Here is a 42452-nt window from a genome sequence, read left to right as displayed (position 1 = left end):
CACGCGGTGACCTGATCACCGCGCAACGGTACGGCGAGCGGATCGCCCGGCTGACTCAGCGGTGGGTCAACGCCGTGCCGTATGAGACCTCCCGGATGACCGAACACGAAGCCCGCGCCCTGTCGGCTTCCCTCAGAGAGACGGGTGATGCACCGGCAGCGCTGACCGGCGCCTGACGTCGCCCGATTCCCTTCGGTAGAGTCCTCAGTGACCAGGTTGATCAAGCTGTGAGGGTGTATCCGGCCTGCTCACGGGCTTGGTAGAGGCGCTGTTGTTCGCGGTTGAAGTGGAAGGTGTGGTAGGCGGCCAGGTCTCCGTTGGAGATCACGGCGCGGAGTTTGAGGATGGCTTCGGCTCCGGCCAGGCCCCAGCGGGTGCCGGTGATCTCCAACCGATCGCAGACGAGGTGGCGGGCTGTTCCCTCCACGACGCCGGTGGCGATCGGCCAGCCCTCGGACAGGGCGTGGGCGTAGTCGAGATAGTCGCGGTGGTTGGTCAGGTAGCGGGCGGCGGCGTTCAGCCCGTCGCGCTGGCCGGTGGGCAGGGCTGCGGCCTGGGCTTGCAGGTCGTCGATCACCTGGTCGAGGCGACCGGCCAGCAGTCCCAGCGCCCAGGCGGCGACCCGCTCTTCGGCGGCTGGATCGTCGGGAGTGTGCAGGCAGCGTGCTGCCCGCCAAAGATACTCCAGCACGTGGGTCAGGTCGCAGACGATGGGCAGGCCGATGCCGCGCCGGGCGGCTTGCTCACCGACCAGCTCGATCTGGTGCAGGTCCCCGTCGACCAGCGCGACCCAGGGCCGCACGTGGGCCGGGTCGCGGGCGTGGGCCTGGTCGAAGGCGGTGGCGATCACCGCCTGGGCGTTGTGGCGGACCGACCCGTAGATCCATTTGCCGGTGGCCTCGGGCCCAGGCCGCTGGGGGCGGTCCGGGCTGCGGGGACCGAGGCTGATCACGTCGTGCGGGCGGCGGGGCGAGGCAACGGCGTCATGGACCACGGCCAGGGTGGCCATCCGCTTGCGGCAGCGTTTCTCCCCGCCGGCCAGACGGGTGCGAAAGCGCGCCTGGTGCGCGGTGGCGGCTTTGCGGGTGGCCGGGCGCAAGCCTTCGGGCCGCATGACGATTCCTTTGCCATCGAAGGTGAGCAGCAGCAGCTCTTCGGCGGTGCGCGGGATCGGGACGCGGGTGGCGTAGAAGGCCTCCACGTCAGCTGCGGCGGCCACCACCAGGTCCTGGATCTGCCGTTTGCCGATCACCGGGCCGCACCGGGCGGTGATCGCCGCGTGCGCGGCATCGAAGCTGCCGCGCACCGCCTCGGTCACGGCCAGTCGGGTCAGGCCGTGGCTGTGCCGCCCGGCAGGCAGCGCCAGCTGCTCATCGGCCGGGTAACGGTTACGCTGCCCCGGCACCCGGATCGCGCAGCGCTTCACGCTCACGACACCCACCACCGTGGCCAGCAGCCGCCGGTGCCCCTTCTCTAAACGGCCGACGCGATGCCCAGCCGTCAAAGCGGCTTCTTCCCGCGCGGCACGCAGGTCCAGATGGTCTTGCAGCAGCTGCCGCAGCACCTCCCGGCCCGCAGTGGCGCACAGCTCTTCCACCTGCGCGTGAGTCAACTCGGCCGTCTGTGGGGCGGTGAGCTCGGCCACCAGAAGATCGAAGGAATTTCTCGGACGTTGCAAAGAAGTCAGCGGTGGGCGCGGTGTCGTACGGTTCCATCACGGCGGCTTGATTTTGCTGGCGAGTAGCGGATCTGGCTCAAAGTCCGTGACGCGGTGACGATGCGTGATGATCGTCAGGTGGTGAGGAGCACTCGTTTGCGAAGGAGTGGGAAGCTGGCGCGGCCGAACATTTGGCGTTTGAGCATTTTGATGCGGTTGACGTGGCCTTCCACCGGGCCGGAGCTCCAGGGCAGGGTCAGGCCTGCGGTCACGGCGTCGAGGTCGCGTTCGAGGCCGTTGGCGAAGGCGTGAAGCGCGGGCAGGTCTTCGGCTTTCACCGCGGTGAGCCAGCCGGGAAGGTCGTGGCCTCGGCGTTGGGTGAGCATGATGGCGAAGGAGCGGACGTGTTTGAGGAGCGCGGTCAGTTCCGGGCAGCGGTCCAGGACGTTCTTGAGCTGGAATTGGTGAGCTTCTTCGAGCCGGTCGGGGTGGGTGGCCAGCCAGCCGGTGATCTTGCGGACCGATGGCGCTGGCGAGGCGACAGGACGCGGCGCGCGCAGGGGCCGTAGGTAGTTGCTGAGTGCGCCGTAGCTGCCGCGGTAGCCGAGCGCGGTGATCTCTTTCAGCAGGCGGGTGGCGTTGCGTTCGCCCTCTTGCCAGCGCTGGTTCAGGTAGGGCTTGAAGTCGTCGACCACGCTGGGCTTGTTGGTCCACTGTCCCCACAACAATTCCTCGGGTGAGGCGGCGTGCGCGTAGCGGATCACGGTGCGGTGGGTCATCCCGAGTTGGCGGGCGATGGCTCGCAGGCTGTGCCCGGCCGCCTTCAGTTCGTGGATTCTGGCGTGCTTGGCCCGGGTGCGGTCAGCGAACCGCGTCGAGCCTTGGCGGGCGGTGTTCTGCATTGTCGATGCCTGCTCGGGCTGCTCGGGCTGCTCGGGCTGCTCGGGAACGTCGGTCTGGGGGTCTGACAAGCAGGAGCGATGCCGGGAAACCGACCGTTCCACGGCCTGGATCAGGTTGTGCCACAAGTGCCAGCGATCGGCGCATTGCCTCGCCTGGGGCGCGCCTTTGACGGCGCCCTCGGCATAGGCACTGGCTCGATCCCGGCAGATCACTTCCACGTCGGGGTGGGCTCGAAGCCAGTCGGCGAGGGTGTCGGCCTGGCGGTCGAGCAGCAGGTCGATAGGCCGATGAGTGCCCATGTCGATCAGGACGATGCCGTAGCTGTTGCCCCGGCGGAGGGCGAAGTCGTCCACGCCCACTGCGGTGAGCCGGCCGATCTCGGGGTCCGGCAGGGCGTGGATCAGCCGGATCAGCGTGGAGCGGCCCGCCGCCAGGCCCAGCACCGACGCCAGCCGCGCTCCGGCGCGTCCGGCCAGCGCCAGGGCGATGGCCTCCAGCGCAGCGCGCAGCAGCGGTGTGCGGCGGGCGTACCGCTGGGTCAGCGTAGGGACCTGCTCGGCAAAGGTACGAACGTCGCAATCGGGGTTATCGCAGAAAAACCGGCGGACCTCCAGCTCGACCAGTATGGGCTGGCCTGAGACCGGCAGGTCGTGCAGACGGCGACGGTAGCGGCTGTGCCGCCTGTCTGCCGAGGTGGCGCATCGATGACATATCGCATACTCAGCTCTACTCCGAGCCATGATCAGCAGGCCACCTTGATCCTCCTCGATGGCGTCTACGTACACCTGGCTGAGATGCGGGAACAGCAGAAGAATGCAGCAGGCTTCCTCGCCTGCCGGGGCATGCTGCACAATGACCTCGCGGCCGCTCGTGATGATCAGTTCCGGGATGAACCGGATCATGACGACGCGGCCGCTCTCCTGCGCGTCGAGTTACGAAATCGCGATCACCTGACGATCGACTGCACCGGGCAACGTGATCACAGATCGTGACGACTTCACGGACTTTGAGCCAGATCCCGAGTAGCGGATCTGGCGCAAAGTCCGTGAAGCGGTGACGGTGCGTAATGATCGTTAGGTTGTGAGGAGCACTCGTTTGCGGAGGAGGAGAAAGCCGGCACGGCCGAACATCTGGCGCTTGAGCATCTTGATGCGATTGACGTGGCCTTCCACCGGGCCGGAACTCCAGGGCAGGGTCAGGCCTGCGGTGACGGCGTCGAGGTCGCGTTCGAGGCCGCCTGCGAAGGCGTGAAGTGCGGGCAGGTCATCGGCTCTCACCGCAGCGAGCCAGCCGGGAAGGTCTTGGCCTCGGCGTTGGGTGAGCATGATGGCGAAGGTGCGGACGTGCTTGAGAAGTGCGGTCAGTTCCGGACAGCGGTCCAGGACGGTTGCGAGTTGGAGTTGGTGCGCGTCTTCGAGCCGGTCGGGATGGGTGGCGAGCCAGCCGGTGACCTTGCGGACCGAAGGTGCCGGCGGGGCGACAGGGCGGGCCGCGCGCAGGGGGCGTAAGTAGGTGCTGAGCGCGCCGTAGCTGCCGCGGTAGCCGAGCGCGGTGATCTCTTTCAGCAGGCGGGTGGCGTTGCGTTCGCCTGCTTGCCACCGCTGGTGAAGGTAGGGCTTGAAGTCGTCGACGGCGCTGGGCTTGTTGGTCCATTGGCCCCATAACAGTTCCTCGGGTGAGGCGGCGTGCGCGTAGCGGATCACGGTGCGGTCGCCCATCCGGAGCTGGCGGGCGATGGCTCGCAGGCTGTGCCCGGCAGCCTTCAGCTCGTGGATTCGGGCGTGTTTGGCGCGGGTGCGCTCGGCGAATCGTGTCGAGCCCTGGCGGGCGCTGGTTTGCGCTGTCGATGGTCGTTCGGGTTGCTCGGGTCCATCGTCTGGAGGGTCTGATAAGCAGGAGCGATGTCGGGTGACCGACCGTTCCACGGCCTGGACCAGGTTGTGCCACAGGTGCCAGCGATCAGCACACTGGGTGGCCTGGGGCGCGCCTTTGACGGCGCCCTCGGCATAGGCGCTGGACCGGGCCGGTTTCAAGATCATATCGACCGGGTTGCAGCAGTGTCAGGTGGCGCGTGAGCGTGGCGAGGAGCCGCCGATCAGCGCCGAGCGTTTGGAGAAGCTGTTCCTCGCTCTTTCGTGACCTCTTGATAGGTAAGGCGGGCATGTACCCGTCTGTCTTCAAAATACCCCCGGGGGTATAAGAAAGGAGTGCAAAGATGACGATCCAGGTCGAGGTGATTGAGACCTCTTCCCTGGGGGATCGCAGCTATCTGGCCCATGACGGGCGGGTCGCGGTGGTGATCGACCCCCAGCGCGACATCGACCGCGTCCTCGCCCTGGCCGGACGGCTGGGCGTGCGTGTCACCCATGTGGCGGAGACCCACCTGCACAACGACTACGTCTCCGGCGGTCTGGCGCTGGCCAGGGTGAGCGGGGCGGCGTACCTGGTGGCCCGGGCCGAGGAGGTCGCCTTCGACCGCGTGCCGGTCACCGACGGCGACCGGATCGCCGTCTCCGGGCAGATGCGGCTGGACGCGGTGGGCACGCCGGGACACACCTTCCACCACCTGTCCTACGTGCTGGCCGGCCCGGACGGGCCGGAGGGGGTGTTCACCGGGGGGTCGCTGCTGTTCGGCAGCACCGGGCGTACCGATCTCCTGGGCGCCGAGCACGCCCGGACCCTGGCCCACCACCAGCACGCATCCGCGCGGCGGCTGGCCGATCTGCTGCCCGACGGCGCGCGGATCTGGCCCACGCACGGGTTCGGCAGCTTCTGCGCGGCCACGCAGTCCGACGCGGCCGGCTCGACCATCGGCCGGGAGAAGGACGTCAACACGGTGCTGCGGCTGGAGGCCGACGACTTCGTCGCCCACGTCCTGGACGGGCTGGACGCCTACCCGGCCTATTACGCCCACATGGGGGCGCGCAATGCCGCTGGCGCGGAGCCGATCGACCTGACCCCGGTTCGACCGGCCGACAGTGCAGAGCTGCGGGCACGCGTTCGGGCCGGTGAATGGGTGGTGGACCTGCGCTCGCGCAAGGCCTTCGCGCACCGGCACCTGGCCGGCACGCTCAGCTTCGGCCTGGACGGCCCGATGGCGACCTGGCTGGGCTGGCTGGCACCCTGGGGTGCGCCCATCACGCTGCTCGGCGAGTCGGCCGAGCAGGTCGCCGCCGCCCAGCGTGAGCTGGCACGCATCGGCATCGACCGCCCGACCGCCGCAGCGACCGGCGCTGTTGAGCAGTGGGCCGGGCACGACCAGGACCTGCTCGCGGGACTGACCACCGCGACCTTCGCCGACCTGGCCGCCTCCCGCGCGGGCAGCCCGGCCGGTGACCTGCCCGCGCCGGGCGTGGTGCTGGACGTGCGGATGGGCAACGAATGGCGGGCCGGCCACGTGGCCGATGCCGTGCACATCCCGCTGCCCGAGCTGCCAGGACGCCTGCGCGAGGTGCCAGGGGGAACGGTGTGGGTGCACTGCGGCACCGGCTACCGGGCCGCGGCGGCGGCGAGCCTGCTGGCCCGCGCCGGCCGCCGCGTGGTGCACATCGACGACGCCTACGCCCGAGCCGCCGACGCCGGCCTGCCCATCACCACCCCCGACGAGGAGACCTCTTGACCACCATCGGCACCGCCGAGCTGGGACACCTGCTCAAATCCGGCGACGTGCCACGGCTGATCGACGTGCGGACACCCGGCGAGTTCGAGGCCGCGCACATTCCCGGCTCTCGTAACGTACCTCTGGACCTGCTGCGCCATCATCTCGACGAGTTGCGACCCCACCTGGACAAGCAGGCGGTGCTGATCTGCCGCTCGGGGCAGCGCGCCATTCTCGCCGCCCAAGCCCTGGCCGGCGCGGGACTGCCCGGCCTGCGCGTCCTCGAGGGCGGGCTGCTCGCCTGGCAGACCGCCGGCGCGCCCGTGGAGCTCGGACGCCCGCGCTGGGATCTCGAACGCCAGGTCCGCCTCGTCGCCGGCTCCATCGTGCTGGTCGCGATCCTGGCCAGCGTCGCCTTCCCAGCGGCCAAGTGGCTCGCGGCGTTCATCGGTGGCGGGCTGGTGTTCGCCGCGGTCTCGGGTACGTGCGCCATGGGCATGGCGCTGGCCAGGCTGCCCTTCAACCGCGGCCCTCGTGCCGACCTCGCAAGCGTGTTGGGCGGCCTGGCCGCGGACGGAAAGGTCGCGTGAGCAGCCGGTCCCGTGCCCTCGCCGCGGGCGATGGAAAGGGGTCGTGCTAGCCGTGTCGTCCAGTGCCAGCGCGCCGTAGCAGACGGCGAACGCTGCCTCCCACGCAGACACGACACAAATGGCACACTTCGGTTTGTCCGAAAATTACCCCTTAGGGGTACTTGACGAAATGCGCGGGCCGGAGAGACCGTAGACCAGACGGCTGTACCCCCCAGAGGTATGAAGGGTCTACGCCATGATCCGCTCCTCAATCCCCATCGTCCTGATCGCCGCAGTCGCCGGATGCGGGTCCGGCCAGGCCCAGACTGATCTCCTCCAACGAGTCAAGACCGCAGGCGTCATCCGGGTGGCGCAGACCCAGGCCAACCCGCCGTGGAACTTCCTGGAGAACGGCAAGCCCGCAGGGTATGACGTCGACGTGGCCAACGAACTGGCCGAACGGCTCGGGATCGCCAAGGTCGAGTTCGTCCCCTCGAACTTCCAGAGCTTCATCGCCGGGGTCCAGGCGGGCAGGTTCGACGCGGTGATCTCGGGCCAGACCATCACCGACGAGCGGAAGAAGCAGGTCGACTTCTCCCGCCCCTACGAGGTCAACGGCATTTCCATCTTCGTGGCGGCCGGGTCGGACATCGGCGGGCTGGCCGACCTGAACGGTAAGAAGGTCGCGGTCACCGCGGGCACGACCCAAGCCGCATTCGCCAAGAAGTCGATCCCGGGCGCCGACATCAAGACCTACGACAACGCCACGCTCGGCCTGACCGAGGTGGCCAGGAGCCGGGCAGACGCCGCGCTGGTCTCCCGCTTCCAGGGCGCCTTCCTTGCTCAGAAGAACTCACTCGCGGTGAAGCCGGCGGGTCCGCTGCTGGAATCAGAGGTCAACGGCATCTCCTTCGCCAAGGGCTCGGCGACCTTCAAGCAGGCCGTGGACAAGGCCCTGGGCGACATGATCTCCGACGGCACGCTCAGCGCGATCTCGAAGAAGTGGCTCGGCGGCCTCGACATGGCCGAACAGCTCAAGGGGGTCTGATGGACCTCCTGATCGACTTCCTGCCCGACCTGCTCACCGGTCTCGGCGTCACGATCGTGCTCGGCGTGGTCTCGTTCATCCTCGGCAGCGCGGTGGGCGCCCTGGTGACGCTCGCGCGCATCTCGTCCAGTCGCACGCTGCGGACGCTGGCCGCCGCCTACGTGTCGGTGTTCCGGGGTACGCCGCTGCTCATCCAGATCATGATCGTCTACTTCGGGCTGCCGCAGCTCGGACTCGAGATCCCGCCCATCCCCTCCGCGATCATCGCCTTCACCCTGTTCAGCGCCGCGTACCTGAGCGAGAACTTCCGTGCCGGGGTGCTCGGCGTGGACCGCGGCCAGTGGGAGGCGGCTGCCTCGATGGCCATGCCGTACTGGAAGACACTGCGCCGGATCATCTTCCCGCAGGCGATCAGGATCGCGACCCCGGCCGTGGGGAGCAGGTTCGTCGCACTGATGAAGGACACCTCGCTCGCCTCGGCGGTCACCGTCGTCGAGCTGACCCGGGTGGCCGAGGGCATCGGCACCTCGACCTTCCGCTACATGGAGGCGCTGTTGCTGGTCGGACTCCTGTACTGGCTGGTCAACACGCTGCTGCAGATCGGCCAGCAGGCGCTGGAGCGGCGGATGAGGAGGGCGTACGCATGATCGTCAGCGTTCGTGGGTTGCGTAAGCGCTTCGGGGACCTGGAGGTGCTCAAGGGCGTCGACCTCGATGTGGGGCGAGGCGAGGTGGTCGTGGTCATGGGCCCGTCCGGCTCGGGCAAGACCACGCTGATCCGCTGCCTGAACCTGCTCGAGGAGCCGGAGGCCGGCACGGTCAGCGTCTGCGGCACCGAGCTGGCCTGTGGCGTGCGTCACCCGGCCGGGCAGGTCCGGGAGCTGCGTCGCCGTACTGCCATGGTCTTCCAGCAGTTCAACCTGTTCCCGCACCTGACTGCCCTGCAGAACGTCATGGAGGGTCCGGTCTCCGTACGGCGGGTCCCGCGCGCCCAGGCGGCGGCGCGGGGGCGGGAACTGCTGGCCCGGGTGGGGCTGGCGGACAAGTGCGACTGCTATCCGGCGAAGCTGTCGGGCGGGCAGAAGCAGCGGGTCGCGATCGCCCGGGCGCTGGCCATGGAGCCCGAGGTGATCCTGTTCGACGAGCCGACCTCGGCGCTCGACCCCGAGCTGCACGCGGAGGTGCTCCAAGTGATGCGCGAGCTCGCGCGAGAAGGGATGACGATGGTGGTGGTGACGCACGAGACCGCGTTCGCGCGGGAGGTGGCCGACCGGGTCGTGTTCATGGACGGCGGCACCGTGATCGAAGAAGGACCGCCATCGCGGTTCTTCACCACGCCCGATCATCCGCGGGTCCGGGCCTTCCTGCGGCTGGTGGCCTCATGATCGACGTGGCTGCGGCCCGGGCCCTGACGCCCGGCGTCGTAAAGGTCGCTCATTTCAACAACGCGGGATCCGCGTTGCCGTCGAGCGGTGTGCTGTCCACCGTCATCGACCACTTGCGGCTGGAAGCGGAAATAGGCGGATACGAGGCGGCGGCGAAGGCCGCCGATCGGCTTGCCGAGGTCCACGCCTCGGCGGCCCACCTGCTGAACTGCTCGCCGGACGAGATCGCACTCGTCGACAGCGCGACCCGCGCGTGGGACCTGGCCTTCTACGCGGTGCCCTGGCAGGCCGGCGACCGCATCCTCACCAGCAAGGCGGAGTACGCCAGCAACTTCATCGCCTACCTCCAGGTCGCCGAGCGCTTCGGAGTCCAGGTGGACGTGGTCCCCAACGACGGGCTCGGCCAGATCTCCATCGACGCGCTTCGCCGGATGGCCGACGAGCGCGTCCGGCTCATCTCGCTCACACACATCCCGACCAACGGCGGCCTCGTCAACCCGGCCGCAGAGGTGGGCAAGGTGGCGTCGGACGCCGGCGCGCTGTTCCTGCTGGACGCGTGCCAATCGGTCGGCCAGCTGCCGATCGACGTCGAGCTGATCGGCTGCGACCTGCTGTCCACTACTGGCCGCAAGTATCTGCGTGGCCCCCGCGGTACGGGCCTGCTCTACGTACGCCGGGCGGCGCTCGACCGGCTCGACCCGCCCTTCCTGGACCTTCACGGCGCCTGCTGGGCTGCACCCTCACGCTACGAGGTGCAGCCGGGCGCGCGCCGCTTCGAGAGCTGGGAGTACGGGGTGGCCACCCGGCTCGGGTTAGGCGCGGCCATCGACGAGGCGCTCAGCTGGGGGCTGGAGAACATCCGGGATCGGGTCTACACGCTCGCCGGCCACCTGCGGGAGGAGCTGACGGAACTGCCGGGCTGCCAGGTGCACGATCAAGGAGCCGAGCGGTGTGGCATCGTCACCTTCACCCTGGACGGCGCGTCGGCTGACGAGGTCAAGGCACGGCTGGGCGCTCAGTCGATCAACGTCAGCGTTTCGCGCGTGCCGTCGACGCGGCTCGACATGACGGATCGCGGCCTGGGAGAGCTGGTACGTGCCTCCGTGCACTACTACAACACGGAGGAGGAGGTAGCCCAGCTCTGCGCGGTTCTGCGTGAAAGGTAGACCTCCCCTGGTGGGAAGACGGCGCGCGAGAGCAGCCAGCAAAGACATCCTCCGGTCGAGGAGCAGCCTCTAATTACCCTGCGGGGGTATAGTATGCATCGTTAGAGCCTGCGAAGAGGAGAAATGAAGTGCGCCGACTGAACGCCCTCAACCCCACTGAAGCGCCGGAGAAGTCACGAGAACTACTTGACGACATCATCAGCCGCAGGGGCTCAGTCGGCGAGATGGTTTCGACCATGGCGCACTCGCCGGCCCTGCTCCAGGGCTACCTGGAGCTGTCGAGGGCCATGAAGCGCAGCAAGCTGCCGCGCACCCTCAGCGAGAAGATCTCACTCGCCCTGCAGGAGTGGATCGGTTGCGGGCTCTGCCTCGACGCACACGCCGCGGCGGGCCGGGCGGCGGGGTTGAGCGAGGCCGACATCACCCTCGCCCGCCAGGGCACCTCCACTGATGCCCGGGAAGCAGCGCTGATCGCGGTGGCCACCCGCGTGCTGGCCGAGCCGTCATCACTGACAGACGAGGATGTCGCCGAGCTAAGGGCTCATGGCTGGAGCGATCGAATCATCGCGGAGATCCCCGGCCTGGTTGCCCTTAACTTGCTGACCGGCTCCTTCAACCTGCTTGCCGGTCTGAAACCAGCCGACAAGACCGCATAAGGCGTTCGCCCTGGGAACGGCTGTCCGCAAGAGAGACGCCGTTGCACGGTCTAGCACTGACAGTCGCAGTTCACGCCGGTGGCCAGATCCCCTTCCTCCTGCAACTGAATCCCGGGGCCGGAGTCGGCGCACCGATGGGCTGCCACCAGCTCCTTCACTCGATCTACTACGATGGATAGCAGATTAAGGGGCAAGGGAGCATGTGATGCGCCATCTCGGCGAGCTGGAGTCTGCGATCATGGAGCACGTCTGGTCCTGTGACGCGCCTGTCTCGGTCCGAGAAGTACTCCATGGGCTGCGACGGGACAAGGTCCTTGCGTACACCACGGTCATGACCGTCATGGACAAGCTCCACAAGAAGGGCCTCCTGCGGCGCTCCCAGGTCCGCCGGGCCTATCTGTACGAACCCGTAATGAGCCACGAGGCCTACAGCGCCCAGCTCATGCGGGAGGCGCTGGCGCAAGGTGGGAATCAGGCGATGGCACTGGTCCACTTCTTGGAACGGCTCAGCCCTGAGGAGCATGCCGCACTCGACGTCGCCCTGTACAAGACGGCCCGGCGTTGATCGTCGCCGTCGCCCTGGCGGCGTACACCGCTCTGATCGCCTTCGGACTGCCCAGACTCATCACCCGCAGCAGGAGGCTACGTGCTGCCCCACGCCTGTCGATCTTGTTGAGCCTGTTGCTGGGGGCGCCCCGCAGGGCATTCGGATCTTCGCGTCGTGATGGGCGCTACGGGAACTTCCCCCGCCACACCACCCCGACAGTGTTTTCTCCTACCCGCCCTAGTCGCCATGAATACGCAGTTGCATACCTCGTCATGTTCGCTCGAGCGTCGGACATGATCTCAATGCCGCAAGTCGTCGCCGTAGCGCCATAGCGAGGATGGCCAGGGAGCCGATCGCGAGGACCGGCTGGATGGGCGCGAAGTAGGTCAAGGCCCCGGACGTCCCCAGCGCCAGCACAACAAGCTTGTTGCAGACGGGACAACCGACCGCGAACGCCGAGATCAACCCGCCGATGAAGGTCTTGGACTCCTGAGGCGCGCGTACCCGAACCGGCGCCACATAGGTGGCTGCGATCAGACCCGTCAGGATCGCACTGGTCATCCAGACGGGGTAATTCCACCACAGCACCGGCGTCATCCGAGTGAACCATGAGGTTTCGATGATCGCTGTCGGCACGCCGATCAAAGCAGCAGCGATCATGGTCACTCCGACCGCAACAACCCATTGCCGCCAAGTCCATAGCCGCATCATGCAGTCCGATCCCAGAAGCTACTATGAAACATAGTATCTAGATTGTTTGAGCTACAAGCGGTCCCGGTCCGAACTTTGAGTCGTGTCGCACGTACGCCAGCGTAGAAGGCTCCCTATATGCCGCACCCGCGCCGGGGATAACATTTGTGTTGAGGCAGGTGGTGGCCTGTATGAACGCGAACGGCGACTACCCACATCCCACGCAAGACACAGGGCCACGCGTAGTGGTCGCGCTGGACGGATCGCTGGCGAGTCTGGCGGCTTTGCGCTACGCGGTCGACGAGGCCCGACGCCGTGGCGCATCCCTGTACGCGGTCCGCGTGCTCCCCGGCGCCGGCGCTCTACCAGGTCTCGACAGCGGAAACGAGTTCTTCTCGCGCATGCGGAAGGGAGTGTGGATCTCCTTCCAGGAAGCGATGGGGCATGTTCCGGCCGATATCGAGGTGAGCGCGTTGGTCGCCCGGGGTGAACCCGGCCCAGCCCTAGTCCATCTCGCTGACCGAGAGGACGATCTACTCGTGCTGGGCGGGGCAGAGGGGAGAATGCTACGCCGATGGTGCGGCGCGGCCACGAGTCGCTACTGCGTCACTTACAGCAAGTGTCCGGTGCTCACCGTGCCACTCCCGACACGACTGCGGGCCTTGTCCCGTTTCAGAGTCCGTCGGCGTGAATTGGACCGCTTGCTCCGGGGCTGACGAACGCCTGGCGACCAGCAGGCACCCGACCATGACCGTGTACGGGACTCGAGGGGAAGCGAAGTCTCGTGATTGAAACCGACTGGGTCGTCATCGTCGTCTCCGCGGGGCTGATCGCCTTCCTCGCCTGGTACTTCTTCGGCCCGAGAAAGAGCCGCCTCGCCGACCTCCGTGACGGGGTGCAAGAGGTCGAGGTCACCGTCAAGGGCGGGTATTCGCCAGATCTCATCCGCGCCCGCCAGGGCATGCCGCTCCGTCTGGTCTTCGACCGGCGCGAGGGCGGCGAGTGCACCTCTCACGTGGTGTTCCCGGACTTCGGAGTCGACCAGGCGCTACCAGCCTTCCAGCGCACCGCGGTCGAGCTGATCCCGGCTGAGGCCGGCGAGTACGGCTTCGCATGTGGCATGAACATGGTGCGCGGTCGCCTCATCGTCGAACCGGGCCCGAACGGACAGCTCCAGCGCGGCGAGACGCCGACGAAGGAGCGTCCCGAGAACGCAGCCGACCGGGAAGAGGCCGGCCTCGCCGAAGACGACACTGAGGCCGCGGATCGGCAGGCGGAGATCAGGGACCTTTCGTGGCGGGTGCTGATCGGGGCGGTGCTGACCGCGCCGGTGGCGCTGGCGGTGATGGCGCACGAGTTCTTCGGCGCTACCTGGGTGCCCAGCCTGCTGCTCGACCGCTGGGTTCAGCTCGCGCTGATCACGCCGGTGATGTTCTACGCGGGCTGGCCGATCCACCGGGTGGGCTGGCTGAGCCTGCGCCACCGGGCCGCGGAGATGAACAGCCTCATCACAATCGGCACGAGCGCCGCCTACGGCTACAGCCTGCTGGTCACCGCTGCCCCGGGGCTGCTACCGGCTGAGCTGCGGGACGTGTACTACGAGGCCGTCGGCGTCATCCTGACCCTGATCCTGCTCGGCCGACTCCTCGAATCGCGCGCCAAGGCCGGCACCGGGGAGGCGATCCGCAAGCTGATCGGCCTGCAGCCCAGAACCGCCCGGGTACGCCGGGACGACGCGGAGCGTGAGATTCCCATCGCCGAGGTGCTGCCCGGCGACCTGGTGATCGTCCGGCCGGGCGAGAAGGTGCCGGTGGACGGCGTGGTCGTCGACGGCCGTTCCACGTTGGACGAGTCCATGGTCACCGGCGAGTCGATCCCGGTGGAGAAAGAGCCCGGCGACCAGGTGGTGGGCGCGACCGTCAACCAGACCGGCGCGTTCACCTTCCGCGCCGAGAAGGTCGGCGCCCAAACCGTCCTGGCCCAGATCATCCACCTCGTCCGGGCGGCGCAGGCGTCCAGGGCGCCCATCCAGCGGCTGGCCGACCTGGTGTCGGGCTACTTCGTCCCGGCGGTGATGGCCATCGCCGTGGTCACATTCGCGGTGTGGTACGTCGCCGGCCCCTCCCCCGCATTCACGCTCGCCCTCGTGGCGGCGGTCTCGGTCCTCATCATCGCCTGCCCGTGCGCTCTCGGCCTGGCCACCCCGCTGTCCATCATGGTGGGCACCGGCAAGGGCGCCCAGGCCGGCATCCTGATCCGCGACGCCGCCGCCCTGGAGACCGCGCACAAGCTGGGCACGATCGTCCTGGACAAGACGGGCACCATAACCCGCGGCCGCCCGGCGCTCACCGACGTCGAGCCGACCGCCTCCTGGACCGCCGATGACCTCCTGCGTCTCGCCGCCTCTGCCGAACGCTCCTCCGAGCACCCGCTCGGCCAAGCCGTCGTCACCGGCGCAACCGAACGCGGCCTGCCCTTGACAGACCCTTCGGACTTCGACTCGGTCACCGGCAAGGGCCTCTCCGCCGCCGTCGAGGCGCGTCATGTGCTGGTCGGCGGCCGACGCCTGCTGGCCGACGCCGGCGTGCCCGCCGGGAGCCTCGAGCCGGCCGCCGATCGGCTCGCCGTGGCAGGCCGTACCCCGATCATGGTGGCCGCTGACGGAGAGCCCGCCGGGGTCCTCGGCGTGGCCGACACCGTCAAGGACGACTCCCTCGACGCCGTCGCCGCGCTCCAGCAGCTCGGCCTGCAGGTCGTGATGATCACTGGCGACAACCGGCGCACCGCCGAGGCGATCGCCCGCCAGGTCGGCATCACTCGCGTGCTTGCAGAGGTGCTGCCCCAGCACAAGGCCGCCGAGATCGCCCGGCTCCAAGGCGAGGGCCGTCGCGTCGGCATGGCCGGCGACGGCATCAACGATGCGCCTGCCCTGGCCCAGGCTGACGTCGGCTTCGCCATCGGCACCGGCACGGACGTGGCGATCGAGGCCTCCGACATCACGCTGATCTCTGGCGCGCTCGCCGGAATCGTCACCGCGGTGCGGCTCTCCCGCGCCACCATGCGCAACATCCGCCAGAACCTGTTCCTGGCCTTCGTCTACAACGCGGTCGGCATCCCCGTCGCCGCCGGCATCCTGTACCCGTTCCTCGGCATCCGGCTCTCCCCCATCATCGCCGCTGCCGCGATGGCACTGTCCTCGCTGTCGGTCGTCGGCAACGCCAACCGACTGCGCCGCTTCACCCCGCCATCTCTCCGGCCCACAGCGGAACCCCCGGCCGAACTGCCCGTCACCGTCGAGACAGGCGCCGAACCGGCGGAGACCGCCGATCCGGTCTGCGGCATGCAGGTCGACCCCGCCACCGCCGCCGCCTCACTGGAACGCGACGGCACCACCTACTGGTTCTGCTCCACCCACTGCCGTGACGCCTTCACCGCGCAGGGACCGCTGTCGCACTCGCATCGAAGTGGTCATGGCGACGATTGAGCATGGTCATCTCCTGACGTCGCCCCGGCGGCCTCCGCGCCGGCGGGCGCAGGAAGGCCGAGCATCGCGGCGAGCTTCGCCGTGGGGGTCTTCCGACCGACACCACACCGCACGCCTGAATGTCCCCGGAGGAGCACTTACGGTGCTGTTTCAAGGGACAGGTCAGGGCGGGACCTTCGTCGGTCCCGCCCCGGAATTAAGCCTGTCAGGCCTTGTACTGCGGGTAGCCGTAGCCCACGACCTGCGACGTGGGCCGGATCCGCTCCTCCACCTTGCCGTTGCCGGTGTTGCCCTCGACCGTGGTGATCGTGCCGTCTCCGTTGTCCTTCTTGACCAGGCCCATGTGGTCAATGCTGTCGACGGTCTTGTCGTCCCAGGAGAAGTAGACGACGGCGCCGGGCTTGGCGGCGGTCCCCCACCGGCCATTCTTCTGGAACCACTTGGCCCAGGTGATGGTGTAGGCGTCCCAGCCGACGGTAGGCCGGGCGCCGGCCTTCTCGCCGACCCAGGAGACGAACATCGCACACCATGGAGCGTTCACATATGCCTGGATGCTTCCGCCGTCGCGTGCCACGGTCTCCTGCGCACGAGGCGAGGACATGTACCACTGGTGGAACGGCGTCCCGCCTCCTGCGGCGTTCTCGGTCACGCCCACCTGGGATTCCGCGATCTTGATGACCGCGTCCGCCGCGACCTGGCCGGGCTTCTGCTGGGCGGCCTCGGCGGCATGCGCACGGTCGTTCTGGTGATCGGCGGCGAAGGCGGGGGTGCCAGTGATGAACGCGCCTGCGGTGACAGCGGCTGCGACCGCGATGTTCATCGGCTGGAGAGCGCGCGAAAGTACGGTCTTGGTCATGCTGGGGTTTGCTGCTCCTTGCTTCCATGCCGCCTACCGGGTTAGCTGACGGATTCGGGCCTGGAAGTGCCCTACGGAACTGCCTCGCGGGTGTTCCGATTCACCCCAAGAAATTGGGTCCCCGGTTCCGCTCTCTTCGCGGATTCGGCGGCCGCACCCTGCCCTGCGGGCATGCTGCCAGCGCAGGTAGAGCACGGTCTCGGCAATGAGAGACGCGCACCCGTAAAGGGTTCTAGTCGCGCGCCTCAAGTACCCCCAAAAGGTAAGTAATCCCCATAGAGGAGTGCAAGACAGGACCGAGACATCTCGGGTAAAACTCGCCAACATCCCTTACCAGGCAAGGGTTTTCAGTCCGAAATTCTTTACCTTCTTCCTCCCTCAACGCCGTCGGCGCGGTCCGGACGGTGGCCGCGGGACAGTTGCCCTCGACTCGCAGACCACCGCCGCCACGCTTCAACGCCTGCGCGATCAAGCAGCCAGAAAGGCCTGCAGCGTGGTCGGAGAGGGAAGGGCACATCCTCGACCTGATCGGCAAGGGGCTGACCAACAGGCAGATCGGCGAGCGGATTGTCGCACCACGGCGATCAATGGGATCCCGGCATCGTCAAGACAGGTAGCATCCGGCAAGGTCAGCGTCACGAGAGTCTCGTCGCATATCGAAGTTCGATGCCTACATGTCCGGGCCGGGTGGAAGAAGCCCGGTGACGACGAGGCCGATGACGGCGTCCCTGGCGCGGTCCTGCGGCCATTTGTGGCTCGCCCGCAGATGCACATATCCCCATCCAGCGGTGTTGAACAGGACCGTGGCGGTGATCGTGGGAGGCACCTGGCGTAGGGATCCATCCAGCGCGCCATCCCTGAGCACCCGGTCGAACGGACTGGCGAAGACGTCGACGACCATGGCCTCGGGGCCGGGCTCGTGGAACATCTCCCCGTGGGCGACATACATGCCGGCCAGCAGTTCCAGGTGCTGATCGGCCACCTGGAACATGGCCTCCAGCATGGCGCGCAGCCGCTCGACCGCATTGCCCGGGCTGGTGAGCGCGGGCCACAGCGCGGCGCGGAACTCATCCGCGGCTCGCGCGGCGAGAGCGCCCACCAGGTCGTCGCGACTGACACCCCTGCGGTGCAACGTCGTCCGGGAGATCCCGGCCTCATCGGCGACGCGCTCCAGGGTGAGGCCTGCCAGACCCCATCGGGACACGGCGGCGGCAGTGGCGTCAACCAGGGAGGGTTCGATCATGGTCACGATGCCTAGGCTATCGACCTGCCAATTCGCCGCGTCTGCACGAGGGCCAGCATGAGGACGGCCAGCCCGATCGCGTACAAGACCACTCCGCTGACGACCTCCGCAGGCCCGAACCCCTCTCCACCCGCACGTCCGGCAGGCAGGTACAGCTCCCGGCGCTGCGAGGTCCTCTGAGGCACGCCGGCGTCGAGCGGCAGCCACGTCTCAGCCATCCCCTGCTTGACCTTGACCTCGAGGTAGGTGAACCACCGCCCGGTCGGCGGAACCTTCACCATGCCGAGCACCTGTCCGCCGCTCGTGGTCACCGCCCCGGTACGGGTCTCGCCCGCCCGCCGAGCCAGGATCCTGCACGTCCGTGCCGCCGAGCAGTCGACTGGAAGGATGCCGGCCAATGTGAGCGTGCCGTGCCCATCAGAGGCCCCCGTGAGCTTCGCCTGTGCGACGATCTCTCCTTGGCCGGGGTCGTGAGCTTCCGCCCGGTCCTGGCTCCCCATCGGCACGAGCGCGGCGGCCACGGCGATCGCGGCCGCGGCGCGGCGGAACGAGCCAGCCGCCAAGACCACCAAGAAGACCGCAACCACCGTGAGGGCCACGGGCAACACGCTGACGACAGGAACACTGGCAACCCCCAGCACGCTGGACAGTACGCTCGTCACCGACACGCCTGCCGCCCCTGCGGCGTATGCGAGGCTCTTGCTGCGCCACCTCAGATCGGCGACAACAAGCCCGGCGACGGCCAGCGGCACATCCGGCGCGGAGCGCCCCAGCACCACCAGCAACCCGGCGATGAGCAGCCGGACCACCACGTAGATCGCCACCACGCGCACCATCGGCCAGGGACCCAGCGCGAGCTGCTGGATCACGGCCATCGAGAAAAGTGCGCTGATGAGCAGCACGGGCAGGTAGAAGCTCTCACTGAACTGGGGCACGTCGGTCTCGAACTCCAGCACCGCGATGAGGGCACTACCGAGCAACAGGGCTCCGGCCACCGAGCGCAGCCCGGGAGGCGCGTTCTTTCCCAAGCCTGCGAGAACGCCAACGATGAGCGCGACCGTGCCGAAAACCGCGAGGATATGCGGCGGGCTCCACAGCACCGAGTCCCGCCCGAACATCTCGTGCCACCACGCGTCGGCGACCCCCGCCCCAAGAGTTACCGCGCCACCTGTGGCGGCGGTGCTCAAGCCAGGGTCGCGGAGAACGCCTGCGAGCGATCGGGCCCTCCAGACAACGGCGGCGCCCCAGACGGCCACCGCCAGCCCAGCCACCGCGACCGCCCCGTAGAGCAGCAGGTGCGGAGGGATGAGGGCGTCGTCTCGCCCTATGTCCGTGTGCCAGGCATCGTCCCAATAGGTGGCGAACAGTGAAGCTATGCCGGCCACCAACACTGTCCCGAGCCCAACTGTGCTACTTGCCTGATGCGTCATCGATACAGCCATGTCCCAACCGATCACCTGCCCGTCTCCGTAGACGACGACGCGCGGCGGCCGGATCGTGAGCAAGCCGGGCGACAGGAAACCACCCTCCAGCCGCCACACTGCGACAGGATGGTTGTCGCTTGGGTGGTTTACTGCGATGGGTGATCCGGAATCCTTAGGAGTGCTGCTCTGACCGCACGCCGCGCTCACCAGCGCTCACCAGCACGACGGCGAGAATCAGCGCGAGCGACCTGCACCGCATACCCCTATGACGTGAGGGGCGCGCGTACGGTTCAAGCCGGCGGCCACAGGTCTACGATCCCGGTTGGGGCACGCTCGTCCGGCACTGCCGTCACTCACCGGCGAGCCACCTGCGGGGACATGCGGGGACATGCGGGATGGCTCACATATCGATGCAAAACCACACTACTACATGAACTAGTAGTATCTGCATCATGCGCGATCCACGGCTTCGTGCCGCAGCCGCGGCCCTGGCCATCCTGGCTTTTGCCGCGTCGGCATGCGGGCAATCACAGCCTCCCCCAGCGCCCAACGCCGATGATCCAGGAATCGGCCACATCCACGGGCTGGGGGTCGATCCGGCCGACGGAGCCCTCTATCTGGCGGGCCATTACGGCCTGTTCAAACTCAAGTCGCTAGAGACCGCCGAGCGGGTGGCGGGGCGCATCCAGGACCATATGGGCTTCACAGTGGTCGGGCCCGGGACTTTCCTGGCCAGTGGCCATCCGGGCGACCCGCAGGCGGCCAGCCCGCACCTTGGCCTCATCCGCAGCACAGATGCCGGACGCACGTGGAGCACCGTGTCCGAGGGTGGCGCTGCCGATTTCCACGCCCTGCAGCCCGCAGGGGTCAAGCTTTATGCGTACGACAGTCAGTCACGGCGGGTAAGGTCGAGCACCGATGAGGGCCGGTCCTGGACACCGGGTGCCGAGGAGGACGTTATCGACCTGGCCGCGAACGCCGCCGAGCCGGGCCGCCTCTACGCCACCACCCGGAGCGGCCTGCGAGTAAGCACGGACGGCGGCACGAGCTTCACCAGGGTCATGGACGCGCAGCTGCTCAGCCATATCGAATCTCCGGCAAGGGGTGTGCTGGTGGGCCCGGATGCCGGAGGACGGGTGCACACCAGCCGGGATGAGGGGCGCACTTGGCAGGCGGGCGGCGCCCTGCCAGGTCAGGCCACCGCGTTCGCCGCCGTCGACAGCAACCAGCTGCTGGCCGCAATGGAGGACGGCACCGTTTACGAGTCACGGAACGGCGGTGCCGACTTCACCGTCGTGTTCCGTCCCGCGGCCTCATGAGCGTCCGGCAGCTTAACCGTCGGCATGCTCCGTCTCGCGGCGCCGTCAGCGTGCTGCGTTCGCGGCGCCTGCTCATTCCGGCCGCCATCGTGCTCCTGGCGGCGCTGACCTATGCCGTGTCCGCGATCGCGCTGGCCGGGAAGGTTCCGCCCAGCACGCAGGTGGGCGGCGTGGACATCGGCGGCCTGTCGCCGGAGGCTGCCCGCTCCCGCCTCGAAGCGGAGCTGAAGAAGCGGGTGGAACAGTCGTTGACGATGATCGCGGCAGGCGAGCGGAGACAGGCTACGCCCGCGAAGCTTGGGCTGGGCTTCGATGCCCGAGCGACGGTCGAGGCAGCGATGGCGGGTGCCGGCACTCCGGCAGGCATCGTCCGTTCCCTCTTCGGCAGTCGCCAGATCGCGCCCACGATCACTGTGGACGAGCAGCGCCTGGCCGCCGAGATCGCCGCCCTGGCCAAGAGCGTGGATGCCAAACCGGTTGAGGGCAGCATCCGCTACCAGGGGCTGGAACCTCGAGCGGCACTGCCGAAGCCCGGGCGCACGCTGGACCGCGACGGCGCGGCGCAGGTCGTGAGGGCGGCCTTCGCGGCCGCTCGCACCTCCGTCGAGCTGGATGTCCAGGTGACGGCCCCGAGCATCACCGCCGATGAGGTCCGCCGCATCCTCACGAGCACCGCGCGCACGGCGATCGCAGCGCCGCTCAGGCTGGCCAGCGGTGGCAAGAAGACCACCGTGTCCCGGGAGCAGCTGGCCGCCGGCCTCCGGTTCGTCTCCGACGGGCAGGGAAGTCTGCGAGCGTCCTACGATGCTTCCAAGATCTCCGCAGGCGTGGCCAAGGCACTGCTGATCACTCCGCCGAAAGACGCCTCCTTCAAGATCGTCAACAATAGGCCGCAGGTCGTCCCCTCCCAAGCCGGCCATGGCGTCGACATCAAAACACTCGGCCCGGCGATCTCCAAGGCCGTGACGGCAGGCAGCCGCCGCGTCGATCTACCTGCCACCGAGCGGCAGCCCAGGGTGACCACGGCCGAGGCGAAGAAGCTCGGCGTGAAAGAGAAGGTCAGCTCCTTCACCACGCAATACCCGTGTTGCGCCCCTCGCGTGACCAACATCCACCGCATCGCCGACATCGTGAACGGTTACGTCGTGCAGCCCGGAGAGACGTTCTCGCTCAACGGCGTCGTCGGCAAGCGCGACAAGGCGCGTGGTTTCGTCGAGGCACCCATGATTCTCAACAACCGGTTCGTCAACGACGTCGGCGGAGGTGTGTCGCAGTTCGCCACCACGATGTTCAACGCGGTCTTCTTCGGCGGCTTCCAGGACGTCCAGCACCGGGCGCACCAGTACTACATCACCCGCTATCCCGCCGGGAGGGAGTCCACGGTGTCCTATCCCCAGCCGGACTTCCGCTGGCGCAATGACTCGCCCTACGGGGTGCTGATCAAGGGCTCGTACACGGCCACGTCTGTCACCGTGCAGTTCTGGAGCACCAAGCGTTACGACATCGAATCGCAGAGCTCCGAGCGGTACAACGTCAAGCCCGTCCCCACCCTCACCGACTCCGGCGCCGAGTGCATCCCCATGGACGGCGCGGAAGGCTTCGCCATCGACGTGTGGCGCATCTTCCAGCAGAACGGGAAGGTCGTGCGCAAGCAGCGCTTCCACACCGTCTACGACCCCGAACCCCGTCTCACCTGCAAAAAGTGATTACTTAGCGCCAGCCCTACGTATACGGAGCGCTAGATAGGCTGCTGTACGTGATCGTCGTCATGCTCCAGAGCGGCCGCGCGCGCAGCGCGTTGCTCATGATGGTCGCGATCACCGCCACGTTCCATCTCCTGCTGTGTGGTTTCGGACCGCACGCCCATGGCGGCCATCATCAGCACACATCCCATGGGACCGAGGCGCCGCTTGATCACGGAGGGCACGACGACCACCACGCCGCCTCATGCGAGGACCCCACCACCCCGCCTGCTCCAGCGATAGCTCTGCTTCCCGCCGCGAAGCTCACCATCGCCGCACTGCAGAGCACGGATCAAAGCGCGGTCTCGGCGCCGACGGGCGGTGCGCCGCGTTCCGGGGCTGCCTTGCTCACAGTCGTCTGCGTGTCACGGGTATAGCCGTGCCCGGCGTGCGCCGGTTCGGCCGCGCCTGCCGTACATCCAGACATCTGCGACTGTGGCGAGGACCCATCACCATGAACACCGTCTATCGGCGTCAGCCTGCCCGCATGTGGGCCGGCCGCTCTTCTCTTGCCGCCCTCGTCGGCGGGACGCCCGTGCTGTGGATCCCTGAGCTGTGGGGTGAGCACGGGCGCGGCTTCTGGGCCAAGCTCGAAGGCCACAACCCCGGCGGCATCAAGGACCGCCCGGCCCTGCACATGATCGGCCAGGCCCGCTGCCGCGGGGAGCTCCGCCCCGGAGCACCGATCATCGAGTCCACCAGCGGCACGCTCGGCCTGGGGCTTGCTCTGGCCGGGATCGCCTACGGGCACCCGGTCATCCTGGTCAGCGACCCGGGCATGGAGCCGATCATGCACCGGCTGCTGAGCGCGTACGGTGCCTGCGTCGAGATGGTGATCGACCCGCTGCCTGTCGGCGGGTGGCAGGCGGCCAGGCGGGAACGCGTGCGCGCCCTTCTGGAGGAGCATCCCGGCTCGTACTGCCCGGACCAGTACCACAACCCCGACAATGTCAGCGCCTACGACCAGCTCGCACACGAACTGTCCGACCAGCTCGGCCGCATCGACGTGCTGGTGTGCAGCGTCGGCACCGGCGGGCACAGCGCGGGCATCTACCGGACGCTCCGCCGGCTCAGCCCCGGCCTGCGACTGGTCGGCGTGGACACGATCGGCTCGACGATCTTCGGCCAGCCCGCCCGTCCCCGCCTGATGCGCGGCCTGGGCAGCAGCATCTACCCGCGCAACGTCCGCTACGAGTATTTCAGCGAGGTCCATTGGGTGGCGCCCGCCGAGGCGGTGTGGGCCTGCCGCCGCCTCGCGGCCGGCCGTTACGCCACCGGCGGCTGGAGCGTCGGCGCCGTCGCGCTGGTCGCCTCCTGGCTCGCCAGGACCCAACACCCCGACACCAGGATCGCCGCCGTCTTCCCTGACGGACCGCATCGCTACTTCGACACCGTCTACAACGACGCCTACTGCGCCCGCCACGATCTCCTCGACCGGGAACCACCGCCGCACCCGGCTGTGCTCGCCTATCCGGCAGAGGCGGAGGCGCGAAGCTGGACTCGCTGCACCACGGTCACCGCGCCGGCTGAGGCGATCCTATGAGAGGGACGCTCGCGCAGGTGCGCTCGTTCAACCGGCCTGTCCGGCTGCTGCTGGTCAACCAGCTCACCATCAACATCGGCTTCTACATGCTGATGCCCTACCTCGCCACCTACCTCACCGACGACCTCGGGCTGGCGGTCTGGGTGGCGGGGCTCGTCCTCGGCGTACGCAACCTCAGCCAGCAGGGCATGTTCCTGCTGGGCGGCAGCCTCGCCGACAGAGTCGGCTACAAGCCGATGATCCTTGCCGGGCTGGTGCTGCGGACGGCGGGCTTCGGCCTGCTCGGGTTGGTACAGACGGTGCCCGCGTTGATCGTCGCGTCCGCGCTCACCGGGCTGGCGGGCGCGCTGTTCAACCCGGCCGCGCGCGCCTACCTCGCGCAGGAGGCGGGCGAGCGCAAGGTCGAGGCCTTCGCCGTGTTCAACGTCTTCTACCAGTGCGGCATTCTCATCGGCCCGATCATCGGCCTGCTGCTGCAGGCCGCGGCCTTCCAGATGACGTGCCTGGTGGCCGCGGGACTGTTCGGGCTGCTGGCCGCCGCCCAGGCCAAGGCGTTGCCCGCACGACCGGGGAACCCGCGGGCCCGCCTGCTCAAAGTCTGGCGCGAGGTTGCGGGCAACCGCCCGTTCCTGCTGTTCGCCGTCGTGATGACCGGCTCGTACGTGCTCAACTTCCAGATCTACCTGAGCCTGCCCATCGAGGCCCGCCGCGCCGCAGGGGGCGAACTAGGAGTCGCCCTGCTCTTCGCACTCTCCGGCGGTCTGGCGGCGTTCGGGCAAGTGCGGCTCACGCAGTGGGTGAAAGAGCGATGGGAGCCTGAACAAGCGATGGGACGTGGCCTATGGCTGATGGGCGCGAGCTTTCTCCCGCTGGTCGTACCGCTCCCGCCAGCCGCCACGCTGGCCGCCGTGTTGCTGACCGCGCTCCTGCTGACACTGGGCACGATGATCCTCTACCCGTTCGAAATGGCCACGGTCGCCCGGTTCGGCGGCGATCACCTGGTCGGGACCTACTACGGCTGCTACAACACCATCTCCGGTCTGGGCATCGCGGCGGGAAACCTGGCCATCGGCGCCGCGCTCGACGCCGCCCGGTCACTCACACTGCCCGCCCTGCCCTGGTGGACGCTGCTGAGCCTAGGCTGGGCTTGCGCGGCAGTCCTCTTTACGCTTAGCCGAACGGGACAGTTCCGCCAGGAGCCAGCCGCCTCGCAATAGAGACAAACATTCAGGACATTGTGCCTGCGAGGAGCCGGGCCAGCTCTGCTGCGAATCGGGGCGCCTCGGTGATGAAGCCGATATGGCCGCCAGGCAGCTCGACCACATCCCTGGCCAGGGTCTGGCCAGTTCCACCGCCGCCTGATAGCACGGATAACCTCGGGATGCGCGACCGGCTGCGGGAACGATGCGGTCGGCGTGTGCGGCGAGCGCGGTCAGATCGAGCGCGGCCGTCGTCGTCAGGCGTCCGCATGGTGTCTCCTTCGCACCACAACCGACGACGGAGAACTATCAGGACCACGGCGCCAGCGCTGAACCACGCGCCAAATACTGCACCGCCTGATATGGCCAGGGCGGTCGGCTCCGGTGGCTCCGCTCACGTCGAGCCGGCCGACGAGTTGGACGGTTACGTGCGCAATCGGCCTTGAGCAGATCGAGTGCGATGAGCGCGAGCAGCACCCCGCCGGCGACCTGCAGCGCCTGCAACGAGATGCCCAGGGCGTCGAGCAGCCCGTTGCCGAGCACCGCGAACACGGCGACGATGCCGGCCGCGACCAGCACGGAAATCCTGGCGGTACGGCGGCGCGCCACCGTGTCCTGGCTCCTGGTGAGCGTGAGGAAGATCGGGATGGCCGCCAGCGGGTCGAAGATGACGAGCAGCGTGACGAAGGCTTGAACGAACAGCGACATGACATGCCCCACGGAAGGACGAAGGGTCCCCGTACTCTCAGCTGACGGGGTTGGATCGGATTCCCGTGGGCTCGCAGGGCACGGTCCAGCGCAGCCATGCCGCGCCACCGCCGTACCCGTGCCTGTTCATGCCGGGGCAAACCGCCACGTGGGTGTGCGCTATTCCCTTGATGCGAAGGCCACGAAGATGGGCAGCGCCAGGAACATGCGTCCCGACTCGGCTCGATCTGTCTGCTCGGTCACCCAAGCTGCTTCCTGTCCGGGGGTGATGGCGCCGGCGGCGCGAGCGCCCTCCGCGATGCCGGTTAGCATGGGCAGCATGGCGGCGTCAGTGAAAACGCCGACGTGTGCCTCCACGTGGACGTCCTCGAAGCCCGCGTCGAGCAGCAGGTTGCGGTAGCGGCGGGCCGCACGTGGATTCGGGGTCATGTCGGCGCGGGCGTGCACGATGGTCCGGGTGAGCGCGGGGTCGTCGGAGTCGATGATGAAGGTGTCCCAGTCCTGCCCGATGAGCACGATGCGCCCGCCTGGAGCGAGCACCCGCTTGGCCTCCTCCAGCGCCTTGGCCGCGTCGGCGAGCTCGTGGTAGACCTTGTCGGCCCGATACCCGGCGACCTCCCCGTCCTCGAGCGGCAGATCGAAGGCGTCGCCGATCCTGAAGTCGGTCTGCGGCCAGCGGTGGCGGGCCACCGCGATCATCTTCTCGCTGACGTCCACGCCGATAGCTCGCATCCCGCGCTCAACGAGCTCGTCGACCGCACGCCCAGCGCCGCAGCCGACGTCCACCACGGCCGCGCCGTCGGGAAGGGTGAGCAGGTCGTACGACCGCGCGCGCAATGCGACGGCGCCGGGCAACGCGTCGGCGACATCGAGCATCCGGATGAGGGATTCCATGGAGTCATTGTTTTTGGACATGTGAGCCAGCATGCGACTTAATGTCGACATGAAGTCAAACGCGACCATGAGCATCGGTGAGATCGCGGAACTGTTCGGGCTGGCCACGCACGTACTGCGGCACTGGGAGACGATGGGTCTGCTCGCTCCGGCCCGCATCGGAGGCGAGCGGCGCCGCTACGGGCCTGACGACCTCTATCGGGTCGCCGTGATCCTGCGCGCCAAGGAAGCCGGGTTCAGCCTGGAAGAGATCCGGGAGATGATGGCCACGTCGGATACGGCGGAACGGCGCGCCGTGCTGCTTCGTCGGCGGGAGGAGCTCGCCCGGCACATCGCCGAGCTTCAGGCCTCGCTCGAGCTGATCGACTGCGCGCTGGACTGCGATCACGAGGACTTCACCAGTTGTCCCCATTTCCAGTCCATGGTCGCCGAGCGGATCTCTCTGTACCCCTCGCCACACGTACGAGTCTGAGCCGGGCTCTTCGAGCGCGGCATACGGCACCTCAGAAGCCGATGACTACTATGAATGATGGTAGATAGAGGCTTCCTGCGAGCACGCCACCCGGCGGGCATGGAGGAGACCATGACGACCGGGGATACCAAGGATCGCAGCACAGCAGTTCTCGATGTGAGCGGCCTGCAGTGGGCCACCGAGCGCCGGCTTGACCGTGACCCGCCGCTTACGCACGCCAAGGGCCACCACTTGCGATCAGTTGCTCACCCTCACCACACCAGCGAGATTGCGCGTGTGGACAGAAACGATTTTGACGACGTCCCCAGTCCGCGGCGCCTGGATCATCTTCCCGTCTCCCCAGTAGATCGCGGCATGCGAGATGTAGCCGGGGTTGGTGGGGTCGAGCCGCCAGAAGATCAGGTCGCCTGGGCGCATCTGGGAGAAGGGAACCTTGGGTCCGCTGGCGAACTGCTGGTGCGTCACGCGGGGCAGCCGCACTCCCGCCTGCCCGAAGGCCCACTGGATCAAGCCTGAGCAGTCGAAGGCGTCGGGCCCCTCAGCACCCCAGACGTACGGCGCGCCCAGTTTGCTGCCGGCCGCAGCCAGGGCCACGCTGATCCGGCTGGTCGGAACAGGCTGACGGCGGGACGACGTGAAGGTGGGCTTGAGCACAACCATTTGGGCGCCTTGAGGCAGCACCTTCCGCAGCGCGTCCCGTATCTGGGTCGAATCTGCTTTGGGGGCATTGATCAGAAGCGCATTGTCGTGGGGAAGGCCAAGTGTTCGGGCCATGCTCTGCGACACGACAGCATCCACGGCGTCCAGCCCCATGGTGGCGTGCGCCCCGACGCGTATGACTCGCCCCTGACTGTTCACCCTGCTCCCTAGCGTGAGGCCTCCATCTGTGCCGAGACCGAACGAGACGGCCGCCTCCCCGGCTGCCACGCGTTGCCAGAGGCCATCTGAGATCGCGGTCGGCTCAGGCGTGTAGGCCCGAAACGTGGAGGGGTTCACCCCTATGATCCCTACTCGGCGACCACCGAACATCGCCTGCGCCGCATCGACGATCTCGACGGAACTCACGCCCTTCTGCTGTCGAACTCGCTCGACGATCGACGTAGGCAATGATCGGGCCGCGACCACGAGCAGGTGCGGCTCTCGTAGCCGCTCCAGGGCGCCCACTTGCGGAGGGGCCGATGTCGCGGCAACGGGCGGCTCCCGATGAACTGGCGTACGACGTGGGCGTGCCTCGGTCGGTTGGTCGAAATCAACGAGGACCAGCACTCCGGCGACCAACGTGACGACCACGAATCCCGCGAGCAGAAGCATGTTCCGATACAGCCCGCTACTACGCGCCATAGTCACAGCGCCATTATGCAGATTCTTGTCAAGCCCCCGCGACAGTACGGCGGTGCATTGACCCGCCGCTTTCCCTGCATACCCCCTACCCGTACACCCTGGGCTTCACGACTAAGGAGCGTCATCATGCGACTTGAACCGCGAACCTGGAGACATGGCCACCAAGGAGATCCAGTCCTGGGCGTACGACGAGCCGATCCGCTCTCCGTTCGCCCTTCCGCAAGGAGTACTCGGACGTTTGGCGGGGCGGCTCATGCTGTGGCTCAACGATCCGAGCGAACTCGTGGCGCTCATCGGGAAGCAGGACAGCGTGCTAGAAGTCGGCTGCGGGCCGGGCGGCCTGCTGCGGCACCTCGAGGCCGAGTCAGTCTGTGGCATCGACCCGTCGCCCGACATGCTGCGCCAGGCGGCCCGGCACAACCGTGGGCGCGACGTTGACCTGCGGCTCGGCACCGCAGCGGACACGGGCTGTCCCGACCGCAGCTTCGACGTCGTGGTATCGGTGAACAACGTGGCGATGTGGCCGGATCTGGAGGCAGGCGTCCACGAGCTGTGCCGGGTGACCCGGCCACGTGGCAGGGTGCTCATCGCCTGGCACAGTGCCACCGGCCGCTCGCCGATCGCCAGGAAGAACGCTCTCCCTGCGGAGAAGCTGGCGCGTATCGCTCATGTCCTGGGCGAGCCGACGCAGCGCCATGAGCTCAAGAATCTGACCGTTCTCGAAAAGCGCTGCCCAGGCTAGGCGAGTCGTTCAGCCAAGCGCGCCCAAGAGGTCGCGGCAGGCGCGTTCGCAGGCGCGGCATGCCTCGGCGCAGACGGCGCAGTGCCGATGCTGGGTGTGCTGCGCGCACTCGTCACCGCAGGCCTTGCATGCCTGCGCGCAGGCTTCCAGGATGGCCCGCGTCATGTTGGCGTCGTATCCGGTGTGGCGGGAGAGGACTCGAGCTGTGGTGTCGCAGATGTCGGCGCAGTCGAGGTCAGTGCGAACGCACTTGGTCAGCTCGGCGACCATGTCCTCACTGAGGCAAGCGTCCGCGCAGGCCGTACAGGCCTGGGCGCAGCGCAGGCAGGCTTCGATACAGCTTGTGAGGCGCGCCTGATCGACGCGGCCTAGATCCTTGGGGTACGTGGAAAGCATCTCGGCTACTTGCAGGGTCATGTCGGTCCTCATTTCCTCGACGGCCGATGAACGAACCCGAGCTACCCGAGGCGTGGGAGGGCTAACGACATGAACTATGCAAGTTCGTAGATCTCCTGATAAGTGCATGCAATGTGGCCGAAGGCGGTGATCGCCTCCGGCCACGTCCGGGACGGGTTTCTTACTTGAAGCGGCGGAGCCGCAGGCTGTTGCTCACCACGAACACGCTGGAGAACGCCATCGCCGCTCCGGCGATCATCGGGTTGAGCAGGCCGAGCGCCGCCAGCGGCAGGGCGGCCATGTTGTAGGCGAACGCCCAGAACAGGTTGCCCTTGATCGTCGACAGCGTGCGGCGCGACAGCCGGAGCGCGTCGGCCGCCATGGCCACGACCTTGCCCTCGGACTGCAGCTTCTTGGACTCAGCGGTGGCCACGCCGGTCGCCGATGACAGGTCGGTGGCGGTGACGTATGAGAAGGGCTTCACCGGCTGACCTCTCTCACGGCCGCGAGGATCCCGTTGTACGCGCCGCACCGGCACAGGTTCCCGGCCAACCGCTCCCTGATCTCGGCGTCCGTAAGGCCTGGCGCGCCCACGGCACTCGGCACTCCGGCCTCGTACTCGGCGAGCATGGCCACGGCGGAGCAGATCTGGCCCGGCGTGCAGTAACCGCACTGCAAGGCGTCGTGACGCACGAACGCCTCCCGCATCGCCCGGCCCGCCTCGGCGAGCCCCTCGATGGTCGTGATCTCCGCGTCCTCGCACTGCACGGCGAGCACGAGGCAGGAGTTGACCCGCTCACCGTCCAACAACACCGTGCAGGCACCGCAGGCGCCCTGGTCGCAGCCCTTCTTGGTGCCGGTCAGGCCGAGGTGCTCGCGTAGACAGTCGAGCAGGCTGACACGGGTGTCGAGCTCCAGTTCGTGACGGTGGCCGTTCACCGACAACCGCGCCTTTACGTACGTATTGCCAGGCACTAGACCCCTCCTCGATTCGGTCTCAGCGTTCACATGGATCCCAGTCCGAGCAGGCGTTCGGCGTTGCCGTGTGCGATCTTCTCTCGATCGGCTGGGCTGATGGGCGCGCTGTCGAGCAGGGCGCGGAGAAACCGGCGGCCACCGGGATGTCAAAACCTCAGGTGCTCGCCCTGCGAAACCTGGTCGCCGGAGAGGTTCGCCGCTTTCCTGAGCTCGGCCAGGCCTGGCAGGAACGCGGGCCCGGCCGGTTCTTCCCCGTGCTGGCCGACCTGTTCACCCGCCTGTCCGAGCGCGGAGAAATGCACGTGCCCGACGTGGAGGTCGCCGTCATGCAGCTGTACGCGCTGACCCTCTACCCACATCTCATCTACAGCTCATACGGCATGCAACTGGACCCCGATCTGGCCGAACACCTGATCGTCCAGGGGATCGACATGTTCCTGGCGTACTACCGAACATGAGCGCGCCCGCCGCCGGGATGGACGGCGGACGCGTCCCATGACGGGCCGGCCTGTCAGGGCTGCTGATAGCCGAGCAGCGTCATCATTCCCGACTCGGCGTGATAGATGTTGTGGCAGTGGATCATCCAGATGCCTGGATTGTCGGCGTTGAAGTCGACCTCCAGCGTGTCGTTGGGCAGCACGATTGCAGTGTCCTTACGGGCGCCGCCCGGCAGGGCGAAGGTGTGGCCGTGCAGATGCATGGGATGCCACATCATCGTGCGGTTGACGAAGGACAGCCGCACCCTCTCGCCGGACTGCACCGGGTAAATGGTGGCGGGATCGTACTTCTTGCCGTTGATGGCCCAGTCGTAGGCCATCATGCTGCCGGAGAGCTCGAGTTTGATGGTGCGATCCGGTCGCTTGGCTTCGAGTCGTAGCGCCTCCCGGGGCACGAGTTGGTCGTAACCGACGACCTCGCCATCCAGTTCCCGTGGCCGCAGGCCAGGGCCGGGAGCGGCCGTCCGCCCGCTGGTGCGGATCAGGCCTCGGGCCACCGCCTTCTTCCCTTCGGCCAGGGCAACCAGGGGAAAGACTCCGTCCTTCAGCGTGACCAGCACGTCGTAACGCTCTCCCATACCGATCAACAGCGCGTCGGATTCGACGGCCTGTACGGGGAAGCCGTCGGTGTGGGTGACCGTCAGCCGGTGCTCAGCGAGAGCCACGCGGAAGGCGGTGTCGCCGGCGGCGTTGATGAGGCGGATGCGCAGGCGAGTACCCGGCTTGGCGCGAAACGTTTCCGGCTGGGAAGGAATGCGCCCGTTGACGAGGAAATGCGGATACCGCACGTCGCCCGCATCGCCGCCCAGCAAGGGACTCGTGGCCCCCATCAGCATGTGCTTGCCCATGCCTGCGTGGTCCATGCCCATGCCGCGTGAGAGCTCGGCGAGCACCTCGTCAGGGGTTCCCGTGACGCCGTCGAGCCAGTCGTCCAGAACCACGACCCATTCCTCGTCGTAGTTCAGCCGCTCGAGCGGATCGTCGACGATGAGCGGCGCGTACAGCCCCCGGTCCAGCTGAGTTCCGGAGTGCGGGTGGAACCAGTACGTCCCGGGATGGGACGCGGTGAACTCGTAGACGAATTCCGATCCCGGCTTGATCGGCTGCTGGGTGACGCCCGGCACACCGTCGGCGTCATTGCGCAGCGCCAGTCCATGCCAGTGGATGGAGGTGTCGACGGGCAACCGGTTGGTGACCGTTGCCCGTACCCTCTCCCCCAACGCGACGCGGATGGGGGTGCCGGGGATCCGACCGTCGTAAGCCCACGTACGGACCACCGGGCCACCGAGGTCCACCTGGCTTTCCGCTGCGGCCAGCCGGAAGTCGCGTACCGCGCCGGGCCGCCGAGCCTGCTCTACCGCACGTACTTCGGCGCCGCTCGGGCTGACGAAGGTGGGCGACGCTTTCCCACCGCACGCGGTGAGCGCCGCTCCGCCGAGCAAGCCGACGCCGGCCTTGAGCAGGGTACGTCGATCCATGTCCATGATTGATGCCTCGCTTGATAGGTCGTGCTCAGGGATGACTGCGAACCCGGACCGGTAGGCCCGGAAATCGCTCTAGATCCGGAGGACGACCAAGCGCGTGAGCAGAGGCAGCGGCGGCCCGCGCAGCAGTTGCGGCCAGAGGCGCACACGCGAGCCGACGGCGGTCAGGAAGTCGAAGACGGCGACGGAGCGGAGCTGCAGCAGCCAGACCAGGCCCAGGCCCAGGACGGCCAGGCACATCCAAGCCGACGTGGCGGGTTCGCTTGGGGCGTGTCCTGACTCGGCGCCGACGCTGGGGGACATTTCTACAGCGTTCGCGAGGTGGACCCCATGGCTCGGAGAGGGGAGATGCCTGTCTAGGTGACCCACCGTGTGCATTGCCGCGACGCCCGTAACGAGAAGCACGAGCAACAGCAGGCGCTGGGCTGCCCGGCACGCTCGTGTCATGTGGCAGATACTACGGCATACAAATATCCTGCACCGCCGACTGTCCGCGCGAACGCCTTAATATGCTGGTCAAAGAGCATATCGATCTCTACTAGTAAATATCGTAGGAGACCCTTGACGACCTCTGCCGATGAATCAAACTTCGTGCAGCGAGCTTGACATGTAGATCAAGCCCATCCGCTCGAAGCGATCAGAACGCAGGACACGCGCCAGGTCGCGTGAGAGGGGACTGCTTTGGCCACTTCACCTGACCCTGACCAACTCTCTGGCCACTTTGGCTGGCACGTGGCCAGGTATCGCGTCACCTGACACCGAGGTCATCGATTGACTGGAGCCGCGACCTGCGGAAACCGCGTCTCGATAGACCCGTACGCGAAACTGTCCGATGACGGGAGGCTGAACGGATCACCCGGCAGAGACGTGACGGGCAGGCTACCGACGCTGGCACGGCCATTTTCCGCCATGCCAGCGGGCGGTGGATGTCCGACGAGAACGCCGACCACTTCCAACTCCTGGCCGACAGCGCCGCAGATCTGCTCGCCATCTCGCCACGTATGTGCGGGATGACCACTGCTCAGGCGAAATCAGTTGGCGGGCTTGCCGAACCAGCGGGAGAGGTGGTCGTCCAGGTCCTGCTGATCGTCGCCGATCCAGGCGACGTGGCCGTCGGGGCGTAGCAGGACGCACGGAACATCCAGTACCGCAGTGGGATCCGCGAGGTGATCGACCCGGTCTGACCAGCCGCCGGCGGTCAGGCGTTCGGTGCGGTCCAGCAGCAGGCCGCGGCCGCGATGCAGCAGACCGTAGAGGTGGCCCTGTTTCACGTCGATGTCGCGCAGGCGGCGGCCGAGCAGGTCGGGGCCTTCGCCGAAGTCGTAGCGGATGCCGATCGCGGTGATCTTCTCGATCAGATAGCGGTTCACCTCGTCGAAGTCCATCAGTTCGGTGAGCAGCCTGCGTACGGCCTGCGCGCCCGGTTCGGTGGACAGCAGTTCCGTCTGGGCGCGGGTGTTGTCCAGCACGTCCTCGGCGACCGGATGACGTTCGGCCTGGTAGGTGTCCAGCAGTGTTTCCGGCGCCCAGCCGCGGATCTGTGCGGCCAGTTTCCAGCCGAGGTTGAATGCGTCCTGAACGCCCAGGTTGAGGCCCTGTCCGCCGATGGGTGGATGGATGTGTGCCGCGTCGCCGGCCAGTAACACCCGCCCGACCCGGTAACGTTCGGCTAGCCGGGTGGCGTCCCCGAAGCGGGACATCCAGCGCGGGGAGTGCACGCCGAAATCGGTTCCGGCGATGGTGCGCAACTGTTGCTTGAAATCCTCGAGGGTGGGCGGTTCCGCGCGATCGCTGACTCCCGCGGCGGGGACTACGACGCTATAGACCTTTTCGCCGAAGGGCCGGAGCCAGAATCGCTGATGGGTCTCGCGGATTTCGGTCACCCTGGCGGCGATCTCCTCCTGCGGCACGCCCACTTCCATCTCGCCCATCAGCGTCTCGATCCGTGAGGGCTCGCAGGGGAAGCCGACGCCGAGAAGTTTGCGCACCGTACTGCGCCCGCCGTCACAGCCGACGAGGTAGCGCGAACGCAGCTGTTCCCCGTCGGCCAGCTCGACGGTCACACCCTCGTCGTCCTGCTCGAAACCGGCCACCGCGCAACCGCGCCGGACCTGCGCACCCAGCTCGATCGCATGTTCTTCGAGCAGGTGAACGATGACCGGCTGCGGGATGCCCAGCAGATAGGCGTACGCGGAATCCAGGCCCTTGGGCACGGGTTTGGGGATGGCGGCGAAGAAGCCGCCGGCCGGACGCTGTCTTCCGTGCTGGAGAATGCGATCCAGCAGTCCGCGCATCGCCATCAGCTCGAGACTGCGAATATGCAGACCGACTATGCGGACGAACGACGCGGGCTCGGTTTCCTTCTCCAGAACGAGTACCCGCACATCGTGCAGCCGCAGTTCGGCGGCCAGCATCGCACCGGTCGGCCCGCACCCGGCAATGATCACATCGAAGATGAGGGGCGCGCGATCGGCGCCGGAGGCCGGCGACGAGAGAGCTCCGGGGACGTCGCCCGCCGTGGAGTCACGCTCGACCATATCGTTCGACGACGGCTCGGCGGTGAACTGTTGAGAGTGCATAGGTGTTGCCTTTCGGGAGTGCCTTGTTGGCGAGGCACTCCCGGCGACACCTACGTCAATCGCCCGACCGTGACGGGAAGGGGGAGCACCCACATCGATACAGCGTTCATGGGTCTCACCTCCTCGGGCGGTGTCACGGTCAATCGCAAGCTACAAGCCCGAGCATCATCCCGTCCAATCCTTTCCCAGCCAGTGATCACGGCTCCAAACGGGCCCGTGCGGCTGCAGGGCGAATCCGGCGATGCGTCGGCGGAGGGCCGCTCATCGCCGGCCGCTCGCCTTGGTGGCCCCTGCCCGTGGTCAGGATTGCCCGTCCTCCAGGCTTCCATGTCTCTCTAATGCCGCTCCCAGGTAGCCCGTAAAGGGCGATCTGGTTACAGCCGAAGTGACAGCCCGTTGCGCCGTTTCCGCTGCGCCAAGCGCCCCGTAGAAGGCACCCTCGAACAAGATGGCGGCCTCGTCGGTCACCTCGTCACTCATGCCCACCATGCGGTCCATAGTTGGGACCTTCGGCCCTGCCGAGGCCGGCGGTGGCCGGCGAATCATGAGAAGAGGAGGTGAGTGATGATGAAACAGAGCCATGAGCTGCGATGGGGCGGGCTGGCCGGTGTCGGCGCCATACTGTTCGCCATCATCGGGCGCCTGGTGATGGGGAGCGCGCCGCAGATCACGGACTCCGCGATGACGATCTCGGGATACCTGGCGGAGCGCCGGGCCCAGGTCCTGGCGGCGGCGTTGCTCTACGCCGTCGCGACGGCGCTGTTCCTGTGGTTCGGCGTGGCGCTGGCCACCGCTTTCCGCCGTGCGGACGAGACGAGTGACGCGCCGGCGCTGGTCCTCGCGGGATACGTCGTTCTGGCTGCCGTCGGATTCATCGGCATATCCGTGTTCGCCGGGATGACCTACGCGATCACCACGCATCGGCCTCTGCTGGCCATCGCCGCGGGGCCGTACACCGCGCTGACCGTGATGGATGCCATCACCGGGATCGCGATGGCCGTGCCCTTCGGGGCCTCGGCCGCCGCCATCATGCGCACACACGTATTCCCGCTGTGGATGGCCTGGCTCGCCATTGTCGTGGCCGTGGTCGGCGTCCTGGGCGCGTTCACGGTCGTCAACACGGGCGGCGCCTTGGTGCCCGGCGGCCCGGTCCCGGCGATCGTGCTCGGCGTGCTCACGGCGTTGTGGGTACTGGCCGCCAGTTGGTTCCTCATCCGCGAGCACCTGCCGATCCCCGCTGTGGGGGCGAGGCCGGCGATGGGCCACTAGACATCTCGTGCGCCCCGGCCGCGCAACCCGGAGGCCGCGACCTCCGACCGACCGGACCTACTCCGGCGAACGCCGGCCGGCGGTCTCCATCCACGTCCACCAAGTGGCCTCACCCCCCACGTTTCCGGCCAGCACGACCGGGTCGCCGGTGGCATCAGCCGCCGGGATCAGCGGGGCGTGCGGCGGCGCGACCAGCCACCTGGTCGGCCGCGTCCGGGCCGACGCATGGGATCTCACCGTCCAGGCAGGCCGGGCTCCGACATCACGTTGATCTCCGGTGCGCTCGGCGGCATCGTCACCGCCGTCCGGCCCCGGCACCGGCTCGGCCGCATCGATCTCCCGGGTGGACCCGTCACGAACGACCTTTGCCCGCTGAGGGATGTACTCCGCCAGTGCCTCCACCGCTCGCTCGGCCTCGATCTCCTGGACGAAGGCGAAAGCGGCGTTCAGCACGATGATCAGCACGACGGCGCCCGCGACGACCAGCGAGCCGACGATCAGCAGCAACGCTGCTGCAACCCACAGCAGCAGGGCAAGCGGATGGGTGAAGTGACGGCCCAACGTGCCCGGCCAGCTCCGCGCGACTCGCGGTCGCAGCTCGTTGCGGCCGTATTGCAACAACCGCCGCTGCGCCTACGCGGTCGACAGCCCGCGACGCGAACTGCGTAGATCGCGCAGGAGCAGCTCAGCCGCCTCTTCCGGATCCACTCCAGTAAGCTGGCCCCACGGCTGATGCCGGCTCCTCATTGGCGCTGTGGGCTACGAAGTGGGAGACGGTGAACAGTCGCGCGACCTACCGTCCGCCTCCCGGCCCGCGCGCATGCCCGGCGTGGACAGGACTTCTCCGGGCGGAGTATCGGCCGGGCACTGTCTGCGGAATGACTCGTAGACATCGAGCAATACCCGTCGCTGCCGCATGGTGATGGTGACATCGGCCAGAATGGCGGCCGGAACGCTCCGATACTTGCGGCCTGCGATGACTTCGAGCTGTGCACACAGCATTTGGGCCGACATGCGCAAGCCGTTGGCGAGTGGACGAAGGATCAACGTGCACGGCGACCGCCAAGAGCGCTTGGTCCGGCTCCGACCAGGGGCGAACACCTTGGTCGGCATGCAGGTTGGCGTCAAGAGCGGCCTTTGGAGGTACGTGACCCGTCCCGAAGGGCCATCCGGCCCGCTACCGACAGAGCGGCGACAACGGCGACGGCCGCAGCCACAATGATCGTCTTGCGCATGGCTTCCACCTCAATCACAGATTGTGATGCTTGATTGCGATCTGTAGTATTGCCGCTCGGATCGATCTGAATCCCACGCCTTTCCCTGGATTCGTCAAATACGCAATCAGGGCCTACGCCACCGATGCGATCAGCTTCGGAACCTGGACCGGCGCCACGGCGAACCGCTCGCGTTCGACAGCACTGACTTGACGGTTTCAGGAGCTGGTTGACGGGTTCAGGACATGATCGGCGGTCAGGATCGTCGCGTGGTGACCCTCAGGTGGGTGACGAGGTTGTTGCTCTTGGGGGTTTCGGTCGCACGGACCCGAGCGGAGGGCTCAGACGAAGCGCCTGGGAATCTACGGGCGACCAGCCCGTCAAGCGGCCTTACGGGACCTGTCGGTACGGATGCCCTCGCCGTCATCGCCCGCCGGACCGCGGCGGGCGCCCTCCCGCGGACCGTTCCCCAGTCGGCTGGGTTTTGACAGCAGGCGGACCAGCGGTGCCGTCGTCGCGGTCGTCAGCAGCGCGAGCAGGACCAGCATCGTGAATCCCACCTCGTTGATCAACCCGTGTTGGATGCCGATCGTGGCGATGACGATCTCGGTCACACCGCGGCAGTTCATCAGGGCACCGAAGCACAGCGCGTCGCGTGGGGACAGGCCGATGCGGCGGGCGGAGAGAGCACCACCTGCGAGCTTCGGGACGCTGGCCACCACGAGCAGCACCCCGAAGAGCCACAATTGACCAGGATCCACGCCCACCGCGCGCAGGTCGGTGTGCAGGCCGGCACCGGCGAAGAAGAGCGGCAGCAGTACAGCGCCGGTGAAGTCGTGCAACCGGTTGGCGGCCCGGTCGACTGCGGGTGCCTGCCGGGGCAGGATCGCACCGAACACGAAGGCGCCGATCGCCGCGTGCAGGCCGATCAGCTGCGTGACCGCGGCGAACCCGGTAGCGCCCACGACCAGCAGCGTCGACAGCATGCCCGTCGTCGGGGCAAGCCGTTCGACGAGCCGGAGGAGCGCCGGCCGGGCGCCGAGCACGGTCAGCAGCGCGGTACAGGCGATCAGCGACACAGTCATGGCCAGCTGCCGTACCGATCCGGAGGCCGAGACCATCAGCAACAGCGTCAGCACGGACCAGCTCAGGCCATCGCCGACCGCGGCGCAGGTGAGGGCCAGCCGGCCCGGGATGCTGCCGGCCGTTCCGGTGTCCGCCAGGACGCGGGCGAGGACGGGCAGCGCGGTCACCGCGATGGCGAGGCCGAAGAACACCACGAACTCGAAACGGTCGGCCGCCGGGCCAGCCAGCGTCGGGTATATCGGGACGGCGACGGCCATGCCGGCGACAACCGGCAGACCGATCGAGCCGACGGCCCCTTTGCCTATGGCCCGGGGTGGCAACGTGTGCGCGCCGAGAGAAAGCTCCCGGCCGATGAAGAACATGAACATCACGAGGCCGAGTTGGGCCACCAGCTCGCGGCCGGCGACCCCGTCGAAGAGCCAGCGGCTCGCGCTCGGCCAGGCCAGACCGAGCAGCGACGGGCCGAGCAGCAGGCCACCTGCGATCTCGCCGACCACGGCCGGTTGGCGTAGGCGCGTGGCCAGGGCGCCGCAGAGGTGACAGACGGCGACCGTCACCGCGACCGCCGCGAGGAGCCGGGTGATCGGCTCTGCGGCACCCGGCATCGACCGTGCCACGGGGGTGCCGGCGGCGCCGAGCAGCCCGACGGCCGCCGCCGTGCAGGCGGCCGCGCCCCAGCCGACGGCGCGCCACCGTTGGGCCGTCAAGCCACGGCCCTCTCGGGGAGCGCCTTCAGGTCGTGGTCGGCGACCGGCTGGGCTGCCTCGACCCAGGTCCCGGCGGCGGCGGCACGCAGGGCGGCCATGATGATCTGGAACGACCAGGCGGTGCGAACCGCGCCCGCCGGGTGGGCGGCCGTGGCTGCCGGGTCGCCCAGGGCCGCGGCGATGCTGTCGAAGAGCGCCGCCTGGGCCGGGTCGTCATGAGTCTCGTGCTGGTAGCGCTCTTCCCGGGTGCCTGCGCTGCCGGCACACCACCAGCCGCGGTTGAGGCTCCAGCCGGCCGCGCCGTCGGTGCCGATCAGCTCGATCCCGGCCTGGTGCCAGGGGTTCGTGCTGCCCGGCCAGGTCGGCGCGTCGCGGCCGCATTCGAAGTACAGGCGGGGCCCTTCGTGGAAGATGGCGATGCCGGCTGTGTGGTGGGGCGCCGGTGGCAGGCGGCCGTCGTCCGCCCAGCCGACCGCCTGCGCCAGGACGCGGTCGGCGACGAGCGTGTCGCCGAACAGGAACCCGACGAGGTCGAGCAGGTGCGAGCCGTGCTCCAGGATCGACCACTTCGTGGCCGCACGGATCAGCCGTATCCGGCCGATGGTCCCGGAGGCGATCTCGTCCCGGAATCGGCGCAGCGGTGGGAAGTACCGCAGCTGGTGGTTGCCGAAGAGGGCCACGCCGGCGTCCCGGCAGTCGTTGAGGATGCGGTACCCCTCCTCGGCACGTACCGCGATCGGCTTCTCGACCAGGATGCCGCGTGGGGGCGTGCCGGCGGTGAGGGCGTCGTCGACCACGGGTCGCCGTACGGCCGCCGGCGTCGCCACCACGAGGAGGTCCACGGGGCGGTCGCGCAGCATCGCCGCGACGCTGGGGTAGACGTGCGGCACAGCGAACCGTCGCCCGAACTCGGCGCCACGGTCCGCGTCGATGTCGGCGCAGGCGGCCAGCCGGCAGGCCGTCGACGCCGCGAGTGCTTGGGCGTGCCCAACCGCGCGCGGCCCGCAGCCGACCAGCCCGACCCGCAGTGCGTTGCCGTTGTCGCTCATCATGCCCGCCCTCCGATACTCGCCAGGTAGTGCAGATCCGATCCGTGGTTGATGTTCGGTACCTCGAACGGCGCCACGTCGACGTGCCGGCCGGAGCGGCGGACAGCCGTCACGAGCAACTGCCGGGTGTCGCCGCGGCTCATCGGCGTCGAGACCAGCTCAGGCAGCTCGACGCCGGTGCCGAGAATCGCGTAGCCGCCGTCCTGGGAGGGGGCGACCCGGACCCGGCCGTCGGGCGCCGACAGAGCCCAGTCGATCTCCTCCGGGCGTACCGTCGGCAGGTCCGAGGCCATGAACGCGACCCGGCGGTACCCGTCGGCGAGGCCGCGGCGGATCTCCTCGGCCTGCCGCCGCGCGAACGGCCCGTCATGCTGTCGAACGAGCTCCGCCTCGGGCGCGCAGGTGGCGGTGAGGCCGGCGAGCTCCAGCGGCCTGCCCGCGACCGACACCCGCACACGCGCGGTGGCCGCGGCGGCCGCGCGCAGGGCGTGGCGCAGGCAGTGTTCGTACGCGTCGCGGGCCGCGGCGGCGCCGACGTCGGCGACCAGCCGGGTCTTGCTTTCGCTGCTGGCCGGCGGTCGGCACAGTACGACGACAAGGGTGTCCGCTGCCATCACCCATCCTCCTCGGGCATCTTGATGCCGTCCAGCGCGTCCGCGCACGGGCAGCTCCGCTCGACCGGCAGCGCCTCGACCGCGGCGGCCAGGACGGTCCGCAGCCGGGTGGTGTTCTCGGCGAAGACCCGGAAGACCTCGTCCTGGCTGACCCCGGCCTCGCCCCGCACACCGGCGTCGCGGTCGGTCACCAGGGAGATGGCGGTGTAGCAGAGCGCCTTCTCGCGAGCGAGCGCGGCCTCCGGCAGCCCGGTCATGTTCACGAGCGACCAGCCCTGCTCGGCGTACCATCGCGACTCCGCCCGGCTGGAGAACCGGGCGCCCTCGATGACCACCATGGTCCCGCCGTCGACGACCGCCTCGCCGGTGAACCCGCCCGAGGTGCCGGCCGCCCTGAGGACCGCCGAACGCCCCACCGGGCAGTACGGGTCGGCGAACGGTACGTGCACCGCGCCGCGGTCGTAGAACGTCTGCTCGCGGCCCGTCGTGCGGTCCACCACCTGGTCGGGCACGACGAGGCTGCCGGCGCGCAGGTGCGGCTGCAGCCCGCCGACCGCGCACGGGGCGATGATCTGGCGGACGCCCAGCGCGTGCAGGGCCCATATGTTGGCCCGGTACGGGATGCGGTGCGGTGGGTACCGGTGGTCGCGTCCGTGCCGCGGCAGGAAAGCGACCGTGCGTCCCCCGACCCGGCCCACCGTGACCGCCTCGCTGGGTGGCCCGTACGGGGTTCGCACAGGGTACTCCCGCGCGCCGTCGAAGAACGCGTAGAGGCCTGAGCCGCCGATGATGCCGACGTCCGCTGACACGTCCGTCATTGGTCCTCCTGAGCCGGCTCGATGAGTTCGATGAAGTGGCCGTCCGGGTCGGCGCAGTACTGGTAGCGGCCCGCCTCGAAGTCGACTGGAGCACCGACGGCGCGCCCACCGGCCTGGGCCACCGCACGGGCCGCGGCGTCGAGGTCGTCCACCGCGATCGCGAGGTGCGTGGTGGGCACGTCGCACGGGCGGGTGTCGAGCCGCCGGCCCTGGGCACTTGCGTACTTCAGGATCTCCAGCGCGACGCCGCCGGGGGCGGTGAGCATGGCACCGCGCAGTCCCGCGTCGGGCACGGCGACAAGGCGGGCGGGCCGCGGGTCGTCGCCCGGCTCGATCGGCGACACCTCGGCGTCCGGCCACAGCGCGCGGTAGAAGTGCACCGACCGGTCGACGTCCGCGACCGTCAGCCCGTAGTGGTGGATTCCTGGCATTCCTGGTCCTCCTGGGTGGTGTCGAGCCGGCGCAACAGAAGAAGCGCGCCGAGTGCGGCCAGTGCGAGGAGCCCACCCGCGGTTGCGAATCCGGCGGCGAGGCCCCGCGCGGAGTGCAGGCCGCCGGCGGCGAGTGCGACCGACG

At 68.1% G+C, this 42452-nt stretch carries 40 protein-coding genes, 2 pseudogenes and 1 riboswitch (1 of these 43 only partly in view); of the genes and pseudogenes, 18 read left to right on the top strand and 24 right to left on the bottom strand.

Going from position 1 to position 42452, the window contains the following annotated elements; all coding sequences use genetic code 11:
* Nucleotides 1-220 precede the first annotated feature (220 nt).
* The 3 genes and pseudogenes from ABN273_RS37435 to ABN273_RS37425 all read right to left on the bottom strand — a co-directional run bounded on the left by ABN273_RS37435 (nucleotide 221) and on the right by ABN273_RS37425 (nucleotide 4278).
* Nucleotides 221-1715 (bottom strand): annotated as a pseudogene (locus ABN273_RS37435) (ISKra4 family transposase).
* Between the two features lie 76 nt (nucleotides 1716-1791).
* Nucleotides 1792-3462 (bottom strand): ISL3 family transposase, encoded by a 1671-nt coding sequence (locus tag ABN273_RS37430; protein ID WP_349453861.1) that lies wholly within the window; start codon nucleotides 3460-3462, stop codon nucleotides 1792-1794.
* 171 nt (nucleotides 3463-3633) lie between these two features.
* Entirely contained in the window at nucleotides 3634-4278 is a 645-nt protein-coding gene (locus tag ABN273_RS37425; protein ID WP_349453860.1) for a transposase, read from the bottom strand.
* A gap of 497 nt (nucleotides 4279-4775) precedes the next feature.
* On the opposite strand from ABN273_RS37425, the gene ABN273_RS37420 reads away from it, so the two are divergent.
* The 8 genes from ABN273_RS37420 (at nucleotide 4776) to ABN273_RS37385 (ending at nucleotide 11546) form a co-directional block, all read left to right on the top strand.
* Entirely contained in the window at nucleotides 4776-6179 is a 1404-nt protein-coding gene (locus tag ABN273_RS37420) for an MBL fold metallo-hydrolase (RefSeq protein ID WP_349453859.1), read from the top strand.
* On the top strand, nucleotides 6176-6748 hold the full coding sequence (locus tag ABN273_RS37415; protein WP_349453858.1) for a rhodanese-like domain-containing protein: 573 nt from the start codon (nucleotides 6176-6178) through the stop codon (nucleotides 6746-6748). Before ABN273_RS37420 ends, ABN273_RS37415 begins: the two co-directional genes overlap by 4 nt.
* A gap of 235 nt (nucleotides 6749-6983) precedes the next feature.
* Nucleotides 6984-7775 (top strand): transporter substrate-binding domain-containing protein, encoded by a 792-nt coding sequence (locus ABN273_RS37410; RefSeq protein WP_349453857.1) that lies wholly within the window; start codon nucleotides 6984-6986, stop codon nucleotides 7773-7775.
* Complete coding sequence (locus ABN273_RS37405; RefSeq protein WP_349453856.1) at nucleotides 7775-8422, top strand: amino acid ABC transporter permease; 648 nt, start codon at nucleotides 7775-7777, stop codon at nucleotides 8420-8422. The genes ABN273_RS37410 and ABN273_RS37405 overlap by 1 nt, the downstream gene beginning before the upstream one ends.
* Nucleotides 8419-9159, top strand: a complete 741-nt coding sequence (locus ABN273_RS37400) for an amino acid ABC transporter ATP-binding protein (RefSeq protein WP_349453855.1) — start codon at nucleotides 8419-8421, stop codon at nucleotides 9157-9159. Before ABN273_RS37405 ends, ABN273_RS37400 begins: the two co-directional genes overlap by 4 nt.
* The gene (locus ABN273_RS37395; RefSeq protein ID WP_349453854.1) at nucleotides 9156-10325 is read left to right on the top strand and encodes an aminotransferase class V-fold PLP-dependent enzyme; all 1170 of its coding nucleotides are present in this window, start codon (nucleotides 9156-9158) and stop codon (nucleotides 10323-10325) included. The genes ABN273_RS37400 and ABN273_RS37395 overlap by 4 nt, the downstream gene beginning before the upstream one ends.
* Before the next feature lie 128 nt (nucleotides 10326-10453).
* The gene (locus ABN273_RS37390; protein WP_349453853.1) at nucleotides 10454-10981 is read left to right on the top strand and encodes a carboxymuconolactone decarboxylase family protein; all 528 of its coding nucleotides are present in this window, start codon (nucleotides 10454-10456) and stop codon (nucleotides 10979-10981) included.
* Between the two features lie 205 nt (nucleotides 10982-11186).
* On the top strand, nucleotides 11187-11546 hold the full coding sequence (locus tag ABN273_RS37385) for a BlaI/MecI/CopY family transcriptional regulator (protein ID WP_349453852.1): 360 nt from the start codon (nucleotides 11187-11189) through the stop codon (nucleotides 11544-11546).
* 252 nt (nucleotides 11547-11798) lie between these two features.
* Here ABN273_RS37385 and ABN273_RS37380 read toward each other — a convergent pair whose 3' ends face one another.
* Entirely contained in the window at nucleotides 11799-12188 is a 390-nt protein-coding gene (locus ABN273_RS37380) for a hypothetical protein (RefSeq protein ID WP_349453851.1), read from the bottom strand.
* A 221-nt stretch (nucleotides 12189-12409) separates the two neighbouring features.
* Here ABN273_RS37380 and ABN273_RS59775 point away from each other — a divergent pair, with 221 nt between their 5' ends.
* Together ABN273_RS59775 and ABN273_RS37375 are read left to right on the top strand one after the other, a co-directional pair.
* Nucleotides 12410-12934, top strand: a complete 525-nt coding sequence (locus tag ABN273_RS59775) for a universal stress protein (RefSeq protein ID WP_502911185.1) — start codon at nucleotides 12410-12412, stop codon at nucleotides 12932-12934.
* Between the two features lie 68 nt (nucleotides 12935-13002).
* Nucleotides 13003-15702, top strand: a complete 2700-nt coding sequence (locus ABN273_RS37375; protein WP_349453850.1) for a heavy metal translocating P-type ATPase — start codon at nucleotides 13003-13005, stop codon at nucleotides 15700-15702.
* Nucleotides 15703-15907: 205 nt separating this feature from the next.
* Here the strand turns inward: ABN273_RS37375 and ABN273_RS37370 are convergent, their stop codons facing one another.
* From ABN273_RS37370 to ABN273_RS37360, 3 genes are all read right to left on the bottom strand, one after another.
* Entirely contained in the window at nucleotides 15908-16558 is a 651-nt protein-coding gene (locus ABN273_RS37370; protein ID WP_349453849.1) for a CHAP domain-containing protein, read from the bottom strand.
* Nucleotides 16559-16573: 15 nt separating this feature from the next.
* Nucleotides 16574-16718, bottom strand: a riboswitch (cyclic di-AMP (ydaO/yuaA leader).
* Nucleotides 16719-17228: 510 nt separating this feature from the next.
* Entirely contained in the window at nucleotides 17229-17801 is a 573-nt protein-coding gene (locus tag ABN273_RS37365; RefSeq protein WP_349453865.1) for a TetR/AcrR family transcriptional regulator, read from the bottom strand.
* Between the two features lie 11 nt (nucleotides 17802-17812).
* Nucleotides 17813-19186, bottom strand: a complete 1374-nt coding sequence (locus ABN273_RS37360) for a carbohydrate-binding protein (RefSeq protein ID WP_349453848.1) — start codon at nucleotides 19184-19186, stop codon at nucleotides 17813-17815.
* Nucleotides 19187-19677: 491 nt separating this feature from the next.
* On the opposite strand from ABN273_RS37360, the gene ABN273_RS37355 reads away from it, so the two are divergent.
* On the top strand, nucleotides 19678-20544 hold the full coding sequence (locus tag ABN273_RS37355) for a F510_1955 family glycosylhydrolase (protein WP_349453847.1): 867 nt from the start codon (nucleotides 19678-19680) through the stop codon (nucleotides 20542-20544).
* A gap of 50 nt (nucleotides 20545-20594) precedes the next feature.
* Nucleotides 20595-22250 carry a VanW family protein gene (locus ABN273_RS37350; RefSeq protein ID WP_349453846.1) on the top strand — a complete coding sequence of 552 codons (1656 nt, stop codon included), beginning with the start codon at nucleotides 20595-20597 and terminating at the stop codon, nucleotides 22248-22250.
* A 32-nt stretch (nucleotides 22251-22282) separates the two neighbouring features.
* On the opposite strand, the gene ABN273_RS37345 is transcribed toward ABN273_RS37350, so the two are convergent.
* Nucleotides 22283-22483 (bottom strand): hypothetical protein, encoded by a 201-nt coding sequence (locus ABN273_RS37345; protein ID WP_349453845.1) that lies wholly within the window; start codon nucleotides 22481-22483, stop codon nucleotides 22283-22285.
* Between the two features lie 257 nt (nucleotides 22484-22740).
* Between ABN273_RS37345 and ABN273_RS37340 the strand changes: the two genes are divergently transcribed.
* Both ABN273_RS37340 and ABN273_RS37335 read left to right on the top strand, forming a co-directional pair.
* Entirely contained in the window at nucleotides 22741-23829 is a 1089-nt protein-coding gene (locus ABN273_RS37340; protein WP_349453843.1) for a PLP-dependent cysteine synthase family protein, read from the top strand.
* Complete coding sequence (locus tag ABN273_RS37335) at nucleotides 23826-25046, top strand: MFS transporter (protein ID WP_349453842.1); 1221 nt, start codon at nucleotides 23826-23828, stop codon at nucleotides 25044-25046. The genes ABN273_RS37340 and ABN273_RS37335 overlap by 4 nt, the downstream gene beginning before the upstream one ends.
* A 291-nt stretch (nucleotides 25047-25337) precedes the next feature.
* Here the strand turns inward: ABN273_RS37335 and ABN273_RS37330 are convergent, their stop codons facing one another.
* Both ABN273_RS37330 and ABN273_RS37325 read right to left on the bottom strand, forming a co-directional pair.
* Nucleotides 25338-25736 (bottom strand): MarC family protein, encoded by a 399-nt coding sequence (locus tag ABN273_RS37330; RefSeq protein ID WP_349453841.1) that lies wholly within the window; start codon nucleotides 25734-25736, stop codon nucleotides 25338-25340.
* A 159-nt stretch (nucleotides 25737-25895) separates the two neighbouring features.
* Nucleotides 25896-26651: a methyltransferase domain-containing protein gene (locus ABN273_RS37325; protein ID WP_349453840.1), complete on the bottom strand. Its 756-nt coding sequence runs from the start codon at nucleotides 26649-26651 to the stop codon at nucleotides 25896-25898.
* Between the two features lie 28 nt (nucleotides 26652-26679).
* Between ABN273_RS37325 and ABN273_RS37320 the strand changes: the two genes are divergently transcribed.
* Complete coding sequence (locus ABN273_RS37320) at nucleotides 26680-27102, top strand: MerR family transcriptional regulator (RefSeq protein WP_349453839.1); 423 nt, start codon at nucleotides 26680-26682, stop codon at nucleotides 27100-27102.
* A gap of 237 nt (nucleotides 27103-27339) precedes the next feature.
* Here ABN273_RS37320 and ABN273_RS37315 read toward each other — a convergent pair whose 3' ends face one another.
* Entirely contained in the window at nucleotides 27340-28413 is a 1074-nt protein-coding gene (locus ABN273_RS37315) for a C40 family peptidase (protein ID WP_349453838.1), read from the bottom strand.
* A gap of 163 nt (nucleotides 28414-28576) precedes the next feature.
* On the opposite strand from ABN273_RS37315, the gene ABN273_RS37310 reads away from it, so the two are divergent.
* Nucleotides 28577-29185 (top strand): class I SAM-dependent methyltransferase, encoded by a 609-nt coding sequence (locus ABN273_RS37310; RefSeq protein WP_349453837.1) that lies wholly within the window; start codon nucleotides 28577-28579, stop codon nucleotides 29183-29185.
* 9 nt (nucleotides 29186-29194) lie between these two features.
* Here the strand turns inward: ABN273_RS37310 and ABN273_RS37305 are convergent, their stop codons facing one another.
* The 3 genes and pseudogenes from ABN273_RS37305 to ABN273_RS37295 all read right to left on the bottom strand — a co-directional run bounded on the left by ABN273_RS37305 (nucleotide 29195) and on the right by ABN273_RS37295 (nucleotide 30556).
* On the bottom strand, nucleotides 29195-29596 hold the full coding sequence (locus tag ABN273_RS37305; protein WP_425567252.1) for a four-helix bundle copper-binding protein: 402 nt from the start codon (nucleotides 29594-29596) through the stop codon (nucleotides 29195-29197).
* Between the two features lie 166 nt (nucleotides 29597-29762).
* Nucleotides 29763-29963, bottom strand: a pseudogene (locus ABN273_RS37300) (hypothetical protein); the annotation flags it as partial.
* Between the two features lie 98 nt (nucleotides 29964-30061).
* Nucleotides 30062-30556, bottom strand: coding sequence for a (2Fe-2S)-binding protein (locus tag ABN273_RS37295; RefSeq protein ID WP_349453836.1), 495 nt, complete (start codon nucleotides 30554-30556; stop codon nucleotides 30062-30064).
* A gap of 68 nt (nucleotides 30557-30624) precedes the next feature.
* Here ABN273_RS37295 and ABN273_RS37290 point away from each other — a divergent pair, with 68 nt between their 5' ends.
* Complete coding sequence (locus tag ABN273_RS37290) at nucleotides 30625-31017, top strand: TetR/AcrR family transcriptional regulator C-terminal domain-containing protein (RefSeq protein ID WP_349453835.1); 393 nt, start codon at nucleotides 30625-30627, stop codon at nucleotides 31015-31017.
* 53 nt (nucleotides 31018-31070) lie between these two features.
* Here the strand turns inward: ABN273_RS37290 and ABN273_RS37285 are convergent, their stop codons facing one another.
* The 3 genes from ABN273_RS37285 to rox form a co-directional block, all read right to left on the bottom strand.
* Nucleotides 31071-32498 (bottom strand): multicopper oxidase family protein, encoded by a 1428-nt coding sequence (locus ABN273_RS37285; RefSeq protein WP_349453834.1) that lies wholly within the window; start codon nucleotides 32496-32498, stop codon nucleotides 31071-31073.
* A gap of 114 nt (nucleotides 32499-32612) precedes the next feature.
* On the bottom strand, nucleotides 32613-32843 hold the full coding sequence (locus ABN273_RS37280; protein WP_349453833.1) for a hypothetical protein: 231 nt from the start codon (nucleotides 32841-32843) through the stop codon (nucleotides 32613-32615).
* 728 nt (nucleotides 32844-33571) lie between these two features.
* Complete coding sequence (rox, locus tag ABN273_RS37275; RefSeq protein WP_349453864.1) at nucleotides 33572-34996, bottom strand: rifampin monooxygenase; 1425 nt, start codon at nucleotides 34994-34996, stop codon at nucleotides 33572-33574.
* A 687-nt stretch (nucleotides 34997-35683) separates the two neighbouring features.
* On the opposite strand from rox, the gene ABN273_RS37270 reads away from it, so the two are divergent.
* Nucleotides 35684-36388, top strand: coding sequence for a hypothetical protein (locus ABN273_RS37270; RefSeq protein WP_349453832.1), 705 nt, complete (start codon nucleotides 35684-35686; stop codon nucleotides 36386-36388).
* 57 nt (nucleotides 36389-36445) lie between these two features.
* Here the strand turns inward: ABN273_RS37270 and ABN273_RS37265 are convergent, their stop codons facing one another.
* The 7 genes from ABN273_RS37265 to ABN273_RS37235 all read right to left on the bottom strand — a co-directional run.
* The gene (locus ABN273_RS37265) at nucleotides 36446-37009 is read right to left on the bottom strand and encodes a cation-transporting P-type ATPase (RefSeq protein ID WP_349453831.1); all 564 of its coding nucleotides are present in this window, start codon (nucleotides 37007-37009) and stop codon (nucleotides 36446-36448) included.
* 973 nt (nucleotides 37010-37982) lie between these two features.
* Nucleotides 37983-39395 carry a cation:proton antiporter gene (locus ABN273_RS37260; protein ID WP_349453829.1) on the bottom strand — a complete coding sequence of 471 codons (1413 nt, stop codon included), beginning with the start codon at nucleotides 39393-39395 and terminating at the stop codon, nucleotides 37983-37985.
* Entirely contained in the window at nucleotides 39392-40447 is a 1056-nt protein-coding gene (locus ABN273_RS37255) for a Gfo/Idh/MocA family protein (RefSeq protein ID WP_349453828.1), read from the bottom strand. Before ABN273_RS37255 ends, ABN273_RS37260 begins: the two co-directional genes overlap by 4 nt.
* Complete coding sequence (locus ABN273_RS37250; RefSeq protein ID WP_349453827.1) at nucleotides 40444-41058, bottom strand: DUF2064 domain-containing protein; 615 nt, start codon at nucleotides 41056-41058, stop codon at nucleotides 40444-40446. Before ABN273_RS37250 ends, ABN273_RS37255 begins: the two co-directional genes overlap by 4 nt.
* A complete protein-coding gene (locus tag ABN273_RS37245; protein WP_349453826.1) occupies nucleotides 41058-41876 on the bottom strand; it encodes an S-methyl-5'-thioadenosine phosphorylase in 819 nt (272 codons plus the stop codon). Before ABN273_RS37245 ends, ABN273_RS37250 begins: the two co-directional genes overlap by 1 nt.
* Nucleotides 41873-42307, bottom strand: coding sequence for a VOC family protein (locus ABN273_RS37240; protein WP_349453825.1), 435 nt, complete (start codon nucleotides 42305-42307; stop codon nucleotides 41873-41875). Before ABN273_RS37240 ends, ABN273_RS37245 begins: the two co-directional genes overlap by 4 nt.
* Nucleotides 42280-42452 carry the end of an MFS transporter gene (locus tag ABN273_RS37235; RefSeq protein WP_349453824.1) on the bottom strand. Its footprint extends 1225 nt past the window's final position, so only the last 173 of its 1398 coding nucleotides appear in the window; its start codon lies off the right edge, out of view — the gene reads right to left on this strand; it ends in the stop codon at nucleotides 42280-42282. The genes ABN273_RS37240 and ABN273_RS37235 overlap by 28 nt, the downstream gene beginning before the upstream one ends.

Source organism: Nonomuraea sp. B19D2, from assembly GCF_040137845.1.
Taxonomy (GTDB): domain Bacteria; phylum Actinomycetota; class Actinomycetes; order Streptosporangiales; family Streptosporangiaceae; genus Nonomuraea.
Note: the sequence above shows the minus strand (reverse complement) of the source record. Positions and strands in the feature narration are given on the sequence as shown.

Bases quoted from the DNA above. Each gene is read 5' to 3' on its own strand.
- ABN273_RS37250 (WP_349453827.1), bottom strand. From the start codon at position 41,058: ATGGCAGCGGACACCCTTGTCGTCGTACTGTGCCGACCGCCGGCCAGC.
- ABN273_RS37340 (WP_349453843.1), top strand. From the start codon at position 22,741: ATGAACACCGTCTATCGGCGTCAGCCTGCCCGCATGTGGGCCGGCCGC.
- ABN273_RS37245 (WP_349453826.1), bottom strand. From the start codon at position 41,876: ATGACGGACGTGTCAGCGGACGTCGGCATCATCGGCGGCTCAGGCCTC.
- ABN273_RS37315 (WP_349453838.1), bottom strand. From the start codon at position 28,413: ATGCTTCTGCTCGCGGGATTCGTGGTCGTCACGTTGGTCGCCGGAGTG.
- ABN273_RS37425 (WP_349453860.1), bottom strand. From the start codon at position 4,278: ATGGGCGACCGCACCGTGATCCGCTACGCGCACGCCGCCTCACCCGAG.
- ABN273_RS37270 (WP_349453832.1), top strand. From the start codon at position 35,684: ATGATGAAACAGAGCCATGAGCTGCGATGGGGCGGGCTGGCCGGTGTC.
- ABN273_RS37370 (WP_349453849.1), bottom strand. From the start codon at position 16,558: ATGACCAAGACCGTACTTTCGCGCGCTCTCCAGCCGATGAACATCGCG.
- ABN273_RS59775 (WP_502911185.1), top strand. From the start codon at position 12,410: ATGAACGCGAACGGCGACTACCCACATCCCACGCAAGACACAGGGCCA.
- ABN273_RS37280 (WP_349453833.1), bottom strand. From the start codon at position 32,843: ATGTCCCCCAGCGTCGGCGCCGAGTCAGGACACGCCCCAAGCGAACCC.
- ABN273_RS37430 (WP_349453861.1), bottom strand. From the start codon at position 3,462: ATGATCCGGTTCATCCCGGAACTGATCATCACGAGCGGCCGCGAGGTC.
- ABN273_RS37330 (WP_349453841.1), bottom strand. From the start codon at position 25,736: ATGTCGCTGTTCGTTCAAGCCTTCGTCACGCTGCTCGTCATCTTCGAC.
- ABN273_RS37395 (WP_349453854.1), top strand. From the start codon at position 9,156: ATGATCGACGTGGCTGCGGCCCGGGCCCTGACGCCCGGCGTCGTAAAG.
- ABN273_RS37420 (WP_349453859.1), top strand. From the start codon at position 4,776: ATGACGATCCAGGTCGAGGTGATTGAGACCTCTTCCCTGGGGGATCGC.
- ABN273_RS37405 (WP_349453856.1), top strand. From the start codon at position 7,775: ATGGACCTCCTGATCGACTTCCTGCCCGACCTGCTCACCGGTCTCGGC.
- ABN273_RS37365 (WP_349453865.1), bottom strand. From the start codon at position 17,801: ATGATCGAACCCTCCCTGGTTGACGCCACTGCCGCCGCCGTGTCCCGA.
- ABN273_RS37325 (WP_349453840.1), bottom strand. From the start codon at position 26,651: ATGTCCAAAAACAATGACTCCATGGAATCCCTCATCCGGATGCTCGAT.
- ABN273_RS37255 (WP_349453828.1), bottom strand. From the start codon at position 40,447: ATGATGAGCGACAACGGCAACGCACTGCGGGTCGGGCTGGTCGGCTGC.
- ABN273_RS37335 (WP_349453842.1), top strand. From the start codon at position 23,826: ATGAGAGGGACGCTCGCGCAGGTGCGCTCGTTCAACCGGCCTGTCCGG.
- ABN273_RS37385 (WP_349453852.1), top strand. From the start codon at position 11,187: ATGCGCCATCTCGGCGAGCTGGAGTCTGCGATCATGGAGCACGTCTGG.
- ABN273_RS37380 (WP_349453851.1), bottom strand. From the start codon at position 12,188: ATGATCGCTGCTGCTTTGATCGGCGTGCCGACAGCGATCATCGAAACC.
- ABN273_RS37320 (WP_349453839.1), top strand. From the start codon at position 26,680: ATGAAGTCAAACGCGACCATGAGCATCGGTGAGATCGCGGAACTGTTC.
- ABN273_RS37410 (WP_349453857.1), top strand. From the start codon at position 6,984: ATGATCCGCTCCTCAATCCCCATCGTCCTGATCGCCGCAGTCGCCGGA.
- ABN273_RS37400 (WP_349453855.1), top strand. From the start codon at position 8,419: ATGATCGTCAGCGTTCGTGGGTTGCGTAAGCGCTTCGGGGACCTGGAG.
- ABN273_RS37355 (WP_349453847.1), top strand. From the start codon at position 19,678: ATGCGCGATCCACGGCTTCGTGCCGCAGCCGCGGCCCTGGCCATCCTG.
- ABN273_RS37240 (WP_349453825.1), bottom strand. From the start codon at position 42,307: ATGCCAGGAATCCACCACTACGGGCTGACGGTCGCGGACGTCGACCGG.